General features: G+C 38.4%; 57 protein-coding genes and 3 pseudogenes (1 of these 60 running past the window's edge). 43 read left to right on the forward strand and 17 right to left on the reverse strand.

Features of this window, described 5'->3' with window-relative positions; translation table 11 throughout:
- Nucleotides 1-58 precede the first annotated feature (58 nt).
- The 4 genes and pseudogenes from AB3N00_RS24225 to AB3N00_RS24240 form a co-directional block, all read right to left on the reverse strand.
- Nucleotides 59-676, reverse strand: coding sequence for an ATP-dependent DNA ligase (locus tag AB3N00_RS24225; protein WP_413036885.1), 618 nt, complete (start codon nt 674-676; stop codon nt 59-61).
- Nucleotides 677-769: 93 nt separating this feature from the next.
- Nucleotides 770-1120 (reverse strand): hypothetical protein, encoded by a 351-nt coding sequence (locus AB3N00_RS24230; protein WP_413036886.1) that lies wholly within the window; start codon nt 1118-1120, stop codon nt 770-772.
- 28 nt (nt 1121-1148) lie between these two features.
- Nucleotides 1149-1457 (reverse strand): annotated as a pseudogene (locus tag AB3N00_RS24235) (hypothetical protein); the annotation flags it as partial.
- A gap of 15 nt (nt 1458-1472) precedes the next feature.
- Nucleotides 1473-1595: a hypothetical protein gene (locus tag AB3N00_RS24240; RefSeq protein ID WP_258377619.1), complete on the reverse strand. Its 123-nt coding sequence runs from the start codon at nt 1593-1595 to the stop codon at nt 1473-1475.
- Between the two features lie 389 nt (nt 1596-1984).
- Between AB3N00_RS24240 and AB3N00_RS24245 the strand changes: the two genes are divergently transcribed.
- The 21 genes and pseudogenes from AB3N00_RS24245 to AB3N00_RS24345 all read left to right on the forward strand — a co-directional run bounded on the left by AB3N00_RS24245 (nt 1985) and on the right by AB3N00_RS24345 (nt 25799).
- Nucleotides 1985-2179 (forward strand): hypothetical protein, encoded by a 195-nt coding sequence (locus tag AB3N00_RS24245; RefSeq protein WP_286456674.1) that lies wholly within the window; start codon nt 1985-1987, stop codon nt 2177-2179.
- Between the two features lie 12 nt (nt 2180-2191).
- On the forward strand, nt 2192-2485 hold the full coding sequence (locus tag AB3N00_RS24250) for a hypothetical protein (protein ID WP_413036887.1): 294 nt from the start codon (nt 2192-2194) through the stop codon (nt 2483-2485).
- Nucleotides 2486-2498: 13 nt separating this feature from the next.
- Complete coding sequence (locus AB3N00_RS24255) at nt 2499-2834, forward strand: YolD-like family protein (protein ID WP_413036888.1); 336 nt, start codon at nt 2499-2501, stop codon at nt 2832-2834.
- A gap of 327 nt (nt 2835-3161) precedes the next feature.
- Complete coding sequence (locus AB3N00_RS24260; RefSeq protein WP_413036889.1) at nt 3162-6914, forward strand: AAA domain-containing protein; 3753 nt, start codon at nt 3162-3164, stop codon at nt 6912-6914.
- Nucleotides 6915-7453: 539 nt separating this feature from the next.
- Nucleotides 7454-8860 carry a sucrose-specific PTS transporter subunit IIBC gene (locus AB3N00_RS24265; RefSeq protein WP_110757915.1) on the forward strand — a complete coding sequence of 469 codons (1407 nt, stop codon included), beginning with the start codon at nt 7454-7456 and terminating at the stop codon, nt 8858-8860.
- A gap of 20 nt (nt 8861-8880) precedes the next feature.
- On the forward strand, nt 8881-11124 hold the full coding sequence (bglX, locus tag AB3N00_RS24270; RefSeq protein ID WP_413036890.1) for a beta-glucosidase BglX: 2244 nt from the start codon (nt 8881-8883) through the stop codon (nt 11122-11124).
- A gap of 2 nt (nt 11125-11126) precedes the next feature.
- Nucleotides 11127-12500 carry a glycoside hydrolase family 32 protein gene (locus AB3N00_RS24275; protein WP_413037006.1) on the forward strand — a complete coding sequence of 458 codons (1374 nt, stop codon included), beginning with the start codon at nt 11127-11129 and terminating at the stop codon, nt 12498-12500.
- A gap of 12 nt (nt 12501-12512) precedes the next feature.
- Nucleotides 12513-13013: a PTS glucose transporter subunit IIA gene (locus AB3N00_RS24280; protein ID WP_413036891.1), complete on the forward strand. Its 501-nt coding sequence runs from the start codon at nt 12513-12515 to the stop codon at nt 13011-13013.
- A 229-nt stretch (nt 13014-13242) separates the two neighbouring features.
- Nucleotides 13243-14073, forward strand: a complete 831-nt coding sequence (locus AB3N00_RS24285) for an AraC family transcriptional regulator (protein WP_110757908.1) — start codon at nt 13243-13245, stop codon at nt 14071-14073.
- Nucleotides 14074-14435: 362 nt separating this feature from the next.
- Nucleotides 14436-15464 (forward strand): DUF1835 domain-containing protein, encoded by a 1029-nt coding sequence (locus tag AB3N00_RS24290; protein WP_110757906.1) that lies wholly within the window; start codon nt 14436-14438, stop codon nt 15462-15464.
- A 749-nt stretch (nt 15465-16213) separates the two neighbouring features.
- Entirely contained in the window at nt 16214-16909 is a 696-nt protein-coding gene (locus AB3N00_RS24295) for a metallophosphoesterase family protein (protein WP_413036892.1), read from the forward strand.
- A gap of 56 nt (nt 16910-16965) precedes the next feature.
- Nucleotides 16966-17259 (forward strand): hypothetical protein, encoded by a 294-nt coding sequence (locus AB3N00_RS24300; protein ID WP_413036893.1) that lies wholly within the window; start codon nt 16966-16968, stop codon nt 17257-17259.
- 95 nt (nt 17260-17354) lie between these two features.
- Complete coding sequence (locus tag AB3N00_RS24305) at nt 17355-17552, forward strand: hypothetical protein (RefSeq protein ID WP_413036894.1); 198 nt, start codon at nt 17355-17357, stop codon at nt 17550-17552.
- A 668-nt stretch (nt 17553-18220) separates the two neighbouring features.
- Nucleotides 18221-18484, forward strand: coding sequence for a hypothetical protein (locus tag AB3N00_RS24310; protein ID WP_413036895.1), 264 nt, complete (start codon nt 18221-18223; stop codon nt 18482-18484).
- Between the two features lie 423 nt (nt 18485-18907).
- The gene (locus AB3N00_RS24315) at nt 18908-20179 is read left to right on the forward strand and encodes a hypothetical protein (RefSeq protein ID WP_413036896.1); all 1272 of its coding nucleotides are present in this window, start codon (nt 18908-18910) and stop codon (nt 20177-20179) included.
- A gap of 631 nt (nt 20180-20810) precedes the next feature.
- Nucleotides 20811-21914: a colicin E5-related ribonuclease gene (locus AB3N00_RS24320; RefSeq protein WP_413036897.1), complete on the forward strand. Its 1104-nt coding sequence runs from the start codon at nt 20811-20813 to the stop codon at nt 21912-21914.
- A 42-nt stretch (nt 21915-21956) separates the two neighbouring features.
- Nucleotides 21957-22382: an SMI1/KNR4 family protein gene (locus AB3N00_RS24325; protein WP_413036898.1), complete on the forward strand. Its 426-nt coding sequence runs from the start codon at nt 21957-21959 to the stop codon at nt 22380-22382.
- 1072 nt (nt 22383-23454) lie between these two features.
- Nucleotides 23455-23502: pseudogene (locus tag AB3N00_RS24330) on the forward strand (hypothetical protein); the annotation flags it as partial.
- A 78-nt stretch (nt 23503-23580) separates the two neighbouring features.
- Nucleotides 23581-23850 carry a hypothetical protein gene (locus AB3N00_RS24335; RefSeq protein ID WP_413036899.1) on the forward strand — a complete coding sequence of 90 codons (270 nt, stop codon included), beginning with the start codon at nt 23581-23583 and terminating at the stop codon, nt 23848-23850.
- Nucleotides 23828-24382: a hypothetical protein gene (locus AB3N00_RS24340; protein WP_110757884.1), complete on the forward strand. Its 555-nt coding sequence runs from the start codon at nt 23828-23830 to the stop codon at nt 24380-24382. Before AB3N00_RS24335 ends, AB3N00_RS24340 begins: the two co-directional genes overlap by 23 nt.
- 568 nt (nt 24383-24950) lie before the next feature.
- Complete coding sequence (locus AB3N00_RS24345) at nt 24951-25799, forward strand: replication initiation factor family protein (protein WP_413036900.1); 849 nt, start codon at nt 24951-24953, stop codon at nt 25797-25799.
- 1 nt (nt 25800) lies between these two features.
- On the opposite strand, the gene AB3N00_RS24350 is transcribed toward AB3N00_RS24345, so the two are convergent.
- Entirely contained in the window at nt 25801-26007 is a 207-nt protein-coding gene (locus AB3N00_RS24350) for a helix-turn-helix domain-containing protein (RefSeq protein ID WP_110757878.1), read from the reverse strand.
- A gap of 96 nt (nt 26008-26103) precedes the next feature.
- On the opposite strand from AB3N00_RS24350, the gene AB3N00_RS24355 reads away from it, so the two are divergent.
- Both AB3N00_RS24355 and AB3N00_RS24360 read left to right on the forward strand, forming a co-directional pair.
- Nucleotides 26104-26445: a hypothetical protein gene (locus AB3N00_RS24355; protein ID WP_110757876.1), complete on the forward strand. Its 342-nt coding sequence runs from the start codon at nt 26104-26106 to the stop codon at nt 26443-26445.
- Nucleotides 26446-26864: 419 nt separating this feature from the next.
- Nucleotides 26865-27677, forward strand: a complete 813-nt coding sequence (locus AB3N00_RS24360) for a hypothetical protein (protein ID WP_146239805.1) — start codon at nt 26865-26867, stop codon at nt 27675-27677.
- A 151-nt stretch (nt 27678-27828) separates the two neighbouring features.
- Here AB3N00_RS24360 and AB3N00_RS24365 read toward each other — a convergent pair whose 3' ends face one another.
- Nucleotides 27829-27912, reverse strand: coding sequence for a hypothetical protein (locus AB3N00_RS24365; protein WP_413037007.1), 84 nt, complete (start codon nt 27910-27912; stop codon nt 27829-27831).
- 332 nt (nt 27913-28244) lie between these two features.
- Between AB3N00_RS24365 and AB3N00_RS24370 the strand changes: the two genes are divergently transcribed.
- The 9 genes from AB3N00_RS24370 to AB3N00_RS24410 all read left to right on the forward strand — a co-directional run bounded on the left by AB3N00_RS24370 (nt 28245) and on the right by AB3N00_RS24410 (nt 32388).
- On the forward strand, nt 28245-28508 hold the full coding sequence (locus AB3N00_RS24370) for a hypothetical protein (protein WP_181429739.1): 264 nt from the start codon (nt 28245-28247) through the stop codon (nt 28506-28508).
- Nucleotides 28509-28529: 21 nt separating this feature from the next.
- Nucleotides 28530-28916 (forward strand): hypothetical protein, encoded by a 387-nt coding sequence (locus AB3N00_RS24375; protein WP_110757868.1) that lies wholly within the window; start codon nt 28530-28532, stop codon nt 28914-28916.
- 14 nt (nt 28917-28930) lie between these two features.
- Entirely contained in the window at nt 28931-29596 is a 666-nt protein-coding gene (locus AB3N00_RS24380) for a tetratricopeptide repeat protein (protein ID WP_110757865.1), read from the forward strand.
- A 423-nt stretch (nt 29597-30019) separates the two neighbouring features.
- Nucleotides 30020-30187, forward strand: coding sequence for a hypothetical protein (locus AB3N00_RS24385; RefSeq protein WP_258377614.1), 168 nt, complete (start codon nt 30020-30022; stop codon nt 30185-30187).
- 35 nt (nt 30188-30222) lie between these two features.
- Nucleotides 30223-30516 carry a hypothetical protein gene (locus AB3N00_RS24390; protein ID WP_258377613.1) on the forward strand — a complete coding sequence of 98 codons (294 nt, stop codon included), beginning with the start codon at nt 30223-30225 and terminating at the stop codon, nt 30514-30516.
- 12 nt (nt 30517-30528) lie between these two features.
- The gene (locus AB3N00_RS24395) at nt 30529-30972 is read left to right on the forward strand and encodes an RHS repeat-associated core domain-containing protein (protein WP_258377628.1); all 444 of its coding nucleotides are present in this window, start codon (nt 30529-30531) and stop codon (nt 30970-30972) included.
- Nucleotides 30920-31267, forward strand: a complete 348-nt coding sequence (locus AB3N00_RS24400; RefSeq protein WP_146239804.1) for a hypothetical protein — start codon at nt 30920-30922, stop codon at nt 31265-31267. Before AB3N00_RS24395 ends, AB3N00_RS24400 begins: the two co-directional genes overlap by 53 nt.
- Nucleotides 31268-31313: 46 nt before the next feature.
- Nucleotides 31314-31523 (forward strand): hypothetical protein, encoded by a 210-nt coding sequence (locus AB3N00_RS24405; protein ID WP_110757860.1) that lies wholly within the window; start codon nt 31314-31316, stop codon nt 31521-31523.
- 553 nt (nt 31524-32076) lie between these two features.
- A complete protein-coding gene (locus tag AB3N00_RS24410) occupies nt 32077-32388 on the forward strand; it encodes a hypothetical protein (protein WP_110757858.1) in 312 nt (103 codons plus the stop codon).
- 84 nt (nt 32389-32472) lie between these two features.
- Here AB3N00_RS24410 and AB3N00_RS24415 read toward each other — a convergent pair.
- Nucleotides 32473-32677: pseudogene (locus tag AB3N00_RS24415) on the reverse strand (IS3 family transposase); the annotation flags it as partial.
- Nucleotides 32678-35907: 3230 nt separating this feature from the next.
- On the opposite strand from AB3N00_RS24415, the gene AB3N00_RS24420 reads away from it, so the two are divergent.
- From AB3N00_RS24420 to AB3N00_RS24435, 4 genes are all read left to right on the forward strand, one after another.
- Nucleotides 35908-36606, forward strand: a complete 699-nt coding sequence (locus AB3N00_RS24420; RefSeq protein WP_413037008.1) for an RHS repeat-associated core domain-containing protein — start codon at nt 35908-35910, stop codon at nt 36604-36606.
- 337 nt (nt 36607-36943) lie between these two features.
- Nucleotides 36944-37699, forward strand: a complete 756-nt coding sequence (locus AB3N00_RS24425; protein ID WP_110757854.1) for a hypothetical protein — start codon at nt 36944-36946, stop codon at nt 37697-37699.
- A gap of 880 nt (nt 37700-38579) precedes the next feature.
- Nucleotides 38580-38759, forward strand: a complete 180-nt coding sequence (locus AB3N00_RS24430) for a TIGR02679 domain-containing protein (protein ID WP_258377612.1) — start codon at nt 38580-38582, stop codon at nt 38757-38759.
- A gap of 494 nt (nt 38760-39253) precedes the next feature.
- Nucleotides 39254-40219 carry a hypothetical protein gene (locus AB3N00_RS24435; protein ID WP_110757852.1) on the forward strand — a complete coding sequence of 322 codons (966 nt, stop codon included), beginning with the start codon at nt 39254-39256 and terminating at the stop codon, nt 40217-40219.
- 459 nt (nt 40220-40678) lie between these two features.
- On the opposite strand, the gene AB3N00_RS24440 is transcribed toward AB3N00_RS24435, so the two are convergent.
- Entirely contained in the window at nt 40679-40960 is a 282-nt protein-coding gene (locus AB3N00_RS24440) for an AbrB/MazE/SpoVT family DNA-binding domain-containing protein (protein ID WP_146239801.1), read from the reverse strand.
- A gap of 678 nt (nt 40961-41638) precedes the next feature.
- Here AB3N00_RS24440 and AB3N00_RS24445 point away from each other — a divergent pair.
- Both AB3N00_RS24445 and AB3N00_RS24450 read left to right on the forward strand, forming a co-directional pair.
- Nucleotides 41639-41917: a hypothetical protein gene (locus AB3N00_RS24445; protein ID WP_110757848.1), complete on the forward strand. Its 279-nt coding sequence runs from the start codon at nt 41639-41641 to the stop codon at nt 41915-41917.
- 84 nt (nt 41918-42001) lie between these two features.
- A complete protein-coding gene (locus AB3N00_RS24450) occupies nt 42002-42427 on the forward strand; it encodes an Imm8 family immunity protein (RefSeq protein ID WP_110757846.1) in 426 nt (141 codons plus the stop codon).
- A gap of 721 nt (nt 42428-43148) precedes the next feature.
- Here AB3N00_RS24450 and AB3N00_RS24455 read toward each other — a convergent pair.
- From AB3N00_RS24455 to AB3N00_RS24470, 4 genes are read right to left on the reverse strand one after another with little or no spacing between them, the layout of a single operon-like run.
- Complete coding sequence (locus tag AB3N00_RS24455) at nt 43149-44639, reverse strand: hypothetical protein (protein ID WP_310140500.1); 1491 nt, start codon at nt 44637-44639, stop codon at nt 43149-43151.
- A gap of 3 nt (nt 44640-44642) precedes the next feature.
- On the reverse strand, nt 44643-45623 hold the full coding sequence (locus tag AB3N00_RS24460) for an AAA family ATPase (protein ID WP_310140502.1): 981 nt from the start codon (nt 45621-45623) through the stop codon (nt 44643-44645).
- 19 nt (nt 45624-45642) lie between these two features.
- A complete protein-coding gene (locus AB3N00_RS24465) occupies nt 45643-47619 on the reverse strand; it encodes a hypothetical protein (protein WP_402872732.1) in 1977 nt (658 codons plus the stop codon).
- Complete coding sequence (locus AB3N00_RS24470; protein WP_402872734.1) at nt 47616-48293, reverse strand: TnsA endonuclease N-terminal domain-containing protein; 678 nt, start codon at nt 48291-48293, stop codon at nt 47616-47618. The genes AB3N00_RS24465 and AB3N00_RS24470 overlap by 4 nt, the downstream gene beginning before the upstream one ends.
- Nucleotides 48294-48421: 128 nt before the next feature.
- Between AB3N00_RS24470 and AB3N00_RS24475 the strand changes: the two genes are divergently transcribed.
- Both AB3N00_RS24475 and AB3N00_RS24480 read left to right on the forward strand, forming a co-directional pair.
- On the forward strand, nt 48422-48679 hold the full coding sequence (locus tag AB3N00_RS24475; RefSeq protein ID WP_402872736.1) for a helix-turn-helix domain-containing protein: 258 nt from the start codon (nt 48422-48424) through the stop codon (nt 48677-48679).
- Between the two features lie 62 nt (nt 48680-48741).
- Nucleotides 48742-49779: a tyrosine-type recombinase/integrase gene (locus tag AB3N00_RS24480; RefSeq protein WP_413036901.1), complete on the forward strand. Its 1038-nt coding sequence runs from the start codon at nt 48742-48744 to the stop codon at nt 49777-49779.
- A 49-nt stretch (nt 49780-49828) separates the two neighbouring features.
- Here the strand turns inward: AB3N00_RS24480 and AB3N00_RS24485 are convergent, their stop codons facing one another.
- On the reverse strand, nt 49829-50155 hold the full coding sequence (locus AB3N00_RS24485) for a hypothetical protein (RefSeq protein ID WP_402872741.1): 327 nt from the start codon (nt 50153-50155) through the stop codon (nt 49829-49831).
- A 128-nt stretch (nt 50156-50283) separates the two neighbouring features.
- Between AB3N00_RS24485 and AB3N00_RS24490 the strand changes: the two genes are divergently transcribed.
- Nucleotides 50284-50625, forward strand: a complete 342-nt coding sequence (locus tag AB3N00_RS24490) for a helix-turn-helix domain-containing protein (RefSeq protein ID WP_402872742.1) — start codon at nt 50284-50286, stop codon at nt 50623-50625.
- A 46-nt stretch (nt 50626-50671) separates the two neighbouring features.
- Here AB3N00_RS24490 and AB3N00_RS24495 read toward each other — a convergent pair whose 3' ends face one another.
- A complete protein-coding gene (locus AB3N00_RS24495; RefSeq protein ID WP_413036902.1) occupies nt 50672-51511 on the reverse strand; it encodes a hypothetical protein in 840 nt (279 codons plus the stop codon).
- A 552-nt stretch (nt 51512-52063) separates the two neighbouring features.
- Between AB3N00_RS24495 and AB3N00_RS24500 the strand changes: the two genes are divergently transcribed.
- Nucleotides 52064-53089, forward strand: coding sequence for a hypothetical protein (locus AB3N00_RS24500; protein ID WP_402872746.1), 1026 nt, complete (start codon nt 52064-52066; stop codon nt 53087-53089).
- Nucleotides 53089-54696, forward strand: a complete 1608-nt coding sequence (locus AB3N00_RS24505; protein ID WP_402872749.1) for a hypothetical protein — start codon at nt 53089-53091, stop codon at nt 54694-54696. The genes AB3N00_RS24500 and AB3N00_RS24505 overlap by 1 nt, the downstream gene beginning before the upstream one ends.
- 220 nt (nt 54697-54916) lie before the next feature.
- Here the strand turns inward: AB3N00_RS24505 and AB3N00_RS24510 are convergent, their stop codons facing one another.
- The 3 genes from AB3N00_RS24510 to AB3N00_RS24520 form a co-directional block, all read right to left on the reverse strand.
- Complete coding sequence (locus tag AB3N00_RS24510; RefSeq protein WP_402872752.1) at nt 54917-55081, reverse strand: hypothetical protein; 165 nt, start codon at nt 55079-55081, stop codon at nt 54917-54919.
- A 1157-nt stretch (nt 55082-56238) separates the two neighbouring features.
- Nucleotides 56239-57027 carry a hypothetical protein gene (locus AB3N00_RS24515; RefSeq protein ID WP_402872755.1) on the reverse strand — a complete coding sequence of 263 codons (789 nt, stop codon included), beginning with the start codon at nt 57025-57027 and terminating at the stop codon, nt 56239-56241.
- 207 nt (nt 57028-57234) lie between these two features.
- On the reverse strand, nt 57235-57671 hold the 3' portion of the coding sequence (locus AB3N00_RS24520; protein ID WP_413036903.1) for a hypothetical protein. Its footprint extends 67 nt past the window's final position; only the last 437 of its 504 coding nucleotides appear in the window; the start codon falls outside the window, past its right edge; its stop codon occupies nt 57235-57237.

The raw sequence follows: 57671 nt of genomic DNA on the forward strand, positions 1-57671 counted from the left end.
AAAACATTATCTAATCATGTTATATATTTAATGTTAAACATCGCACAACTGAACATTATCATTTCCATCCGAACTCACCCTTTTTGTATCCCGTAATGTATACATCTGCATAAGACCAGTTGATAACTTTCTGCCACTCTCTGGACCGGATGCTGGAGTACTGGCTGTCCTTCTTTTTTCCGACCACACCTTCCATACCCATAGCCTCTATTTGAGCGAACAAAGCCTCTCCAGCGTCTTCTATATGAGGTATAACCCCAAAGCTTTTGGATGGTAATGTGAGACTCTGTAAAATGGTTTTGCGTTCTATAAGAGGCAGCTTGCGTAGGTCCTGACCTTTATATTGCAGGATATCGAATATGGCGAAGGTGACCGATAGAGTCTTGGTCAGCTGCTGAACCTTCGAGTGATGCCGAGTACTGAACCGGCTCATGACTGCCTCAAAGTCATCTAAGCCTGTTTCCGGATCAGTACATGCTACCTCACCATCAAGAATGATGTCAGAGTCAAATGGCAGGACCAACTCCGGATACTGACGAGTGCAGTCGTTGTTGTGACGTGTATATAACCGGACATTGCCCGACTGTTGCGAATATATCAACCGGTGACCGTCTACTTTAGGTTCGAAAATGTATTGCGAATCCGAGAATGGTCCCGGTGCTGTTTCAAGTAACATTGGACTGATAAACATAAAAACACCTCAACCCAATTATAGCGTTTTGCTAGAAAGGATTGAGGCGGTAAGTTATGGAGAAAGTTGTTGAATATTTTATTTCATAAATGTACGTTCAAACCATTCAAGGGTCTCTGTTATAGTCGCGATTGCTATAACTAAAGACATTAAGGCGCTAATGAAACACCAAACTATAGAGTCGGTAACACCGTTTAGTTTGCCGTAATTCTCACCACAATAAGGGCAAATGATAGCTGTGTTTGAGATTGATCTTCCACATGTTCTACAAGACGTGGTTGTGCTTATTCTTATACCTCTTAATTTCTTGTAAATGTTGATAAACATCTTAACAGTAAAAAAGATGGCAAACAAAACTGCAATTAATATACAGAGACCTAATACAAACACACCAAAGTAGTTACTAATTTTATTCATCTGTTCACTCATACGAAGCTTTTATCCCTTCACTCAAAATTTATTCTACTAACGTACCATCCGGATATTCCTCTAATTGATTCCCCACCCAACTCCCGGCACCACGGTTATCTGATCGACTTATGTATTCAATATCTGCTCCTTCTGCTCCTTCTCCACCTTCTGCACACATTGCCATAGGCCATTCATCACGGTCATAGCCTTTCTATGTTCCTACGCCTCTCAGTGACAGTTTACGTTTGTTTTCTGCTCCATCACGGTCAATAGTGCACGTGGCTGGATGGCCACTCTCTATGGCGTTTTGGATGTGCTGTGCTGTCTCTGGATAGCGATCAGAAGGAAAGGTGATTTGAACTATTGCTTCTTATTCCTGCTGAGGTGTGGTTACTTCTGTTGTTTCTTCCTGATCCGAGTTAAACCATTGATCTCCATGATAAACGGCATAACTGATTATGATAGCCAAGATCATTCCTGCAATCTTTTTCATTCTCTGACCTCCTATTTAATACTTCGGTAGTTCCTTAAAACACTCCTTCACTTGATGCTCCAGAAGGGTATAATCGCACTTTATACGCCAGTTCCTTACAATGTACCGCTTCTCCTGTATAACGACAGCAGGGGTGTTTACCCAACCCGTACAGCGGCATTGAAGCGTACTTCTCAAACGCCTTTATACATATTAAATCGGACAGACTAGGGATTCTGTTTACCCTTACTTGCACATGATGGGACAGAAATGTTATTAGATTGGATAGATAATTAAAAGAAGATAATACCTAGTCATTTGACTGGGTATTTTTTCTGTTGAATAACGAACGTATATTCGCATATAATAGTAAAAAGCAAACAGATGTTCTGTTATCTGGAGGGATGAACATGCCAGCAAAATACCTAGGTTGGTTGGTCGAGATCATATATGAGGATCAAAGCGGGAAGATTACAAAGCGGCGTATACAAGTCAAGAGCATTCGATCTGGGCTGATTAAGGCAGACGACCTTCTGTCTGGCCAACCACGTACTTTCCGTGAATCGGGGCTGCTGGCATGTCATCCGATCAAGACGACAGCATAGGAGGTAGGCCAGATGCTAAATGATTACGAACGGAAAGTGCTGAGAATTTTGTATAACTACAAAGGGATTCGGAGACGATTTCCAACTATACATGAACTAACAGTTAAGACTGGGAGAGGCAGAGCGGACATAATGGCTGCCCTTCAAGGTTTGATTGCTGCAAATTACATAACGTGGGTAGATAAATCTGATACCGCAAACATCGTTATTCTTGAAGGCTGGGAACGTGAGAATGAGCAGCCCAAACCACCTGCAACTTCACAGTTTGAGCGATCAAATGACATCAGTTATTGGACTGAATACTGAGGAGGGAACAGATATGGCCAAAAAATTGATTGATAACGACCAGTTCGAATCTTCATGTTTAATCTTACCAGAACACAAGGTAGATTGGTTGACGCGACAAGAGCAGATACTCGAAAAGAAAATAACGGTATTGGATGATCAGGAACTGGAGCAGATCCACCGTACGTTGATCGACTCGTATAACAGACGTCTGCGCATTCGTATCACGGTTTTTGATCAGATAGAGGATAAAGTCTATGAGGGAGTCGTATCAACCATAAATACATATCTAATGGAAATCAAACTTGTCTGGGGTAATGGCGAGTACAAGTTCATAAACATAGATAAAATTATTTCTACGAGTATTTAAAAAAGCGACCTTGTCATATGACGAGGGCGCTATTTTTGTTGGTTTGCGAACACTATCTCGTAGACACACGAATTATCTAATATCAAAGTTCTGGTCCAAAGTATAGCTTCAACTTACATTCACAAAAAATATAACAATGTCCGCGAATATAATAACACAACTTGTAGCTATTCGAATAATTCCTTATGTTGCTTAACCTATATCATTACCGTCCTAATAATCCTAAAGACATAGTGTTGATCCTGATGACTGTATACTGGTACTGATGTTAAAGTATAATACTAACTATGCTATTTGTATAACTACAGCTTTAAGGACGTGAAAGTATTGAAAGACCAATTAGTACACATGCGCGACAAGTTAAATAATATAAATAAACGTAATCGTTCGATTCGCTTATTGAAAATTTACCAAAAATGGAGTTTTGACCTTTCTTCTATAGATACTTTAGAAAAAAAGGATGATGCGGAATCCATTTTGAAAAAGGTCATAGAACTGAGGACAAAAGGAAAAATCACCTTACTACAACCTTCAATAGATAATGAGAAATCCATGATCGTATCTAAAAAACTAACGGATCTCTACCGTCAAATTAAAGCAGCAGAAGATGAAACGGGTGTCCACGATTTTTACTTGGGGTATCCATTTTTATCTGGTGTTCTTCTTGATGGCACTTTTATTCAAGCTCCTCTTTTCCTTTTTCCGATTCGCCTAGAGAAAGATAACACAGCATTACAAAAATGGGTGATCCAACTTGAAGAAGGTGGACCTCAGCTGAATCGCACTCTATTTCTCGCTTTGAAGAAGTTACACCAACTTGGCTTCTCAGAAGAGATTTTCGAAGAGGCCATCTCTGTAGCAAGTTCCATGAATTTTACGGAAATTCTAAGCTTCTTGGAAAAACATCAGTTAAAGGTCCACTATTCTCCAACGGGTCTCACTCGTTTGAAGGAGTATAAGTCGAGCGACATTCCAGAAGTAGCCAACTTAACCCTGCTAGAACATGCAGTAATAGGTGATTTTCCACAAGGGGGATCAGCCATTGTCCGTGATTATGATGAACTAATTCAATTGAACGAATCCAGTTCTCTCGCATTAGTGGGGGAAATGATTGATTTTAAAAATAATGGGTCAACGGACGAAGGCATGTTAAGGAACCCATTAGAAGAACCAAACGAGCAGGTAGATATTAAGGGAGATATTTTAAATCTGTTGCAAACCGACGGTTCCCAGGAGGAGATTATACGGGAAGCTCGTTTTCAAAAAGGCCTTGTCGTTCACGGCCCTCCCGGAACAGGCAAATCCCAAGTCATTGTAAATTTAATTACGGACGCTCTACATAGAAAGAAAAAAGTTCTTGTAGTCTGTCAAAAACGAGCCGCTTTGGATGTTGTTTATCAACGGATGAGTACGCTGGGTCTGAGTGATCACATTGCCCTTGTCCATGATGAGAATATGGATCGAAAACAATTGTATCAAAAGATTACGACTGTCTTGGAACATAGCGAATTGCAATTTGCTGAAGCCGTAGACGAACTAATAAACGTCACCTCAAGGGTCGCTGATCAAGAACAACTATTGAACACTATCGCGAAAGCTCTTTACGAAAAACAGTCCTTTGGTTACAGACTGTATGAACTTTACGGTCAATCCAAACCCATTATGGATTCGAACCAAGTTATTACTTTGCAAAGCATTTCTGATCATTTGACCAAGGATTCATTACGTGAAATGGCAAATGATATATTCACGTATGGGGAGTGGTACGAGCAGTTCGGTGACAAGGACTATCCGCTGCGTGATCGTAAGAGTTTTGCTAACTTTGATATACAAAAGAAGTTAGACACAATGGAAAAACTCGAAAACTTAATTCACAAAGCCAAAACAGCCATAGAATTGATCCAAACGCTAAATCTTGAAAAGTTTACACCAGCTTATTCCTGGGAAGTGCAAAACCGATTAAACAAAATATACCCAGAACTCGAAGGAAGCCAGAAGCGTCCCCTTCAAGGATTGCGCCTATTTTGGTGGACTAAATTCACAGGTAAATCCATCATCGCCCAGGTTACTGACGGAGTTCCATTTAGAGGAACAAGTTCAGTTGAGTGGGTCCAAATAAAGCAAAGATTGAAAGTGATACACGACTTAGGGGTTGTAACAAAAGCATTAGCTGATGAACTAATTGTTTTAAATTCTTTAATTCAGGAAAAGGATGTTGTGAAGTTACAAGAGCGAGTGTCAAAAGGGGAAATTCCCGTACAAGAGTTCATCTTACTGTTACACCATTTTCAGCGTAATTTTGATGATTTAAAACTGATGGATGCTTTCTGGGATCAGACTAATAGTGAAACAAGAAGCGTTATCTTAGCCTTGCAAGAAAAAGAATGCGATAGTGACCAGTCACTCTCTGCGTTTTGGGTAGATACCTTTAAAAACTCTGCCTATGTACATTGGATCGATCTAATTGAAGCAAAATATCCAGATGTTAAAAAAATCTCTACAAATGAATTTAAGCGAATACGCCAGTCATTTGCAGAATTGTTGGAAGAGAAGCGTGAAGTATCCGCTAAATATCTGATAAATGAATTAAAAAATCATGTGAATTTCTTGCAGCTAAATAAAGGTTCATCAACGAAAGAGCTAAAACATCAAACGGGCAAAAAGAGAATGGTTTGGCCTCTTCGCAAGTTAGTTAATCATTTTACCGATAACGTATTATCCGATATTTTACCCGTATGGCTAGCTTCGCCAGATATGGTGTCTTCGATCTTCCCACTTCAAGAAGGAATGTTTGACATAGTTATCTTTGATGAGGCTTCTCAACTCACCGTTGAAAGTAGTATGCCATCAGTATACCGTGGTAAGCAAATTATCGTAGCGGGGGACGAAAAGCAGCTTCAACCGTCCAATTTATTTAGAGCAGGCTATACCGATGAGGAAGAAGATGGAGAAGCTAAATATGAAGTCGATGAGTCTGTTAGCTTACTCAACTTAGCCAAAAGACGATTTCCGGAAAAAATCTTACAGTGGCATTACCGGTCAAAATATGAGGAACTCATTAATTTCTCTAACCATGCCTTTTACAACGGCTATGTACAAATTGCACCAAACGTGACGCCGTTTAAAAACCCTCCAGCAATAGTCTGGAAAAAGGTGAATGGCAGATGGCTGAACCAATCAAACGAAGTCGAAGCCCTAGAAGTTGTTATGCAGTTGAAGCAAACTTTAATCGAACAAGATCACAAATCCGTTGGTATAATCACCTTCAATGCGAAGCAACAGTCTAAAATTCTAGATTTAATTGATAAAACCGTCTTAGAAGATGAGGAGTTTAGAGTACTCTATTCAGAGCAGATGGCTCGGGACCTAGATGAAAGACTCTTTGTTAAAAATATTGAAAATGTCCAAGGGGACGAGCGTGATATCATTATTTTCTCCATAGGATATGCCAAAAATGAAGAAGGTAAAGTATATAATCGCTTTGGCTCTCTCAACCAAAAAAACGGGGAAAACCGGCTTAATGTGGCGATTACTCGTGCCAAAGAAAGTATTATTGTGGTTTCAAGCATAGAGCCCGAAGATCTGAATGTAGCGAATACTTCTGAACCAGGCCCTAGACTGTTCAAGAGTTATTTGAAATATGCTAGAGCCGTCTCGGGAAGTCATACAGAAGACATTGCTTCAGTGATTCGAGAGATCCACGAATCCGTAAGCACACAAACGGTCCAACAATCACTGCAATTCGATTCTCCATTTGAAGAACAAGTATACCAGCAACTACGGAACTTGGGATATGAAGTGACTACACAGGTGGGGATGTCAGGTTACCGAATCGATATGGCCGTTGTTCATCCGAATGATCGTTCTAGGTATATTCTAGGAATCGAATGTGATGGGGCCATGTATCATAGTTCTCCAAGCGCTCGAGAAAGAGATGTGTATAGACAAAGATACCTGGAATCGAGAGGCTGGATTATTGAACGAATTTGGAGCCGAAATTGGTGGAGAAATCCTGTCGCTGAAATAGAACGGATCAATGAACGAATTAAAGAATTATCCCAAAAGGGGAGAGTAGAGTAATCTAAGAGTCTTGGTTCTTCCTTCTCAACTCTACATTTACGACTCAAACTGATTACTTCTCAGTAAAGCGAGGAGCAAGCATTTTAAAATCCTAAGTTTATCATTGTACAAAAGAGCCAAATACTCTAACACGAAAGGTAACAGCCAGTCGTCAGAATATAATTGCGACTGGCTGTTACCTTTCGTTAGACTCCCAATTAATTAGATTAACCTCAATTGGCATTCTGACAACGAAGTCATGATTATTTCATCGAATAAAACAAGAAATCTCGAACTTTCTTGAGGAGATGTCTAATGTTAATCTGTTTAGAAAACATTAGGGCCAAGATTTTAATGTGGTGAAGAATCTTGAATATACTCTATTGATATATTTGGAATCTTTATATATATATTGGTTTTTGGTCTGTTTCATTTTTGGGAAAGGCGGGCAAAAGGTAAAAAAATGACCTTAATCACGTAAAATAATACCGCTGTTTGTAAGCGCCATCTTGTTATGCTTAGAAGCAGGAAAAAACTTAAGAGTCGAAAGGAAGAGACAGATGGGTGCTGATAAGGAGTACGCAAAAATTGCCCAGGATGTAATTAAAGGGCTTGGTGGGAAAGAAAATATCATTTCAATGGCACATTGTGCCACGCGTCTCAGACTGATCGTTAAAGATCGGGACATCATTGATGATGAGTTTATTGAAAACGTAGACAAGGCTAAAGGGGTATTCTTCACTTCAGGGCAATATCAAATCATATTTGGAACCGGTACCGTTAACAGGGTGTACGAAGCCATGATTGGCCAAGATGTTTCATCAACTTCCAAAGCGGATCTGAAAGAAAAAGCCTCTGAACAAGGTGATAATTTCATCAAACGTATGATTCGGATTTTCGGAGATGTATTTGTACCAATTATCCCAGCATTGGTCGCAACGGGATTATTCATGGGTGTCCGAGGCTTGATTACGCAGCCGGCCATCCTCGAATGGTTTGGACTTACACCGGAGAGCATTTCCGATAATTTCTTGATGTTCACGCAAATCTTGACCGACACGGCTTTCGCTTTCTTGCCAGTACTGGTTTGCTGGTCGACATTCCGGGTATTTGGGGGATCACCGTTGCTCGGGATTTTGCTCGGGTTGATGCTTGTTCACCCATCCCTACCAACTTCCTGGGATGTTGCCCAAGGGGTTCAGGAACCACTAATGTTCCTTGGATTTATTAAAGTAGCGGGCTATCAGGGATCAGTGCTACCAGCGTTTATCATCGGTATAGTCGGTGCACTAATGGAGAAGAGAATCCGAAAAATTGTTCCTGAAGCGCTAGATTTGATCTTAACCCCGTTCCTAACTTTACTAGTTTCTCTATTGCTGGGCTTATTCGTAATTGGTCCTGTGTTCCATGAAGTTGAAGTGCTGATTTTGTCAGCAGTTACATGGATTCTGCAGCTACCGTTTGGAATCGGCGGATTTATCTACGGCGGTATAAACCAATTTATCGTAGTAACCGGTTTGCATCATGCCTTGAACCTGATTGAGATTCAAATGTTGAGTGATAGTGGCTGGAATATGGTCAATGCGATTAGTTCCGGTTCAATTGCCGCACAAGCTGGAGCGGCACTAGCTGTCGGTCTGAAAGCAAAAAGCAACAAGATTAAGTCCGTTGCCTATCCTTCTTCCCTGTCCGCACTACTGGGGATTACGGAACCTGCTATTTTCGGTGTGAATATACGTTACGGCAAGCCATTCTTAATGGGATTAATTGGTGGTGCATTCGCCGGATTCTTTGCACGGATCCTTGATGTTCAGGCAACAGGCATGTCGATCACCGTTATTCCGGGAATGCTGTTGTACTTGAACTCACAGATTATTCCGTACATTGCTACTTGCGTTATTGGATTCGGAGTCGCATTCGCCCTTACTTGGATGTTTGGTTTTAAAGAGACAGCTAAACTTAAATAAAGAAACAGGTGGAGAGAACCATGCATAACAAACTACTAGAAAAGTTGAACAGTCTTACCGTTGAAGAAAAAATTGGCCAACTGATTCAACTAACGGGTGACTTCTTTGAAGGAGATCTAGATACCGTTGTAACAGGACCACTTAAAAAATTGGGACTACATCCTAATTATAATGTGTACAATACAGGTTCCATTCTCAACGTGACAGATGCAGATAAAATTATCCGACTGCAAACAGATTATTTAGAAAAATCCAATCATAAAATTCCGCTGCTATTTATGGCGGATATCATCTACGGATTCCGTACCATCTTTCCCATCCCGCTTGCTCAGACATGCAGCTGGAACTTTGAGGCGATTAAGCATGCAGCTTCAATCTCGGCTCGAGAGTGCTATGACGAAGGTGTCCACGTAACCTTTTCTCCTATGGTGGATGTTGTTAGGGATCCCCGCTGGGGACGAGTGATGGAGTCACCGGGTGAGGATACGTTACTAGCCAAAAAATATGCTAAAAGCATGGTCTACGGAATACAGGGACAAGAAGCTGAAAGCATTCCTACTGATAAAATTGCTGCTTGCGTTAAGCACTTTGCTGCGTACGGCGCGCCTATAGCCGGAAGAGAGTACAACGCTGTAGACATGTCCGAACATATGCTGCGCGAATATTATCTACCCGGATATCAAGCTGCAATTGATGCGGGGGCCAAGCTTGTCATGACTGCGTTTAATACACTAAATGGTATTCCCGCCACAGGAAACGCATGGCTGAACCGAGATTTGCTCAGAGAGGAAATGAAATTTGATGGGGTCTTGATTTCCGATTACGCGGCGGTCGAAGAGTTAATCATGCACGGCTACGCGGAAAACGCAACTGAAGCCGCCAAACTAGCTCTGGCCGCAGGGGTTGATATCGATATGAAGACAGCCGTATATGCCAACCAGCTGGAGAGCGTAATCTCGGGTAACGAACTTTTGGAGCAACTTTTGGATGACGCTGTCTATCGTGTGTTAAAGCTGAAAAGTGACCTTGGACTATTCGAGGACCCGTACCGCGGGTTGAAGACTCGTCAGGGGCAAGCAACCCGCATTCTTTCAGACGAACATAAAAAGGCTGCACAATCGTTGGCAGAAGAATCCATCGTTTTGTTGAGAAACGAAAAGAATCTGCTGCCATTATCAAAACAGACTAAGATCGCTTTAATTGGACCCTATGCAGAAGAAAACTCTACCTTGGGTATGTGGGCAATCAAAGGTAACGAAGCAGATACCGTAAATTTAAAAACAGGACTGTTAAAACATATGGATGCAGAACAACTGTCTGTATGCAGGGGTTCATACCTCATACCTGACCATGCACGAGAAGCTCTCGGTAAGTATGTAGATAAATTGCCTGTTGAAACAAAGAGTGAGGACGCTCTACTACAGGAAGCAATCCATAACGCGAAGGAAGCAGATGTTGTTATCCTTGCTTTGGGAGAAAGCATCTATCAGAGCGGTGAGGGCGGTTCTCGCACGAACCCGACATTACCTGAGCCTCAGCTGAAGCTACTCCGTGAATTAAAGCAACTGGGTAAACAGCTTGTGGTCATCGTGTACAGCGGACGGCCGTTGATTCTGACTGAAGTTGCCGAACTAGCCGATGCTCTCATTCAAGCTTGGTATCCAGGAACAATGGGCGGGGATGCGCTGGCGAATATCCTATACGGGGTAGTCAATCCATCCGGTAAGCTCGCAATGACCTTCCCGCGCAGTGTCGGACAAATTCCGGTCTACTACAATGAGCTCAATACGGGACGCCCAGATTTACCTGAGAATGGCTCCTACCGTTTTGCAACTCGGTATATCGATGAAGTAAACGAACCGCTCTATCCATTTGGGTATGGAAAATCCTATTCTACATTTGACTGTAGCTTACTTTCCGTCAGCCAAAAAGAAATGGGCACTGATGAGTCAGTTGATATTGAGGTATCTGTGTCCAATACAGGAAAGTTCGACGGAAAAGAGACGATTCAGCTCTACATTCGCGATCGATTTGCCAGTGTAACGAGACCGGTGAAAATGCTGACCGACTTCCGGCAGATTTTCTTGCAGAGCGGCGAAACCGGAACTGTTCAGTTCTCCATTCATGAAGAGATGCTTAGATTTGTTGGAAGCCGTATGAAGTATCAGAGTGAGCCAGGTGATTTTGATGTGTACATCGGTACAAGTTCACAAGATACTCCGCTGACCTTCAGCTTTTCCCTCCACCGGGAGGAGCAATTATGATCATGACCAAAAGTGAAGCTTATACGCTGAAATACCATATTACGCCGACGCAAGGCTTGCTAAATGACCCGAATGGGCTTGTTTATTTCCAAGGCCACTATCATGTTTTCTATCAATGGAATCCCTATGGCACAGAACACAAAAACAAAAGCTGGGGACATGTGGTGTCTACCGACCTAGTAAACTGGAGCAGAAAAAAAGTGGCCTTGGTGCCTTCGAAACCGTATGACAAAGACGGCATTTATTCTGGCGGAAGTATTGTTCATGATGGAAAGCTATACTTGTTCTATACAGGTAATGTGATCCGGGACGATGGAAGTAGAGCCAGTTATCAATGCGTGGCTGTTTCTGAAGATGGCGAGGAGTTCCGAAAACTCGGTCCATTATTTGAGCACCCTGCCGGCTATACGAGACATGTTCGTGATCCGAAAGTTTGGCAAGATAGTCAAGGGACATGGTGGCTCATCGTAGGCGCTCAGCGGGAAAATCTTACAGGAGATGCGCTTATCTATACATCTGAAGATCTGATCCACTGGTCAAGTCAGGGATCCTTCTTTGAACAGGAACAGTCTTTCGGTTATATGTGGGAATGTCCGGATGTGATACAGTTTCCGGAACAGGATGTCTTTGTATTCTCTCCTCAAGGGTTGGAGGAGGAAGGGGACAAGTATAGAAACCCCAATCAATCAGGCTACATTGTAGGCCTTTTATCAGAGACAGGGAAATTTCTCGGTAAGTTGTCTGAATTTAATGAACTTGATCATGGGTTTGATTTTTATGCTCCTCAGACGTTTAAGACCGATAATCGAATCATCATGTTCGGTTGGATGAGCGCGATGACCGGAGAAATAGAGCAAGCTGTTCCAACGATCCAGGAAGGCTGGGTTCATACATTAACGATTCCAAGAGAAATGACTCTGGAAGACGGTGTGCTATATCAGAAACCCATACACGAATTACAACTGTTGAGACAACATGAAGAACATGGCGAAATTCGCAGCAACGGCCAATGGAACCTACCTTCACTTGCAGCAGAAGTGATTATGCGATTTACCAAGCTACAGGAAAGCTTCCAGATTGTGATCAGAAATGATGTTCAAATCGAATTCAATCACGAACATAATCATCTCACGGTATGGCGAACGAACTGGTTGACGAACGAGAAAGAGCACCGGAGAACTGTGCTAAGTCACCCGCTCGCAGAATTGCATATGTTCATCGAAAGCTCAAGTATAGAGCTCTTTGTAAATCAAGGGGAAGAAGTATTCTCTTTACGCTACTTCTTGGAGGATATCCAAGAACGGAGTATTCGGCTTGAATCGGCAGATATTGAAGGAGCCTTTAGCATATATTCATTGCAGAAAAGTATAGATTAGGAGGAAAATCACATGTTTCAATGGGGGAAAAACAAAAAGACACTGGATTCGCTGGATATAATAGCTCCAATTCCCGGCGAAGTTATTGCGTTAAGCCAAGTTCCTGATCCCGCTTTTGCGGGAGGCCATATGGGTGAAGGGGTAGCAATTAACCCCGCTGAGGGAAGTGTCTACGCTCCCATTGATGGGAAAATTGCTCATATCATGGACAAGAGCAAGCATGCTGTCATCATCGAGCACAAAAGCGGTATTCAGGTTCTCATCCATGTGGGTATTGAAACGGTGTCGCTCAAAGGAAATGGGTTTATACTACATGTAAAGAATGGCGCCAAAGTGAGCAAGGGTCAGCTGCTCCTCGAATTCGATATTGCCTTGATTCAAGCAGCAGGCCTGTCCGTGATCAGTCCAGTCATTGTTCCGGATGGACTGGATTCTGTGGACCGAGTAGAAATACATGACCTTCAACAGCCAAAAGGCTCTGATGATCCGGTCATGACAGTGCATTTGAAATGATAATGAGACAAGCCTTGTACTATGACGAATCTCTGTAAGGGTACAAGCACTCTAGAGAAGGCAGTGATCCCCTCCGGGGATAATCTGCCTTCTTTTTTAGTACCTTAATTCGAAAGAATTACTTGTTTGCGTGATTTACTGTCGGTATAGTATAGGTAAAAGAAGCGGGTTATCGACTTAATAAAACACGTGAGTTAATGGTTTATGGCCTTGTTAACGGAGTGACATCATGAAAAAAATGTATGAACATATTGAAATAGATCGCAAAAAGTTAATTAACCTTTTTATTTTCCAAGCCAATGATACGGAAAGAGTTATTCCGATGCATTTTCACAGCAATATGGAACTCATCTATTGTATTAGCGGAAGCTTGCGGGTATGGCATGACGGGAAGGTAATCACACTGACGGACCAAGATTTGTTGTTCATTAATAGTAATGTTCCTCACTCGACTCAAAGTCTGACTGAGAATCGTGTTCTTATACTTCACTTTACGGAATCCTTTTTTGCTAATGAACAGGTCGTCATCCAGTTGAACACATCGGAGGAACGTATGGATGAGGAGATCCTGTCTAACCTCAGAAACTTACTGATGGAAATATACAATCTGCATGTATCTACGGGTACCTACGACTATATTCTTGCACAAAGCCGGGTCATCGAATTGAAATATAGACTGGTGCATTCTTTTGGCCAAGTCGCTCATAGCCCATCTGCGACTAACAGTGCGAGACAGCAAAGAATTCAGACCATCTTGGATTATATAAAAGAGCATTATACGGAGAATATCAGTTTGGCTGAAACAGCCCGAGTATGCGGTTATTCTGAGGCTTATTTGTCCCGAATGTTTCATGAATACACAGGGCAAACATTTACAGAGTACAAGCAGATCCTATGCCTAGAAATGGCGATCGAATTGTTGGATTCAACCAATAAATCGCTTACGGAGATTTCTTATGAAACAGGGTTCCCTAACGTGAAGTCCTTTAGAAAAGCATTTAAGGAAGTAATGGGGAAAACACCTTATGAGTACAAAAAATCAAGTGAAGTACTAAAGTGAGGGACTGCAAGGATGTAGATATCTTTTGAAGAGGATTGGTTTAAAGAATTGTGTGTCGAAAATCAAGAACAAGAGTTACGATATTCATACTTTCAAACTGTAGCTGTTTACCCTAATGACGGTTTGTACTATAAAAGCTTAATATAATGATACGCATCGAAACCTACCCTCCTTTTTGGAGTTTTTTTGTTTGTGCGGTTAACATAAGAAGTGCATAATCGCTTCCGATATCAAACAGCTAAATAACATCTGCCAAGATTAAAGACTTCGTGTTCGTTAGAGTAAGCAGGCATCTAAAGAAGAATGGATGGAAAGGTCATTTACATCACTAGTAGGTGGATGAATCTTGGGAGGGATCGTTAATGGAAAAGCTAAATAATCTTGGGGAAACAGGTTATCGACTCTTGATTCATAATCTTCTAGCCACATTACAACATGACATTGAGTCAAAGAATGAGGAGGAGAAAAAAATAGCAGAGAGGATCTCTCAGCGGGTCGAGGAACAAATTGAGACTATATACCAGTATCAGATACAATCGGAAAGTCTTGTAACACACATTCACATCGTATTTAGCCTCTCGGATGCCGGCTCATTAAAAGTGACCCTTAGTAAACTCGGTATACGATCGCAGTGCCGAGTATTGGCATTTAATGATCTATTTTCAGTAGGACCTATTTATGATTTAACTACCGCGGAAGGTCAACTGCAAAGGCAGTTATGGTGGATGGAACATGATTCAGATCAATATTATGGAAACCTTCTAAACCAGGATAATCAGATGGAAAACATGATTAGGACTTTACGACAGATACCTGAGGGTAAGTCAGTTACCATTTGGTATGCGGATAATGCTCATGACCAGATCGGACTTCGCTTCGCATTATATCTATTGAAGGATCGTAAGAATTCAGTTCATACAGTAAATGTATCCGAAGTGCATAAGGACGTCGCAAAGGTTCCGGAAGAAGGCGTTGCTCCTTACGCACAGGCATTAATCAGCAAAGAGAATTACATTAAAATTGTAAAAAACTATGGCGACGGTTTTCCTCTAGATCCTGATCAGAGAAAGTATTATGAATCAGAGTGGCTGGATTTGGTTGACCAACATCATATCATTCGTTTTTGGGAAGACGGAAAAATTCAAGGCCAGGCAGAGGATGTCATTGATGCAGTTATTATGGAGTCAGTTAAAAAGCTACAAAACAAGCTCCAACCCGAAGAGTTTGTTCAAGCTGGTGCTGTCGTGAGCAAAGTCTTGCAGTACCTTCAGCAAAGTATAGGGTCTTCGTTTGTTGTGTATCGAATCTGGAGCTTAGTGAGTAATGGAATCTTGTTATTTCGAGGATTACCCGGTCTCTTGCATAATTTTTCAATACGTTCGTCTACTTGAAGATTCGATCAGATAAAGGAATTCAACGATGAAGATTTCTAAGATTCAATCAACCCAGCCTCGAGACTCAAAGATTCCCAACAGAGGTATTCTAATTGCGATCAGAGTATTAAGGGATTCTTTCATTGCGTGTAGCTCAAAAGGATTTCAATACAAGTATGATGCTAGTCGTGAGAATGAATACAAAATCAGTCAGAGAAACAATAATCTCAAATAAATCTAGTATGGAGTATATCTTAAGTTTGAGCGTAGATTGATATCTAATTGAAGCGAGCATAAACTAACTCGCACCAAATGATTTATCCATGTTTTCTTTGTAGTATTCCTTCAGCATAACCTTATTAATTTGGAGCACAAAGACTCTTATAAATTCTTGACAAGTATAGTACTTGTCAAGAAGTCAAAATATGCAATGTACTCAAAATATCGGATTTCATCCTATAGCTTTAGTCAAAATCGCAGATGAACTTTATTACTACGAAATTATAATTAAATTATAATTGAAACAAAAAATCGAAAATGCTCCCCTATATATAGCCTCATTTATGTATTAAATCCTAATTCATCTACCTTCTACACGAAGGGACCTCAACGAACAATCGCTATAAGTACAGGGGTTGTATTTATGATGATTGGAGTAATTGCAAAGTTGCTGCCTTTTGTGTAATCAAATAATGACGTTGTGAAATTTTACCTTTATAATAATAACAATGGATAACTTATAGACTTAATTTTATCGGAGTGAGTGCATGATCTATATTACGGGAGATATTCATGGAACAATGAGCGTTAATAAACGGCTGAATAGAAGAAACTTTCCAGAACAAAAACACCTGACCAAAGAAGATTACGTCATCATTGCTGGAGACTTTGGGTTGATATGGGGTGGTAGTAATGAGGATCGATATTGGCTTAAGTGGCTGGACAAAACCAAGTCGTTCACCACTCTTTTTGTAGACGGCAATCATGAGAACTTCGATTTGCTTGAACAGTACCCCGTTGAGATTTGGAATGGTGGAAAGATACATAGGATAAACAATAGCGTCATCCATTTGATGCGAGGACAAGTATATAACATTGATGGCCAATCATTTTTCACATTTGGTGGCGCAGCTTCTCATGATAAGGAATACCGAAAAGAAGGGAAGTCCTGGTGGCGCCGTGAAATGCCTTCACCAGAGGAATACATAGAAGGATTGAGCAATCTAGAGAAGGCTGATTGGAAAGTAGATTATATTATCACCCATACGTGTTCGACCAAAGCATTAGAGTATATTAAAGTTCAACGTAATATTCACATGGATGCGGATGAAATGCATTCATACTTCCAGGAAATGGAGCAGAAATTAGAATATAAGCAGTGGTACTTTGGGCATTTTCATCATGACTTTGAATTGCCGAATAATCAGCGATTGTTGTATACAGATATGATACGGATCAACTAAATCACAGAATAATCGCTTTATTTAGAGAATAGTGCAGACAATTTAAGGAGGAAACAATGAAATATTCCCCAATGACAGATATCGTGAAAAAGTTCAGTAATAATCAGAAATTTTCGTATCATGTTGTGGTGAACATATATACTCGCCAGGATAATCACGATGATTATATCAATAAAAATGTTCGTATTGGTTCAAATGAGATATTAAGTAAGGATGAACTCACAGAAAGAGCAGTTCATGTCGTTTCGGGAATCATTGACTCACAAGCGGAATTTAAGGGTTGTGAACAAGTACAAATTGTAGGAGTTACTTTGGCTGGGGCCTATGACCGTGACTTAAATGACAACTGAGATCTAATGAAATTACATAATCCTGTTTTTAAAAAAAATTTGAATTCACTATCATAACAATTGTTTGTACACGGTTTAAAGGAGGAAGCGTTACTATGGATAGGCATTTAATGGTGTCTTTCTCAGTAGGGGTGGGATCACTTGTAATGCTTGTTCTTAATCTTATTTTCTATGGAGACAGTTTTGCCACTTTGCTATTAGGAGCATCTATAGCTTTTAACTTTGCAACGATGATAAAGTACTACCCCAAAGATTTCAAGATAGCCATGAAGAAGATATTTTGGAGAGAATAGTCGATAAGATGACTTCTTTCAAAATCTTTATTCTCCAATAGTACTAGTTGGACGACATAGTGGATAAAAGTTACGTTTGTTACATAGTTGTTATTTAGATTGATATGTACCCACCAATTAAAACTGAAAGGGGTGTATCCTAATTAAAAAAATTTGGCGAGATCATCCAAAATGGTTTTTAGTTATCTGGTTTTTGGTAATGGTTGCTCTTGTTATCAATCTCTTTAAAATGAATATGGGTGTTTCCATGCTTTCGATTTCAATCTTGAATATCGCCCAAGCGATACGGAGTTGGCATAGTGAGCGTCTCTTAGCAATAGCTTTCTTAATACTAGCTGTTTTATGTATTTCACTATCAATCAATTTTTTCTTTTCTTAGTCAATCTTCATGGATCATCATCATTAGTAACATGAAAGTGTCCAAGTTGGAAGTATTTACTTCAGAGATAAAGAGCCTGTTCAATGGATTTAAGAAATGTTAAGCGGCGTTAGTGTAGTCTTGACACACCAAGCATCGAACCATTGCTGTAGATATGAATAAACATGTAGAGATTTCCAAACCAACCTAAAAAGATTAACGAGGTTTGATACACAAGAGAAGCAGTAAGAATTGTTTATTTTATCCAATAATCCATGGCCAACTCTGATTAAAGAATTTAAGAATAAAGGTGAATGATGTGCAAAATGATTACGTTTGGGGAATTTTCGTTGTTGATGAAACAATTAAGTTCCCTAATTTCTTTCCAATAGGTATCTACACTACTCGTGATGTAGCTGTGAATGAAATCAATGCTTTACCAAGAGATCACAATTATCAATTGCTTCAACTGCCACTAAATCATAACTTTGGATATATCCATAAAAAGAGCGGTACATTAGTTGGAACGGATGCGATTTTTCATGAACATTTTCATTTTAAAGATGAAAGTTAATATGTATACACTGCATTCATTTTTTTGTTGTTATTACGCATTTAAATGGGGCTGTTAATTTGAATAAGGAGAGAGTATAACTAGTGAAGATAGGTAATAAAGTATTAGCAATTGTAGCAGTTATTGCGTTTATTATATATTTTTCTTTAATGATTTTTAGAAGAACTCAGATAGGATGATAATATGCTGTCTGTAAAAAGAATATGGGAACACTGTGATAAAAGTCCTTCTACATTCTGAAGGATCTCTTCACAGTCGATATAGGATCAGTAACCTGGTTGGTTAACGTCCGCACAACTTTAGCCGTTTCTCGCCACATGTCGACGGAATTTTTTCCACTACTTTCCTTGTCTTCCTTCTCTCAGCGAAAATATAATAGGAGGAAATTGAAACACCATTACATATAAAAAGAGGGATATAAGCATGGATTCAAAACGTTTCAAGTTTATCATCGCCGCGCTAACGCTTCTACTTGTAACACAAGTGCTTGCTCCAGGTCGCTCGGCAGCAGCAGCCAAAACCATCGAACAACTGCCGGAGCCGGAATGGAGCTACACGTTACCAGAAGGTTACACTTTTTGGAACACGCTCGATAGCTTGCAAAACAAGGAACGGATGTTTATTCAACTGAGCAAGAAAGCGAAGCTTTCGGCCTCCCAGACCAAATACAGCGATAAGGTTTACGCGTCCATCGATCGCAACAATGGTTCTACGAGTTGGGTGTACGATTACTCTGACATTGCCAACGACAAACCTTTTACCGCCTCAAAGTTTTTTTCTGCTAGTAATGGCTATAGTTATTTTTACAAAATGAAAGGCGCAATCGCTTATGATTTCTCCGTTGTCGATCCGAAGGGGAAATTGAAATGGACAAAAAATATAACCGATTCGTATACGCCGTTGGTGCTCGACAGCGGTAACATTGTCATTCGTTCTTACGTCCCCCACAAGCCGACTTCCATTACCTTCACTGAGTATAACCAGGGCGGGAAACAGATACGAAAGCTAAACTTAACCAACAAATGGACTTCAGGGATATTAGAGGTACTTCCAAACGGCTATGTGACGCATGAATTGCCTGAGCAAGGCAGCATAAGTATTTACCGGAGTCTGAGTGCGCTAAAAACACCGTTAGTCACCTATACAGCTCCCAAATCGATGAAAAATCCTTATTTCGAGGTGAAGTCATTCAAAGGTGGATCCTTTATCGTTTATTTGAGCAGTAAGAATGGTAAGCTGGTCATTGGCTACGATATGAAAGGCAAGAAGAAGTGGGTGCGTACTCTAAATGTGAATGATCAGATCGATATTACGGGCAATAACTATTTGGTTCGGAACGAAAACACATATAGGCTGTATAGCAAGGACAATCAGCTTCTCGGTAAGCAGCAAATTGGCGAAATTGGCGATAAGAAGTGGATTTACCATATGACGCCTTCAGGCGAGATTACTGTGGAGAAGCAGTTTCAGTGGCAGGAGCGTCCACCTATAATTGATGAGAATCTGTTTGAGGGAGATTGGGCCAGGGAAGATTTCTACGTGCTTGACCCGGGAAATTTGCAGATCAAGTACCATCTCTCTACGCTGTGGCTCGATCAAAAGGCCGGGCACATGTATATTTATGCCGGAAACGGTGAGCTTTATCTTACGAACGAGTTCTTCGATAACACCTTGACCAAATACATACTGAAATAGCGCAGAGCGAAATAAATTCCCTGAATCAGTCTTCCACACACGCGTAATTCCTCCAGGCCATCGCCAAGTGACGTATAGCACTGGCGATGCCCTTTGAATTATAAAATTAATGTAGATTCAGTTTGTATTTTCATTCACTTCAACGCCAACAATGAAGACCGTACATAAGCTAAGCCGCTGCTCTCATTCAGAGTATGCGGCTTATTATATATGAACAGAATGAATGAGCCTAAGGACATCTAGCAATTTTGTGGTAATACTAGATCGGCCGGCCTGATTAGGGAAGGGCTGAGATGGAGTTACCCTTTACTTGAATAATTGCTTAGGCCGTTTGTGAAGAGGGAAGGGATTTTTATAGGAGCAGGGTTACTTGTTTTATTATTTTTGACTTCAGTTCTACAAAAAAATTTAATTTACTCGGTGATTAACACTTAGCGAATTCTAATCTCACCGATCTAGAGCCAAAAAGAATTGTCTTCATTTAGGTCAATGGAGTTAATTACAATTTATTATAATCTCCGTTTGGAAATTCTAGTAAAATGGTTACACATAAATAGAACTATCGCTCCTTAAAAACAGCGTCTAACATCGATTAAACTGTAGGATAGATTTAGAACTGAGGGTTGAGACAATGACAAAGATACAGATTCCTGTGAATCAAATGACACATACGGTTGGACTGTTTAAGTTAGGACACGGGCACTTGCAGCAAATTCTGGATGAATTAAACAGCCATCTTACTCCGTTGATTGGCGGATTTGAAGGGGAGACAGCTGAGCGTTTTGCCCATCTATACCGCTATGCGGAGAAAAACTTGAATAACACTCTGGAGCTGCTCCACATGGTATCCCTACGGTTGGAACAAATACGTGATCGCTTTGTGGATACCGATTCAACTATGGTTAATATCTCAGCGCTTCTCGATTATCAAGCGAACCCAAGTACACCCCTTACCAATGATCTCGTATGCGGCCCCAATGATCCACCTCCTAAACGAAGTATCGAGGAACATGTGGATGCCTTCTTTAATCAGGCTGGGGAGAATATAGCTGCAATGGGGGATTCTATTCTCCAACTAGGCAAGGATTTCATTGAACATCCTCTGGATACCGCAGGGGAGCTTTTGTATGATAATACCATTGGTACCGTTACGGATATAGGTAACGGAATTGTCTTCGCTTGGAACTATGGTTGGGACAATGGAGATACCCGCGAACAGGCAGAGAAGCAAATAGCAGCTGAGTTTGATAAAATGAGGCAAGATGGCGGGGCAGAGTATGCTGCAAATATTACAACTTCTATGCTACTTGGTGTCTTTGGAAGAAGAGTTGGATTAAAGTCCATCGATGGTAAGCAGCATCATTCACCTCATACCGATTCGGGTGGAAGTAATGGAAATGGGATGAATTCTCAAATAGATAGTTATTCTGGAGAGCCCTTTCACTATAGCCAAGAACCTACAAAAAGAGGTGGCAAAAGTATTGCAGATCAAATTACTGAACGTGGTTGGAATGATCAACGACTGAGTGAAGCTATAAATGAACCGGCAGGGACTGTAGACTGGGTTGATCAAAGAAAAGGACAGAATAATGCACCGGTTACAGTATATTATCACAAAGATAGTGGTTATGTTGTTAGAAGAAATGATACGGGAGAAATTATTCAAGTTAGTCAAGTGGATGACCCCGATTGGAGCACATACTGGTCAGATGATGATATCAAATGGGTTAAATAGATTCAATTCATATAAATAATAAATAAATAGGGAGTAGAGCATATGGTCGATAATAATACCTGGAGCACGGAGTATTCTTCTGTTGATATGCGTGCAGTAAGGTTAGTAGAAAAAAAGTGGGGTATACAGTTTCCTTCAGAGTACATTAATTTTATTCAAAAATATCACGGTGCAGAGCCTGTACAACGGACGTTGAATATTAATGGAAAGAAAGTTATGTTTTCTTCCTTCCTAACATTCATCGCATTTGATGATCTTGATATATTGGATGTATATAATGAGCAAAAGAACAATCTTCCTCTTAATCATTTTCCTTTTGCTATAGATGAGAAGGGTAACCTGTTTTGCTTTAATTTCAGCAACTTGCCTTCTCCTAGTATTAGTTATGTAGAAACGATACGTTCTGACAACCCTCTGGGTACTTATACCGCAGCAGACTTTACGGAGTTTATCCAACAATTTAATTAGCTGATCTGACTTCAGTATGGCTAGAATCTATACTTGATTCCTGTGCTCAATGAACACAGAAATCATTATAAATGAAGTAGGTCAGCGAAAGCTACCTTTACATTGAATAGTCACGTGATTTTCCTGGACTCTAAAACTAGTGAGCATACGAGAGACCAAAAGATCAAATTTGCTATATTTTGAAACTAGAGATGAACTCTCCATGGCCAAAATGATTTGTATTTAGGGAAAGCTAAACTGGTGTCTTACCTGCAGATAAAAAAAATCATTATTAAAACGGAAAAGATTAATTGAGTAGCAAGCTGGCCTTATCTCCGCGACAGTACTTTACTACTTAGGCCAACTGCTTTTTTTGTATCTATAGATGCAGTCACAATACGGAGTGAATGTACAAGCAATATAAATCCTAACTTGAGAAAACACAAGGCACTTAAAAAAGATGAAGTCAGTATGGCGATAAAAGCATAGGAAGAAGGCGAACGGTTGTTAAATTTAACTCCTGAAGCGGAATTAAAAAACTTTTTTCGACTTGTACTTCTTTCTACGATATGAAGTTTTCAGATGGGGTCCAATCTGGAATTTAAAAACCAAATTAATGTAAAGATTACATAACGAGTACAATCAAGTTTATTTAGTGTTATAAAATAGAAAAAATGGTCATTTAGGGAATGCTCTCAAAAACAAATAGAAATTGAAAGGGGATGTAGCGGATTAAAATGAAATTGAAAATTTTCCTAAAAAACTTCTTCGGATTCTTCATACTTTCTAGCATAGTGTTTATCGGAATAAATATGCTTATATGGCATCGGACTTGGGATGAGCTTGACCATTGGGTAAACATATTGAATGCTGCGATAATCAGCTTAGTTATAGGTATTTCAAAGGCAAGAAATTAACCCTCTTTACTTAATCCCATAAATGACTATAAATCGCTTAGCATCATTTGCTTATCCACCCACGATATTTACGTACCAATCGATAAATAAATGCCTAGTGTCTCTTTTTTCACTGTCTACCTTGAGGGGATAATATTACCTCGGAATAACAGGTATGGGAGATAGCCATTGAAAATATTGAGGTTAAGAAGGAACATGTTACCGTATATAACTTCAAGGTAAAGGATTTCCATACGTACTTTGTTTCCAATTTAGGCATTTGGACACATAATGCTTGTTGGGGTAAAGTAAGTTACGATGACTTGAAGAAACTTGCTAAGGCAGACCAAAGTGATATTAGAAAAATCTATGGTGACGCAAGGGATGCCTTTGATTTCTTCAAGGCACAAGTGAAAGATTTCAAGGAAGTAAAACCAGGCACATTCGTCGGTAAAGATGCGAATGGAGTAACGTTTACGTATAGGGCGGATTCTAAATCAGGTCCACCAACAATTGACGTAAATGGTGTAGGTGGCGTTAGAAAGATTAAATTTTACCGGAGAACTAATTATGATAAAAAAAGTGAATCTTGATAGTATACCTGAACTGGAAAAGGTGTTTCAAAAAGTATTCAAAAGTAAAAACCCCTTTGAATCTGTATTTGCAAATGAAGTTGAACAGAAAATTATCTTGTTTCCAACTGACGGTTATTATCTTAATGAAAAGCAATATAATGCACTTATGAGTGCAATCCTTTCAATTAATGAAAGTAAATTCATTATCTCTGAAATTGAGGGGGATTGCTTTTCAAAGCCTTCTAATGAAGAGGATTATCAACATGGGCATTGGGTAATAGACACTAACACAAGTTACAATGATTATTGCAATTTAACACTACCTTTAGAAAATGCCATCTATTCTACTAATGGTAAATGGGGCGTAATTATCTCACATGAAGAACATGCACTTTTAGGTGGAGACGGGTTGTTTGTATCTACCTTCAAATTGAAATTCCCCGACTGGAGTTCAAGCAAATCTGAATTCTTAGAGCAATGGGAGACTAATCAGAGGCAATATAATTCTAAAACTGATTGGATACCTGGTTTCCTTCAACAATTTGAATAACTTTGCATCGACCTTGGGGGCAATCCTCAAGGTCTTTCTTTTACCCCCACCCAGTGCCGAATGAATCGGGTGGCTAAGACATGATGAACTTAACGCCCACTATCCCCGTATGAGATATTCTCAAAACCCCTGTACGCACAATTTCTTTCAGTTAGCTTGAATTTTATACCCCTTGTCAGTTATCTTCTGACTCGCTTGTACCTCAAAATCATCAGTTACCATCGTATACAGTCCGAATTTCCTTATCTTCGTTTTCTCCCGTTTTTCTGAAATAAAGAGCAAATGCAAATAAATCCGCAACAAATAGCATTACCGACACGATAGGGAGGATGAGAAAGAATAATAGCAACTATTCAGATGCATAGCCCGACTTTTATAGTGTGTGGGAAAGCAGTCAATTATCATTTTAGTCCGCAACTAACTGTCAATATAGAGCGATGGTTACTGTGAGAGAACAATCTGGTAACGTGCCAGTTGACATATACAGGTAAGGCAACGTGAAGGCTAGCCACCTTGCCCTCTAATTATAGACGGAAATTCGTTAAAAAATTTCCGCAGGGGGCTAAGCATGGAAGGAGTAAAGGTTTCGATTGACCGTATTGTAGTGGACTTTACGAATGTGCATTGGACGTTTTTCAATCCGCTTCGTCAGTGGCTTTGTGATTTCTACAACGCTGCGTGTTATGTTAAGGACAAGGGATTCAAGTACCGTGTTCGAGTCAGAGAGGGTAAGTATTGGGCATATCTTTCGTATCAGCTTGTTTATGCCCGACTGGCAAGGAAGCATACGCTTCGGCTAGAATGTCCTCCCGACTCTTTGGTTCACTTTCAGTCTTGGATTTCAGAGATTGGAAACCATGCAACAGAAATACTCTATGTTCGCTCTGATGTAGCATTCGACATTCCGCTGCCTTTGAGTGAAATGTTCGTCCTGTCCTTGACGGGGCGGAATATGAAGAAGAGGAAGGGGACGTTCTACTCCAACAAGCGACATCAGCGGCAAGTAGCAGGATACTGCCGAGTGTATGACAAGAAGATGGAATTGCTACAAAGGCGTGGGGTGAGAATCGAAGACGAATTAACGAGGTTTGAAATCGTGTATAAGCCTGATGAGAAAATCCCTATGAGCGTTCTAGTCCAGTTTCCGCCCCAATTCGATAGGCTTTATCTGTGTTCCCAAGTCGTTGAACTTGAGCAGATGAAACCGAAACTGCAACAAAGAGTCAATGGATTGATGAGCGGCGAACTGGAACAGAAACAAGTAACGGGGTATTACCGCAGAGAAATCGAGAAGCAAATGCGGCAACGTCCTATATTGGACTTCGATAGAGTGGCGGAAGAGCAATGGGAGGATATCATAACGATACCTTGTGCCATATTGGGCGGCGTGGTGAGCAAAGTACCAGTTGCGTTATGACTTACTCGTCCTCCATAACAAGCAGTTCATGGAGACTTATGTCCAACGTTCGACAGATGTGTTCCAATGTGTCAAAGAAAGCAGTAGTCACGTTATCTTGGCATAATCGGTTAATGGTATTTGGTCGTACTTGCATTAGTCGGGCTAGTTCACGTTGCGACATGTTTCTATCAGCAAGTATCTCTTTAAGCCGTATTCTGATTGGCATGTTGTATCTCTCCTTCAACGTCCGACCGGTGAAGGCAAAACAGTAACCTATAGCTACAACGGGGATGGTTTGCTGAGAAAATTAACATCAGAAGAAATGAATGAAGAATTGGAGCTGGTACCGCATTGGATGAGACCTGAAGCAGAAGAAAATGTATTAAAGTTTAGTAAAGATACAGAAAATCAAATAATAGATATTGGAATTTATTTTAGCAGTGTATTGCTGCATTCATCCAATCAATTGAAATGGATGGTAATTCATAAGCCACGGAATCATGTTGATGTTAATCAACCAGTACTGGCTGGGACAGGGAAGATACGATTGAATCCGATTCGAGTCGTGGATGTTTGTGCGGCAAGGGTCTTAAATGATGCTGGAAATATAAAGATGTTAAGTGATCTTTATGTTTGGTGGAGAGAAAAATTGTTGAATCACTGACCATTTAATAATATGTACCCTATAGTTTAGACTTACGTAAAAAGTCGCTCTATGGGGTATTTGCTCTATCGTGCTATACAGATCTACTAAGTTCTCTCCACATAGACCTTAGGGGTGACTTTACTAAACATTACTAAGATACTCAAAACTAAGGATTGTCTTCAAACTGATAAGATGGTGAAACATGGGTTGATTATACTACAATAGCCAAACCAAACGGAATCTCCCGACTCAAACGACATAATGGGTGAGCGAGGGTGGTCGTTCTGGTGAGAAGCTGACTACATCTATCACATACGATACAAACAGCATGGTGACGTCCGAGAAACAAAGCACTGGACAAGTTCACCGTGTATCCGCAAGGATTGTCCGTTTGCATCAGTAAGGGTACAGCGCTGTGGATCGAATGGCCTTTAGTTATGCGTCGAACTGTTTACTGGAAAATGTATCCTTTGGTAAAGGTCTTTGGAGGCTCCTTGGGGAATTCCAATAATAATACCAGTAATATAGAAGGGACGATTCCATTGGATATCACCAACATACTCAAAAAAGAATTAGCTGAGAGACTTCAAAAACTATCATTTGAATATCAAAATTCATCAATAAACCCATGGATTTTCGTTAGATCAAGAGATGGTTTTTCAAAAGAGATTATTGAAATTGATTTGAGTGAATGGGAATCATACGCTATCCGTTGTACCTTTCAAACTGACCTCAAGTCAATAGCAGTACCTCAACTTGCTGAAGGTACAGTTCGTGAATGGTATGTTTATAAAAACGAAGAAGAATTATGTTCTATTCTCAAACTATTCGGAGAAATAACGGAGAAATTTGGGTTAGAATGGTTCGAACAAAATGTAGCCAACCAACCTTTTACAATACCTAATTACCTGGAAAATGATTGGTTAAAGTCTACTGATGATTTCATACAGACAAATCAACTCGAATTAGAAAGTTCTAGTTCACTGGTTAAACTGGATGAACTAATTGCACGGGGGCTGAATCAAAATGAGATTTATTTAGTGGGCTATTGTTTTGGAGAGATGATTGTTAAGCATTTTGGAGCAGTTTGGGAATTTGACAAAGAACAAGGCCCAATGATCAAAAATATTGGAGGTCTTCCAAAGTTCAATAAAACTCCACATAATTTGGTGGGAGCTGTATTGAGTCAAAACAACTTGACTCTACAAAGGTATTATAATGATATTAAGTTTGTAGTAGATCAATTATAACCACAATGTTCATTAGCAAGAAGTTTTAATGGATAAATTTATACAGCATATCAAAGTAGTCAAAAAATGTCGAGGGACAAGAACATAGTCCTATTGAAGTCGCTATTTTGGTCATAACCCTGTCAAGTTAGACAGTGAAAAAAAGACGATTTTAAGCTACGGCCGTTTCCCGGTATTCCACCGGGGAACGGTCGTTTAGTCTTTTCTGGAATCGGTTCTGGTTATAGAACAGAATATATAAACATGCGTATTAAAGAAGCGAAATGTCGGACTGAAACTAGCAGTTATGGATAAGAACTTGTACATGTACCGATAATATCAATGGGCATAGCGATGTAGTTGGACTTGTGGATGATGCTGGTCAAGTGTTGAACGAGTACACGTATGATCTGGGGTGTACCACTCACAACGGAAGAAACGGTTCCAAATGTTCTTCGTTATGCAGGAGAGTATTGGGATGAGACGGTAGGACTCCAATAATTACGAGCTCGTTGGTACGACCCGGGTATAGCACGGTTTATTGGCGAGGATACGTACGAAGGTGAACTGAGTGATCCGTTAAAGTATGTGGATCCAAGCGGCAATATGGCTGATCCTTACTATGCTCAGGAACTCAGACATATGCTGAAGGATGCTAGAGCGAAAGGTTTTAAAATAAACACTTCAAATTATAATCTGTATAAAAATACAATTCGAGATCGTTACGGCTTTAACTCTTTTTTAGATAAGAATCGGTATAATTACTTGTATGATATGGCATTGGGTAAAAGCCCTTATACTAAGTCTGCAGGTAATATTAGTTGGGCGACTGAACAGTTAGTAAGGCGTTGATTAAAGGAAAAGAAGCAGAATATGTTGCAGCGCTCGCAATGGGTTTTGCTGGTGGTAAAGTTAGCGGTTCAAAGAAAGGCCAAGGCGGAGCTATCAGTCCAACGGCTAAAATTAGTTTCAAATCAGATTTATTTAAACGGTACGAAGCTCATATGTTTTTCTCAAGATCACATTAAAGGTGGGATCATGAAGCTTGGGAAAGATAGATTGTCTATTTTTAACAGTGTAACTAGTAAGATAGGTAAAGTTGATCCTAGTAAAATTAAAACAGGTTCAAACCAGATGTATGCAAAAATCAATGGCCACGATGTAACAATTAGGTTTTTCGCCGACAAGAACGGCATGATTATTAATGTAGATGCCTTTATGGGCAAGGCTAAACGCCCACTTGGTAATCTTATTAATTAGAAATGAGGAATATAATGGATAATTCAACCATCCAAAATATTGTCAGTGAGTTAGTGAACCAGTCAACTGGAGAGTCTCTGGAGGAAGCAGAAAAGTTAATTATTAACTACTTGGATAAATATCCTCATGACATAGATGCATGGGTGAGAGTGGCTATATTGCAAACATTACCTCCCTTCGGAGATTATCAAAGAGCTGCATTATTGCTAGAGGAAGCTATTGAATATCATGGTAGTGTTTCCCCTTTGACAATTCTTTTAAGTTTCTTTAGTGAATGGTTTTTGGGTGGAATGAATGACAGGCAACTTGAAAATGTTGTGAATACGATGAAAAATTCCAGTGATCCAAATACGAAAGCAATTATAATGTATTTGATGGCATGGCACTACGAATCTACAGACACTAATAAATATGTGAATTTTTTAAATGAATCAATTAACACATGTAATTATCTTGTGATGAATTTGGTTGATTTAGGAAATTACTATCTGCAAAATGGAGAACCTGACAAAGGAAAACGATTAATTCAGAATGGATTGGCTAATGTTAGACTTATCTATAAAGAAGATGAGTGTTATGAAGACTATGACTCACTAGATGTAATTAGGTTTATTAATGAACGTATTACTGGCGTCTTTATGACAGAGGATAGATATTCTTCAATTGTTGATTTAATTTAGCTCTAACTAAGTTGTTTCCTCGGAAGGAACATTGTTTTAGAACATAGCCGATGAATAATTTGCCCCCTATAATAGACAAAAAAGTAAAACGATTAATTTGTCTATTATAGGGGTTTTTTTATGGCGAAATAAGAATAACATATGATTAAACTCTATAGAAAATAAACATTGCTACTCTGTTAAATAACGAAGGTTAACAGGATATGAATGAAAGGGAGCGTCAAGAATTTGTGTAAATAAAACAACCTTTTCATGTCGTAGAACGATATTATTCTGTAGTGATAAACATAACTAGCGTTTCTGCACGTGCTTGATCAAAACCGATATGACAACGGGTAGAAAAACGTTGGTTGTAGTCCTCAAACTGGGGAGTCAACGTTTCCCAAGGAACGACCGCCATTCATCAATTCGACTATGAATACGATGGAAACAAAAACATCACGTCCCGTACTCAGAATGGGACAAGCGATCAGTTTACGTATGATGAACTTAGTCGCATCCAAACGGAATCGGGTTCGCAACAGGAAACATACACGTATGATTCGAATGGCAACCGGTACAGTACCGGAAGTGGTAAGGTATACGGACTGAAAGATGCAGAATATACGTATGACAGTCAAAATCGATTGGTTAAAGCAACCGGGGAAGGAAAAACAGTAACCTACAGCTATAATGGGGATGGTTTGCTGTATGAACGAACTGAAGGCGATCAAACCATCCGATATTACTACGATGAGGAAGCCAAGCTTATAGCGGAAGCCCAAGTGACGTCCGGGAAAGCTGAACTGACCTATGCTTATTTCTATGACCTGTATGGTCAACTGTGGGCACGTCAAGACAAGCAAACTGGAAAATTGGAATACTACCAGTTGAATGGTCACGGCGATGTTGTCGGCCTCGTAGACGAGGTAAAGTTTTGAACAGCTATACCTATTGGACCATTAACGACGGAGGAAACTGTACAGAATGTACTTCGCTATGCGGGAGAGTATTGGGGTGATACCGTAGGGTTACAATATTTGCGAGCACGCTGGTATGATCCAAGTATGGCACGGTTTATAGGTGAGGATACGTATGAAGGGGAACTGACGAATCCGCTGAGTCAGAATCTATATACGTATGTAGAAAATAATCCTTTAATTTATAGTGACCCAGGTGGAAATTTTAAAATAAGAAGTGCCGATTTTCTTGCTCTGGAATCTTTCGGTATAACTGTAGGCGACTATGTACAAGGAAAAAAACTCGGGGAATATGACTATGAAAGAGCTAAAGACAGGAAAGCCTTAACAGCAGCAGAAAGATACGTAGTTGATATGTTACGGCATGGGGAAAGATGTTTATTTAAACCCTGCGAAGGTAGATTCAAAACAATATGACTTTAAAATTAACGGATATCACAAGGTTGAATTAAAAACTGCCAAACCCGATAACGGGGAATTTAACATGACTAGTGCTATGAGTGCGATAACATATGGAATTGAAAAACAAGGAGCGTATGTCGCTATATATGACTTAACATACTTTAATGTTGAATATATTTTAGAAGATATAACACTCTTAGCACCAAACTTGCAGACCGGTACAAAGAAACAACAATTATGTATGCAATTCAAGTTTGGACAGATGAAGGAATTCACTATTTTGATTGGAAAGCTGGGAATAAGAATCTAATAATTAAGATGTAGGAGAATACATTGTAGAAAAACAGGAAATATTTATGAAGGGTTATCTAAATAGAGGTATCAAGATAACTTTTCTTGATAACTTAAATGTAATTGGTATGTACATTAATTATTATACTTTTAATAATGTTCTAGTTATTTTACCAGAAGATGCTCATGATGATACACGATTACTGATTCCGTTGAGTGCAGTAAAAACGATAGGACCTTGGGATCTTGAACATGATGTACTTGAAGATCTCTAATAAACCTAGAACATTTGCATGAAATGATTGAAAACCTACAGACCACATGCGAGTTTAGGAACTGACCCCATGACGTGAGACTTATTAAAACACCTTCAAGTGAATGAAACCTTGACATAAAATAAGGAGATCATCTTGAAGGTGTTTTTAGCATTGGCAACTAGACCCGGTTCATCGTTGCCAATTCACCGTGTACCAGCAAAGATTGTTCGTTTGCATCAGTAAGTGTATACCCCAACCATTGCTGGGTAATGTTTCCATAAAGGTTCTGGTCTAAATTATGCGCTCGGAAAGCACGGAGGATCTGGTCCAGCTAATAAATCTCAATTTTCTATTTCTCGCGATCAAATAAAAAAATTACTACAAACGAAAAAGGTAGTAAACTCACCAGTAACGATTTCTCCAACATCTGGAGATTTTGTTCGTCAAGTTAATGTTGGATACCGAGTGGGAAACTTATCGATTAACCGGGGTGGATCGTCTACAAATAATTTAACAGTTATCACCGACATAAAAGGTAATCTTGTCAATACATTCCCAGGTGGGTTAGGATTTGGAGAGTGATCGTATTTTTAGAATTATATTGGAATCAATTGATGGTACACTTATAGATGAGTTTTCCGAGAAAAATAATGTTAATTATTTACAGAGAGAAGAACACGAATTTGAAATTTTAGGTGAACTTTCGGTATGTAGTTACGACGTATTCTCATCAAAAGAAATGGACGAACTAGTACTAGAACTTCAAAGATTGAAAATAATGCTCCAAAATATTAACGAAATAAATCATGTTAGTGAAATAATATTATTATCGAATAAATGTAAATTGACCCCTGGTAGCAGATTAATCTTCACCCCTTTTTAAGTTGTATCAAATATAAAACTTAAGTGTGCTCTCTAGGGACTGCACTCCTTTTGTGAGACAGATTCAAAACGCCTTGCAGCAAGTCTAAGCAACCAGTCTTCGGAAATCCATCGGAGACTGTTTATTTAGTTTCGTTTAAATCGGATCGAGTTATAGTGAGTGATGTAGTTTCGAACGTTCTGAAGGGCGATGGCCGTTGTTGTAGACATCAGATATTTGAAGGTAGAACGTTTCAGACTTTTAGTGTGGAATGAAACGACTCTATGGAGGCACTATCAGCTGGCGTTCCTTAACGGACCAGGCCAGCTTCCGTTTGATCTGACACGTGTCTATGACTGTGCTAGAGCAAGTGGACAGCTCGGCGTTCAATACGACGAAACGACACAAACCTATTCCAATGTAGTCACGCCACGTAAGGAAGAGCTCAATACGGGATTGGGACAAGGGTGGCGCTGGGATATACCCTACATGGAAACTCGCGGGGATGAACGCTATATTCTAATTCCAGGTGTAGGTTATTATCGCCTAAACGCTAATCTTGAACTTGAAGGTTACGTTTGGAACGATTTAACCGTGAAGCAAGATACGACAGTGACCGTGGATGGTCAGTCCAGCAGTTATCGTTTGTCGATCCGGAATGGCTACGATTATTTGTTTAACGGAACCGGAGAGTTACTGCAAATTACAGATGGTTACCGGAATACGGTGGATTTTCAATATACAACATTGGATGGAAACCAAGTCATCTCCCGGATTCAAAATAGCGAAGGTCAGGCACTGACTTTTGCTTATGACAGCCTGAAGGTTACCGTACAGCTTGCCGGAACAGACCGGAAAGTAACGTATACACAGCGTGAAGATGAGGGCATTCGCATTTTGCGAGAGTTTACCGATGCACTGGATCGGACAACGACGTATACGTATTACTATCCGGAATCCAAATTCAATTTCCTGCCTGAGCTGCAAAGCAATCAGAATGCGCATGGTGTAATGCATACTGCTTTATTGTCACGAATTACAAGTCCATCTTCTGCCATTACGGATTATGCATACATTCCAGCGATTAAGCAAATGGGAGAAGCTTCTTCCTATTTCGTCTTTAAAGTCAGAGAGCGCAAGAGCCATTTCAGTACGACCGATGGCGAAGGCACGTTGGACAAAATCAACTTTGAGTATTCTGGAGAAGATATGGACTCCTATGGTCAATCAGCCACATGGACAACGAAAGTAAACGCCGCACATACCGTGGATACGTGGGCGTTCTCCAAAACGTATGGCGCTGCCACTGAGCCTGACCTGATTTTTGCAGATCAACATACATTAACTGGTGATGACGCAACCTATACCACGACATTTCAATACGACAGCCAAACGAAACGGAATCTCCCGACCCTAATGACAGAGTGGGTCAGTGTAAGTGGTCTTTCTGGCGAGAAGCTGACTATGACTATGACATATGATACTAACGGTATGTTAACGTCAGCGAAGCAAAGCACAGGACAGGAATCCACCTTTGCTTATGAAACGGGAAAATCCCCCTACCATTGGGTTAAACCTGTTCGAAATACTACAAAAGTGAACAGTACGTTGGAGCAGTATAGTGAAACAACATACAATAATCAAGGTTCCATGTTACGTAGCACCATCAAAAACGGATATGGCGGACAAGTACTCTCCGATTCAGAAGTGAAGCTGGATGATAAAGGCCGCGTCATCAGCAAAACCAACAAAGGTGGTACGCTGGCCAAAGATCGTACTGTGACACTCATTTATCAACTGAGTGCAGGGCATCTGTTGGAATCGACTTCGCTGAACGTGCATAATGCCGCTGGCAAAGCAGAATCTCTAGTGGAGTCGTATAGTTATACGTCTGCCGGTCAACTGGAGACAACGACGAACGCTGCCGGTGAACAAGAAACGAAAAAATATGATCAAATTGGACGTCTTCTTCAGATTCAACATGCCGATGGTACGCAATCAACGAACTCATATGATGATACAAATAACATCATTACAACTATGTCAGCCGACGGCTTAGTCACTTCACAGCGGTTTAATCCGCTTGGTCTACTTGCGGAAGAAGAAACTGCGGGTGCAACTTATAAATATGCCTATGATGGTGAAGGCAATGTGATAGCTTCGGAAGATGCCGAGGGTAATGTGACGAGGTATGTGGTCAACGCGTTTGGACAAAAAACGGAGACTCAATATCCAGATGGAACCACGGAGAAAACAACCATCGATCCTGTTGGACAAACCGTTACGTATCAGGACGCTTCAGGGTATCAAACACGCGAGATATTGGATATGCTGGGACGTACGACAGCATTAGAGGAGTATCGAGACGGCAAATTTACTCCGTTACAACAAAGTGAGTATGACCTAAGCGGAAACGTGACTGTGTCCATTGATGGTAATGGGGAGCGTACAACATACACGCACGATGCACTTGGACAAATCTCAACGGCAACCACGCCAAAACAAGAAACCAGTCGTTATTTTTACAACTATCTGGGGCAAGTGACCCAAGTTGTTTCTGCTAACGGACAAACGGTGACCAAACAGTATGATGAACTGGGTCGGGTCATCAAGCAGACCCCACCGAAGTTGGATGGTTCTGCGACTACCTTCTATTATGATAAAAAGAGCAATTTGATCAAAAAGCAGGATCGGCTCGGGAAGATCACCGAGTATACGTATAATAGCGACAACATGCTTACAGGGTTCAAAGGTCCGGATACGTCTGTATCGTATACTTACGACGAGATGGGCCGTAGAACGTCGATGACGGATGATCACGGCAAAACGACCTATTCATACCGTGATACGGATGGTATGCTCAGTGGGCTCGCCTTCCCGGATGGAACCGAGCTGAAATATGAAAACAATACCCAGCAGCGGTTAGGATATACCCTTACTGATCCAAACGGACAATCCTTGCGGGTACACGGTGAATTGGACATGATGAATCGGGTCACTTCCATGGACATCACCTCGGGAACAGGGAGCGCTTCAGTATCGGCCCAGACGCCTGTGGATCGAATGACCTTTAGTTATGCGTCGAACAGTTTGCTGGAAAACGTATCGTTTGGGAAAGGCCTTAGCACAAGCTATCAGTACGACGGATATGATCTGTCAGGAGTCTCCGTTTCCCAAGGAACGACTGCAATGCACCAATTCGACTATCAATACGATGGAAATAAAAACACTACCTCTAGAACTCAAAATGGTACAACCGACCAGTTCACGTATGACGAGCTCAGTCGAATTCAAACAGAATCTGGTACCGTGCAGGAGACGTATACGTACGATGCGAATGGCAACAGGTATACTACAGGCAGCGGTAAGGTATACGGTCTGAAAAATGCAGAGTACACGTATGACAGTCAGAATCGGTTGGTCAATGCGACTGGTGAAGGAAAGACAATAACGTATAGCTACAACGGGGACGGTTTACTGTATGAGCGCACCGAAGGCGACCAAACTAACCGTTATTACTACGATGAAGAAGCTAAACTGATGGCGGGAGCCCAAGTGGCGTCCGGGAAGGCTGAACTGACCTACGCATATATCTATGATCTGTGTGGAAAACTATGGGCGCGCCAGGACAAGCAAACTGGAAAATTGGAATATTACCAATTTAATGGTCATGGTGATGTAGTCGGACTTGTGGACGATACTGGTGAAGTGTTGAATGAGTATACGTATGACATCTGGGGAGGACCACTCACAACAGAAGAAACGGTCTCAAATGTTCTCCGTTATTCGGGCGAGTATTGGGATGAAGCAGTAGGGCTACAGTATTTACGAGCCCGTTGGTACGATCCAGGCATGGCTCGATTTATTGGGGAAGATACGTATGAAGGTGAACTGGAAGACCCGTCAAGTTTAAACTTGTATTCATATGTAAGCAATAATCCATTGAAGTATGTAGATCCAAGTGGGCATAACAAGTTTGGAACACAAACTTACGGCAATTATGCTCATACAGCTTTACAGAATATATTTAAACTAATAAATTTATTCACTAAAACACCTATTGCATTTACTGAAAAAGGTGTTAATCTAACTAATGGTAAAAGAGGAAGAGTAGATCTAGCTTTACAAGTAAGTGAACATCAATATGAAATTTATGAACTCAAACCGATAACTTGGGCTAATAATGCAAAATTAAGTGCTACAGGTAGGGACCAATTAAAATCTATATCACTGGGATAATTGTAAATGGATTCAGGGGAGATACCATAGCAACAGCAGTTGCTGGGACATCATGGAATCCTGATAATACTTCTATTCCAAGCCCATATAATTCAAAGAAAGAAATCGTCTATTACACATACTATGCGATTCATCCAGGTATGATATATTATGGGGAGAGGGATAAGAATAAAGTTAATCCTAATAAACTTCTAATTGAAAACATACCTGTCCCGAATGAATTTGACTTAATTGAAATTCTCAATAGAGTATTTTCTGCGGAATTTTCTCCAAATGGTTCTTTAAATCCAGATGGGACTATTAAGAAAAAAAATAACTTTGGAGGCTTACCTGCTCCTTGGGGAATTCCGATAATAATACCAGTAATATAGAAGGGACGATTCCATTGGATATCACCAACATAATTAAAAAAGAATTAGCTGAGAGACTTCATAAACTATCATTTGAATATCAAAATTCATCAATAAACCCCTGGATTTTCGTTAGATCAAGAGATGGTTTTTCAAAAGAGATTATCGAAATTGATTTGAGTGACTATCAATCTTACGCTATCCGTTGTACCTTTCAAACTGACCTCAAGTCAATCAGTAGTACTCAACTTGCTGAAGGTACAGTTCATGAATGGTATGTTTATAAAAACGAAGAAGAATTATTTTCTATTCTCAAACTATTCGGAGAAATAACGGAGAAGTTTGGGTTAGAATGGTTCGCAAAAAATGTAGCCAACCAACCTTTTACAATACCTAATTACCTGGAAAATGACTGGTTACAATCTATTGATAATTTCATTCAGACAAATCAACTCGAATTAGAAAGTTCTAGTGCACTGCTTAAACTGGATGAACTAATTGCACAGGGGTTGAATCCAAATGAGATTTATTTGGCGGGCTTTTGTTTTGGAGAGATGATTGTTAAGCATTTTGGAGCAGTTTGGGAATTTGATAAAGAACAAGGCCCAATGATCAAAAATATCGGAGGTCTTCCAAATTTCAACAAAAGTCCACATAATTTGGTGGGAGCTGTATTGGGTCAAAACAACTTGACTCTACAAAGGTATTATAATGATATTAAGTTTGTAGTAGATCAATTATAATATAACCACAATGTTCATTCGCAAGAAGTTTAATGGTAATATTAATTCAACAAAACGCAAACACAAACAAACCGCCCTTATAAAAGATTTGGGTTGTACGCACATCAATTGCTTTAATTTTATATTCTAAATAACGCTACTTCTATACATCAAACAGGTTGATTATGGTCAGATACCACCGTAATTGACCTGTTTTTTGTTACCAAAATATATCGCAACTTAATAATATGCCGCCCTTATAAGAAAGATGAACTAACAATAATCTTCATCGTATAGGGTAGATACCTTCACTATTAAGAGTAGGACGGCTAAAACGAAAGTTATTTCATATCGATGCACCGATTTAAGTCAACTCTTCTTCATTCCGCCAACGCCGATATAATCGCTTAATGAAACCCATTGGCTTCAATATCACCATAGAGTTGGCTTTGTATCTCTACTCAAGGGGTAACGAACGAATATATCGATTCTCTCGTTAACTAGGAAAAATGGATTCGATCACAATGTTGACGTTAACCGAGGAAGAGAATGGTCTCGGATGCGGAAGCGAGTTTAGCTCAGCTAGATATTGCCAGAATGGCGCTTGGATGCAGTTCGCTAGCTAAGAAGGGCTCCATGAAAATCAACAAATTGGGAAGCAAGTCGGACCATAAACGAGAGAAAAAGGAGTTACGGAAAACAACTTGAAACACTCTCTTTATCGAAGTATAAAAAGAACTGTTCAACCTATTCAATATTTCTGAAACTAAATACGTTGATTTCACCAATCAGACCTATACTGGTTTCAATAGATTAAGACAAAAAGATACTACCGGCTATAGGGTTTTGGAAAGCTTTGCTTGTCAAAGATACGAATTCGAAGTTAGCATTGTTCACATGTTTGAGTGCTTTATGGCATTTATTTATCGCAAAAAATAAAATGTTTAAGGATTGTGGGATCTCTGCGGGGAAAATCAGATTACCGGTGTTTGCTGCTTATGTTACAGATGATTCACACGCATTTGATAAAACGAATGCAACAGGTAGATTATTACTGAATGCTCTTATTTTATTGATATAAACAGCCACGCTCAAAAGCTAGATGGTAATTATAAGAAGCGGATGGTAAAAGGATATTTATTTGAACGCCAAGTATATAGGAATGTAGTTATACTTGATAACGATCTTAGCTCAATTTCACATGTTTTTGTGCCTCGTTTAATAAAGGGGACGTCTCCAAGGATGCTAAACATGCGTGAAATCGAAGAGATCACAGAATTGCCTTCATCCATATATATTATTGAAAACCCGGCCGTTATTTCATTCCTAGTTGGTGAAATTATTTACTTTCTCAATCGAAACAAGTTATCATTAGAGCATCTCCCTCAAGATTTCCCAATTTAATTTGTACTATTGGTCAGAAAAGAATCGCCTCAAAGGTTTTCTTAGAAAAATGACTACAAGCAAACCCCCGCTGTATTATCTACAGTAGATAATTAAAACTGAATTGTTGTATTCAATTCATCCCTCCATGTTGTTGAAATGAAATTTCTTTGAAGAAGGGTTTGAAGTATTATGTATATCTTTATCGTAAATAAAAAAAATACTAGTATTGATGATGGCTCGAATATCCTATCTCTAGAGATTGAAAATGGGGAGGCCATCGCTCGATTTAGAGGATCTCTGTTGACACTGTTTGGAGAACCCAATTATAAAACATCTGACGCAGAGAATGCATTTCAGTATTCCATAACAGCCATAGATAAAATCGGTAATTCTTGTGTGTTTTCGATTTATCAGGGGCCCAGTGGGCTTGGCATAGAAGGCAAAGAGGATGACGATTCTGTTCTTCAGGCAGTGCAATTCTTCGTTAAACATGTAACAGAAGTGGTACCTGCTGACTTCGATGAAAAATTAGTCTATGGAGACACAGGAAGTACGATAGAATATGGATGTAAGAATGGTGTTTGCTACTACATAGAGTCCTCTCCTATCACATCAATAAAAAATGATAAACATAGACTTCCAGATTTAACAACACCTCAATGGAACGAAATAAATGAAATTGATTTCACTGGAGTGAAAGACCCCAATGATTCATGGTTTTGGAAAGAGGATTTATTACACTCCTCAACAATACACTTTCCCTCGATTCGCGACTTAATGCGTAAGGACCTAAGTTTAATCGTAGGAAAGCCGATTGGTCTAGACGAAGTAAAACGTATCGGACACGAGGAAGGTTTTAATACAGAATTTGATGCAGGAAAGCCAGAAATGGCATTAAATGCGTTAGCTGAAGTATGGGCATGGAAAACAACAGCGGGTAAAACCTCACAAAAGAGACGTCTTGATTGTTCTTCCTTTGCTTGGACAATTTCACGAGCGGTGTATGGATTTTATGGTGGAAATCTAAATAAAAATCATGCTCTAGCGAATGCATTATATGAGGAACATGAAGATCGAATTTCCTCTCAGGAAGACACACTTCGTTTCTTCTATGCACTACTTAATCTCTTCAAGTTTAAACGACTTAAGGGATAGATGTGTTTTAACAAACGGAGAATAGTAGCTTATTGAATCAATAAAAGTCGTCTTTCAGCATGGACTTTATTGTTCAACAACGTGTTATTATAGAAACACAATAAACTGTTTCTGCTATGCATATTGATCGATGAACAGATAGAGATTGCTTAACAAAATAAATTGAAAACTTTTTGGTGTAACTATCTCATCGAACGACGTGGAGAATGTTTAGACAAGTGATATATCTCCATCACTATTCTTCCAATTGGAAGAATCAGCATCTAAAATGCCTCTTTTGACTACTGTAAGTGTATTTTTAGGCACTCACGTTATCGGCCTGAGTAACCGTGAAGCGGTGCATTTGGAGAAAATGATCTACGTTATCATCTGAAGTACGCATCGGGTAATTTTGTTCCGACCACGCTCGATTTCTCAACCAATATTCTTTATAACTATTCTTATATGATTAATACACCTTCAAAACTCTTCATCTACCTTCGACTCAATACTCCCTGAAGCCTCATTTATACAAGAACTACAAATAAAATAATCTTTAAAGTAGGTAAGGCGCTCTGTTGAGGAACAAAATAAACATTCACATGTTCTATATTTCCTCAAAATTATGCGTGGATCATCATAAAAATATTCAATTGGATCGCCATGCTCGATACCCAGGTTACGCTTCAGCTCAATAGGCAAAACAATACGCCCAAGTGCGTCTATGTTACGTACCATTCCCGTATCTTTACCTTTTTTCATCATTGTTTCCTCTTCCTGATTTTTTCCTCATTATACCATATTTCGATATTTCTATCGGTGATGAAAGCAATTACACAATGGGAATGCTCGGAATATAAATACTTCTGACAAGTTAGCCATTGATCTATTGTACGGATTTTGATCAGAAATAGGCCAGCTGCAGGAGCATACCTAGGATCCAAATGGCTGTTAAAGACGAATAATGTTTGTCTTCAATTTCTTTAAGGCTCGGTGCGGGATGTAAAGCGCAGCATAGGAACCTAGAGCGCCCTAGTCGGGTGCTCTATCACCGGTTTAGGAGCTCGTAGCGGGCTTTTAGGTGGCCGCTCTTGCCGTCTTAGAGCCGATAGCATCAGCACTGAAGCCCTTCCTGATCCGAAAGCCTTCCCTTAGTCCCAGGCTTGATTTAAACCAAGCAAAGATTTCAACCAGGATACAAAAAAGGCGTTCCCAATAATCTAGGAATGCCGTTTTTGGATTCATGATCACCGTCATAGTGAAATTTTATTTCATTCGGAAACGTGTTGATTACAGAAATGAGACCCGTCAACTCTTTAAATTAGTGATAAAAACAACAATATTATGCACTAACTTCATCATGTATAATTGATGTATAGATACTTTTTGATGGTTTAGTTAACTAGTAATAAACTCTATATTCGAATGGAGGTAAGTGCTATGGAATACCGATTTGAACAAGGTTACTTTTTGATTTATTTTCCTGCTAGAAGTACCAGTACTGGAGACATTATGGTGGTTAAATTATTAGACAGACCATTTAAAGATAGATTTGAGTTCCTTGTAAATAGCAAAAACTATGAGTGCACTTCACGTAATAAATATTTAACGTTTAAGCCAAATGCAAACAATAAATCTGAAAAGCCTGGTGCATTCTCAGCGGTACGAAGCGAGTACAATCGAATGTGGGCAACAATGAATTCATATTTTGAAAAGTAAAAAGCTCATCGTTCCAATTCGGAACGATGAGCTTTCTCACTATTTAGTATACATCAAAATGTAATTGGCAGTTGGGGACGACCCATGAAATTATACCATTCGTATCAACGCACGTACCTGATATATAAGCATCATAGCCACCCTATATTAAAACGTATTGTTTTGGTTACCGAACCTGAAGACACTAAGAATTTCGTTGTTGCTGCTAGTGCGGATATCGGTTCGGAAAATGTAGAAGGTGAAGATTATTTTTACTTTAGAATTGTGACTCCAAATAAATTGATTGAAATTTTGAATGAGGACAAGATATTGAAGGGGAGAGCAACATTTATTATCAATGAATTTGATCTATCTTTAGTGGAAACAGAGATCAATAAAATATTGGAAGACTGCATACGTCCTACATGGGATGAAGTATCTAAAGCCACAAATCGTCACTTGAAATGGGAGTATGACAATGTTCATTATGAAACGTATGAAGAAGCCATGACTAGAATAGAAAAACAGTAATGCTGAAGCTTAAATTAATAAGATAAAGAAAAGAGCCTCAGTATACTTTTGACCGACGTAGAATATTTATACAATAAAGCAAATACAATGAAAACAAAGCAAATGAAAATCCTAAGAATCTGTTCATACTTAAAATGTCGATTTGATTTTTGGTAGTCAAATGAAAAAATTAGAGAAACATTTAGCGCAGAAGTAAAATCATATATTGCGCTCAGACCAGTATGTATGTTATGTAATGTATGATTTGCAGTTTGCGCAAGAACATGCTCCCGTTGATTACATTTACTATTGCACAAAGTTAGGATTTTGTACATATGTCTAAACTGCGTAAAACTTGAGTTATATGTAGTTTGAGTTTTCATGTCGGAGGACAAGAACATGTACCGTTAAAGGACAAGAACTTGTACCTATTGCTGTGTACTTCTCTCTTTGCATTCCTTCAATTTACCCGAGTTTATATAAGAAATAAGCAATCAGTCTTTTCAGTATAACTGATTCAAAATTTGATTTTATACAGTCTCTTGACGTTTTTTATCAGTATCTTAATGGTCATTATCACCTTACATTAAGCATATTTCTTTAAAATTGGCCGTTTGGGACAAGAACTTATACCGTTAAAAGACAAGAACTTGTACCTATTGCCGTTTACAAACCCCTTTTCCTATTCATTTTAAACCGAGTTAAACACAAAAAAACCGTTAATCTTTTCAGATTAACGGCTTCAAAAACTTAATTTTTTCACATATCTCTCGACTGTTTTTTGAAGGATCTTATATTTATCACTTGGATTACTCATGTTCAGCATGACAACTTTTTGTGGTGTATACGATATCATTGATTGAATATCTTGTTTAGCCGTTTCATGTTGATTCGGGCATTTGCATTTGTTAGTCAACAACGGTTCTCTGTTTTGCAAATGATAATATTCAATGCTGCTCGATGAGCTTAACTCATCAAAGTTATATTTGAAAGCAACATCTGGAAACGAGTGATCCCTCATATTCTCAATTTCCTTCCAAGAAGGTACGCTAACTTCTTTACTTCTCTTCACTGCGGTCTCCATCCAAGCACAGAAGAAATTCTCACAAAACTGTAAGACCAGTTTTTCAAGAATCCAGGAAAGTCCCCCCATATCAAAACTTCCACGGATTTTCATTTGATATTTGACGATCTGATCAGAGAAATACTCCAGGAGCTCCCTGATTAGAAGTGGTGCTAAATCTGAAATCGAGCTTGTTCTTAACGAATTAAAGCCGTAGAAATGCTCCTCTTTTAACAGAGATTTTCTCCAAAAAACAAAAGCATATGCATAGGGACAAATTTCAGGAAATTCAATCGTTTCATTCGATTTTCTAAGCTCCATCAATTGAGTTATGCAATGTTGATGAGACTTAAGAGTACTCTGAAATAATCGGTCAATAACTTGTTGAACAGCATTAGAAGTAACTTGTAGTAAATCTTTTTGGAAACGGTTAGAGAAATAATCCTGTCTGTGCGAGGTTTCTTCCATATTAAATACTTTTATCTCTTCAGGTTCATTCGTAACTAAACGCTTTAAATTGCAATGTTGTGCATGAATAATCCATTTGGAATTCATATTTGATATCTTCATGTTTGCCTGGTTTGCTTGAACCCAACGAAGGACAGCAGGATTCATTTGGTCAGGCGCTCTCCATTCGTTCCAACTGGACATATGAAAATTAGCGAAGGCATATCCACACTTGCACTGAAATGCATGTTCTAACTGTCTATTCGACAACAAGAAAGGTATTGTTGATCTACAGTTAGGGCAAGTATTATTCAATTTCAGATCATGAAATGCGCATTCATCAAGAAGTTTAAACTGATGCAGCCAAGAATGATACCCCCCCTCCATACACTTCGAACACCAATGCAATTCACGATGAAACCAATGCTCCCATGAACTATATAGTTCAGAAAATGGACCTACTAACGACTGAATATTCTTAAAATTGTGCTCTTGCAAGTTAAAATCCAGCGTTTGATGAAGCCTTTCGAGGTGAAATCCATTTAACTGTATTAGTTCTCTTTGCTTATCTCCAATGTAATGTTTAATATCCTTCACGTGAGCACTGCCAAAGATTTGAAGAATCTCATTTCGATCTGCAAGATTCACCAAAGCAAGTTTTTCAAATACGGACCAAGGCGATTCATATTCATTTATCCATTCTTTCCTCCACACGACATTCATGTTCTAATCACCATTACCTGCTAATGCCATATAAATTTCAGATTCAATATAGCCTGTAAGTTTAATGGAATCTAACCAATTTTGGGCTGAGATCCATTCAAGTTTCTCTCCATGAGTTCCGTATATTTTCAGAGCATTTTCAACAGTATACGTAAAATACTCCATAGGAATCTCAAGTTTTGAGTTCACTCCGTGCTCCCTTCGAAGATTTTGAAATTGTTGATATATTAAAGCTGCATCCTTTTCCAACCGATGACCTTTCTCATATCCTTCCCGAAAAAAATATCTAGTGAAGCTCCAATCACTGTTTTCAGGATAAGCTGAGATTTCAGGTGAATCATAGCAACGAAGAACTGCTTTAAAATCATCTAGTGAAGTAATACCAAAAAAACGATGCTCATGTGTCATAAAGCGTCCTATGATCTGAGACTTACGTTGTCCTAAAAAGAACGTTCTTCTAGTGAGCAATTCTTCTTGACCTACGCAAATTACAGACATACTGATTTTCTCACGATCTAGTTGATTATAGATGTCCATTAACCAATGATAATGTGATTCTGTTAGGTGATGTGCCTCATCCATAATCAAAATAACCCTTCTTAAACGAGACAATTCAGCTTTTTCTTTTAACAAATTAACAATTTGATTCCGCAACTCACCAGGTTTTCTTCTAGCTATAAACGGAAATTGAAAATCATGTAGCAGATCTGCGTAGAACTTCTCTTCACTCGGAAATCTATATGAGTTGCTATTGGCTATGAAGATTGGTATTGGCGCATTTATAAAATGTGGCAGATTTTCTAATGCAAACTTTAATGCAGTAGTCTTTCCAAGACGCGGACGACCATAGACAATCATTCCTGGTAATCGGTTCAGTACAATCTTTTTGAGATTATCCATTAGGCGGAGTACTTCTTTGGTCGGAAGTAAATAATGCCCTACTTCAATAGGGTGTGTACCAACAGGTATCAAATGATTTTCCATATGTCAAATTCTCCTTATCTCAATACATCTTTGTCTTGAATTGTTTTAGTAAGCGCTCATAATTATCCATCTCATTGATCTTTTCCCTGTTGATTTGTTCTTCTCGAACTTTGTCTAACAATTCATGTTGTGCTCTTGCTTCTTCTAATGCTTTTGTTTGTTCCTCCGCTTCATCCGTTAGCTTTTGTTTACTTACCTCTTTCACTTGAGTAATTTTATTTATTGATTTCTTGGTATTTTCTTTACTCAAGAGATAGTCAGTGTACACGAAGATAGGATCGTCCCAAGTTGTATAATGGATTAGCTTTCGCTGAACTAATGAATTGATCGCACGTCTCGTTTGCAAGGAATGTGGAGTAAGTGACCATCTGCCACAAGCAGTTAAATAACCGAATTCGCTGCCGTCAGGAAGAAAAGCTTTTAAAGTACGCAGATCATCAACATTTACATGTAGAACTAGCTCGTGCTTTATTAGATGGGCAGAGTTAGTGAGCTTTTCACTTCGATATTCTACGCCTTCATATTGAATGTAGGGCTTTCTTCCACTCAATAGGGAACCTCTTACGGTTCGATTTATTCGGGTTTGCATAAACAACATCTCCGATCGTTTCTCTTCTTCCAGGCGTCTTGGTAGTAAGCCTCTTAGTTGTATTCTTTTTTCAAGAAGTTCGAGTGGTGTTTGATGATAAATCCCACCATGAGGTGTTCCATTGTAATTTGAAATCATTACATCAATGAGCTGCAATAAATGTTCGTATGTGATGTTTAGACGAAGAGCGTTTTTTTCAGGATTGTTTCTTCTTGGGTCATCCGGACCGCTGCCGGTTGTATTCGGTAACCGATGAAACAAATTCTCAGCTAGAGTTTTAAAGTATCTCTCAATAACTCCTCTTCTCATTGGAAGTGCAACGGGACCAAAGTTCGGAGTACAACCAATTAAGTTTGTGAGTCGATCCTGCACCATTTTAGCGTAGTGAGACTTGGCGTTATCTAAACAGATTACATCCCACACTGCCCACTCTAGCTCAGGGAACTTTTCTGATGGAAACCCACCTGGGGGATGATAACTCAGGCCTGGGATTGTCAATTCTAGTCGTTTATGTGGCATAATTGCATTACGAGCACAGTGCATTACGTCACTTCCACCATACTCTCTATTTAGTGAAACAGAATATCCTAAAATGCTGCGATTACTCACATCAATGATGGTAAGAATCCAAAAACGTTCAAGCGTCAAGGTCATAGGGTCTCCATCGGGTGTATCAATATCTACTGTAAAAAAACCGTCAATACGATGGGCATCAAACTGGACTTTCTGATACGGGAATAAGTTTGATAGTTGGTTTTGATCTTCCTCTCCCACTCGGTTTGCTTTATGAAATGCGTCTTTACCGTAACGGGCTGCAGCCTTTTTGAAATTTTGCTCAGCTATTTGTTTAATGTAACGTTGTAGAGCCTTATACCCCATCCATTTTGTATTTAAAGGGTATTCAGAGAGAGTTATACCCTTTTCACGGCACTGATCCACAAAGCGCTTGTGGATATGCTTAACCTTCATAACTGGCTCTATGGAACGATTTTTTCTGCCTAAATATAAATCTTCTACCAAATCTTTAATGTCCGGATGCATTTCCAAAAAACGGTTGAATTCCCCGGTTTTTTGATCTTTGTTTCTTTTTTGACCTAATAAATCCAACTCATATTTTTTTACGTTTTTCTGAGGAATCAATCCACGGAATCCTAAAACAACGCCATCCAGATCATATTGAATACATCTTTGAACTAATCTTCTCAAGTTTCGTGGCGAGACTCCGGTCGTATGTTGAATACTATCTAAACTCTCCCTCTGAAAATACATTAAGACCGCATTTTTACGTTGTATAAACAAAGTATGGGCAGTCTTATGGAGTACATTCTCGTCTACAGAGGGCCATAGTCCAGGATTAGCTTGGTCGGGTTCTAATCCGTCCTGCTCATAAATTCGCGATCTGCTCATTGTCTCCAAACCTCCATTTCAAATCCGATAAGTTGATCTTCCATGTTCGCTTTAATATCCCCCTCATAAAGGAGCCATTTTAGGCACAAAAGTACAGCCTCAACAGAAAGATTAGATAGTTCTCGCACAACTTCTTTAATCTTTATCCCTTCACCTGGAATAACTCCGAGCACCTCTTTTAAGGAAACAGGCTTCTTACTATTTACTACTGCCATACATAAGGATGTTCTGTTTTCTATTGAGTGACGTCCCTTTCTTATATCCTCTTCAGTACGAACAACGTAAAGCTTATTATTCATTCGGCACCATTCTCGTTGTGCTTCGATTTGCCGTTGAGTTCTCGCATGTTTTGGATGTTTAGATGTCAGTTCCTTCTTGTATTTGACTTCTACAAAAATTTCCGTTCCATCCTTTTTTAAAATCCACATATCAAAGATAGAAGTACGAAGTCGGCCATTTAGAACGTAGGAAATTTCCATTGGTTGCTCACAATATGTGATGACTTCAGGGTCCGTATCAACGAGAAGCCAATGATCGTATTCCAGATCACTATATAGTTCAACGATCCGCTCATCGACTTTATTTCCACGCGGAGTCCAATAGTTATTTCCATATTTTTTACTTCGAAGTACCTTGATGGGCTGATACTTCATGAATTCGTTTCTATTCGTCATAAGTTACCCCTTTAGATTTGTTTTCCTGTATAAACAAAAATTCAAGTTTTTATACACATCATGTATAAAATTTGCATTTCTATGAACATACTAAGAAGTAATAGAATGATAGAGGGAGAGAATACTATATGTCAGAAGAAGAGTTTTACAAGTGGCTTGGAGAATATCTACGGGACCTTAGAAAGTTGAAGAAACAAACACAAGAAGAGATTTGTAAAAGCTATCATCTTGCTCGTTCATCCCTAGCCAATATTGAGCGGGGCAGACATGTTATTAGTGCTTATAATTTGTATCTTCTATTACAAATTTTAGATGTACCTCTTGAATCTTTGTTGAGGAATAATTATCAGGAAATCTCAAATTCTAGGAAAGAATTATTCTATTGATTGTATAAAATAAAAATATATAGGGAATAAAGCCTGAAAAGATGAAAGGCTGTGTTTCCTATATGAAAGTACAAGAGCGTAGAGATTTAGAAGTATTATTAGTCTTGCTAAAAGAGATGCCGTTGCCCGTTAAAGTTTTCATTGATCACAAATTAGACGACATGCTGTCACCTTCTTCCGGTTTAGAATACGTTAGGGATTTTCGCATTTTCTTCAATTGGATTACACCCAAACTTTGGCCGCATGTTGAGTCCACATGTGATCTGACCTTGGAAAAGTTTAATGATATAAACCAAGAACATGTACAGCATTTTGTACAACACTTAACTTCATCGAGAAATTTGCAATATAGCTCCATGTTACGAAAATTTAATTCGTTACGCTCTTTGTTTGGTTTTCTACATCAGGAATTCGACAACAGTGGATTCCCTGTATTGAGACGTAATGTTTTTGCTACATTTACCATGGAGAGACCAAAAAATCACGTAGAGATCGCACGTCAGATACAGAATAAGATCCTTCATGTCAACGAAATCCCTTCTTTTGTTAAATTTATACAGGAAGGCGTAACCGAGCAAAACAATGTTCAGGCTCAGTGGTTTCACAATCTAAACCGAGATAGGGATGTTAGTATTATTACATTACTTTTGGAATCCGGAATAATAGTAAGCGATATTGTCAATTTAGATATGGGAGATATTGATCTTAAAGATGGCTACCTTATCGTAACTAGACAACATGCTAAAGTACAAATGAGTCATAGAATTATGTTCGGAGAGAACGCTAAACATTATTTACATGAATACTTAAAAATCAGGACAAAAAACTATGCTCCTCAAGAGAGTGAGCAGGCATTTTTCTTGGCCAAACCTAATGGTGAAACACATGGAAAACGAATCTCAAAGCGTACTATCCAAGCTATGGTTAAAAAGTACGCTGTGAAATTTGGTGCCTCAGAGCTTACAGTGAGGCAGCTTACCCATTCATTTGGAGTTCAATACGCTGGAACAAATAACGTACGCAATATGAAACAACAATTGGCTCAACGTAATATTGAATCACTAGAGAAGTACCTTATATTGTCGAGTCTTATTGATTGAGTTAACCTATTAACTAGGTCTTGTTCTCTTTGAACAAGGCTTTTTTTGTTTAGTTAATCTGTTTTGTAATGCTCTTCTTAAGCTGCTTTAGTTGGTTTAATTGATCGTAGTAAGCCTCCACCTCCTTTACGTTTTTCTTTTCAAAGCTCACCCTTGTAGCGACACTGACTTCTTGATATTTTAACGAAATGATCAGAATTGCTTCGTGATAGTCCTTGATATGAACGATAGGAATCTTCCACTCTCCTTGTTCTCTAGCCAAATCAAACCATTTCTTCTTGACCACTTCTCGATTGGTATACATTCTTGCGTCAAACAAAATTCCTTTTGCCGTTACAGTAGCAATTTCAATACCTACTTTGAGTCTTTCATTCATCCTCTCCACCTCCTTTATCATTTATGTCCAATAAATTGATATATAAACTTATCATTTTAATTAAATAATCTATATACATTAATGTATCGGAGGTTTCGCATTGTTTAGACTGAATTAGAGGTGTGGCAATGAACGAACCTGTTTTAAGATTAGTAGGACAACGTGTTCGCGAATTACGGAAAAAACAAGGATATTCACAGGAAGAATTAGGCGAAATGGCTGGTTTTCACTTCTCCTACATTGGAGGCGTTGAACGTGCCGAGAAAAATATTACCTTGTTAAATCTTCAAAAAATTGCGGATGCTCTCAAAGTTAATGTCCATGAACTCTTTGTTTACAGTAAGTTTGTTAAAAGCGGAACTAATGATAAAGAGAAATTGCTAAACGAGATCAATGAGAAACTTTGGCCTATGAAATCTTCCGATTTAAAAAAGGTTAACCTGCTCTTATCTGAATTTTTCGATAGTTAACACAAAAAACCAATGTCCTCTGACATCGGTTTTTTGTGTTTCAAATTTATTGCTTCCACTCTGCTTCACTTTGTATGTTAATCCAAGAGTATCTGTTATTCTGCTGTATATGTCCCTCCATCATATTGCGCTCGCTTTTTAATGTTAAAAGCAAATATTTCGTTTGGATGTTCTCCACCTGTAGATGCTTATATACTTGTGACAATGAAAAGTATCCTCTAGCTGCATATAATCTTACTTGCTCCATGTTAATCTTTCCACTTCGTTGTAGCAGCTTCCTCCCTCCCATTTTATATGCAGCATCTGCATCAATGTTTGGATCTGAAATTACTACACTTAGCTTCCCAGCAGGTAAGGTTACTTTATGCTGATTCGTACGCAACATTTCTTTACAAGCCAGATTGCGTATAGATTCCCAGTGTTCAACAAAGCTAGAGTGGATCCTTTTATAATGCTTCCATTGGGCTAAACACCAGTATATGTTGTTGTTTGTGATGTTCTTTTTATATGCAAAGAGTTCCTCTTCTCTCTGGCCGTTATTAGCTCTGATCGGAGAAAATCTTAAATATGGGTTGCTAGCTATACAGAATTCTTGAAGTAATAACTTTTCTGACTCATTTAATTTGTTTAATTTAATTCGGACCACCTTAGATAGAACACCATGATTATCAAATAAGTCGAACATTTGCTGATTTTGCAGATCGTACTCTTTAGTTGCAATAAATTTGCCAACAACATTTTGTTCTGTCCACTCAAGTCTCTGAAGTCCAAGGGATGATTGATATTCACTTATGGCGTGTCTCAGCAATTGGACTTTCGCACCTGAACTGTGCATTTGCTCATAGGTTGATGATTGAACAAAATAAAGGATTTTTTCTATGCTCACTAATCTATTCTCCTTTGATTCATCAGATTAGTGAGTGGTATTGACTACTTTTATACATTATATTCAAAGTTAAGAGTAGTGAGTATTAGAATTGGACTCAATATATGGATAAATGTGTTTATATGTATCTATTTCCCTCGTGAATCCTCCCATTTCATATGGATTAACATGCCAACGATTTCTAAACTTTTCCTCTATGTAGTACTAGCTTATACTCCCATTATTGATCAAAAAAATACAATACAAGGTATTTAAGCGTGCTAAATTATTCATTTTAACTTGTGCATTCAACTCAACTAAGCCTTTTTGTTGTATTTCATTTAGCATTATTTTATGAAACTAAATGAGTCCTTAAAATAAGTGATCCACATTTGCTTGTAAGTTAAAAGTTCATTTGAAATTCTGATATTGTTAAGTTATATACCAATTCACCTGTTTTAAACTATTATTATACAATTAAGAATTAAATTGTTACTATATGATTAGAGAATCATGGTAAAGCTTACAGGTAGCCAGTCTCTACAAATTAGTCAGAAAGGAGTTAACTGTCTTATGGCGTATAAAGTGACGTCTTCGGAAAGACTACGGCCTTCAGGCGCTGAATATGAAACAAAAGCTTTACTTTATCTCATGAATTTTAGAAATGATAGTAATGATATTTATTTTTTTGTTGTAGATTTTTTCAATGATTTAACCGGTATGGATAGAATGGGAAATAAGCTATGGGATATGCAGTCCAAAGGAGCAAAAAACTCTTCCCCAAAAGCGATTGGTAAAGAACTGGTCACATTATTTAAAAATTACCGAAGCGAATTAGAATTTAATTACTATCTTCTTTTTCTCGGGGGTGTATCAAATACAGTCCGAATTGATAACTCCCTAAATATTTTTGATATTAGCAATGTAAAACCTGAAGCTGTAAAAAAACTAAAAGAGGGTTTATGGGAAGAATCTAAAGATAAGACATATATTGATTATGAGTCTATAACGGATGAAGAAATTGAGGGGTTTTTAGATAAGGTTCAGTTCATTGTTGATGATAAAGAACCAAGTGATTACGTTAAATCAATACTAAAAATTCATTCTGGAATAATTCCTGATGAACAATCCCTTGTGGCAATTTTCAACGAAATTAGAGATCAACAATCTAGCAAAAAAAATATAGGCGTTGTTGAAAATATAACTATTGAGACAAGCTCTGAAGCCCTTGATTACTATCATCATATGACAAGTAATGAAATAAAAATATTAGTTTTAGGAAGAATAATCAACAGAAACCCGTTTGATAAAGGTGTACCACTTTCATTTTCTTCAACTCTACATAAAGCTCCACCAGAAAAATGGAAGACTATCCTTGAGGATTGCCAACTGGCATTATCAAGGGCTCTTTTTAACAAAAACCGAGCAGGAGAATTTTGGGCCTTATTTGAAAATATTTATTCAGTAATTGTTTCAAATCCTCTTGATGATATAAATTCGATTTTCAAAAAACTAAATCTACTATGGGTTGAACAAAGTGATTTTGATGCTATATCGTTAAAATATTTTATATCTATAGTAAAGGATGGCGTGCAATAGTGATAATTCAAAAGGTAGCGATAGGAAATTCTGAAGAAAGTTACATTGAAAAATCTTTATCAGAATCTATAAATATTATTTCAAGTGACGATAATAATCGTGGTAAAACTATATTAATTCAAAGTCTTATGTTTTGCTTAGGAAATACCCCTGCCTTCCCTTCGACCTTTAATTTTATGGACTACTATCATATAGTTTTTTTCTCTGTACAAGATAAACAATATGCCCTTTGCAGAAAAGGCAACTCATTCATTTTAAAAAATAATAACAAAATAATGATGTTTGATAGTATTTCTGAATTAAAAAGATATTGGACCAAGAATATATTTAAGCTTCCTACAATCATAAAAAATGGAATAGAAAGAATTGTGGATCCTGAATTGTTTTATCAATTAAATTTTGTTGGACAAGACAAAAAAGATACATCTGCAATTACAAATAAGGGTTACTATAATAAAGCTGACTTTTTTAGTATGTTGTATTCATATACCGATATCAATACTGGTAGTAAAACTCTAGAAGATGATGACCAAATAAAGAAAAAAATAAAGAACCTAAAAGAAGAAAGAAAAAAATTATTAACTCAACATGAAATATTAAGCTCTACAAATTCAGTTGCGAGTTATTTAAGTAGTGTTAATGACAGATTGAGTTTCAAGTTAAAGATAGAAAAAATTGAGAAGCTCAAAGACCAAATATTAGAACTTAGTAAATCTAGAAATTCAGCTTTATCTAGGAAAAGTAAGTGTGAATTAACAATAAAAGAGCTAAAGTCTTTAAATAGAACTATCGAGTCTGGTGAATTAAGATGTATGGACTGTAACTCAACTCATATTAATTTTAAGAGTGCGGGTAAAAACTCTTATAGTTTTGATGTTTCTACAACCGAAATCCGTCAACAAATTCTTGAATCGATATCGGAAAAAATCAATGCATACAATGAGGACATGGATAATTTGACATTTGAAATAAATAAACGTCAAGAAGAAATGAAGAAAATACTTGAGCAAGATGAAGTAAGTATAGAATTGCTAGTGGCCTTTAAAAATGAAATGTTTTCAGCAGAGGATGCAGAAGCTCGTATAAAAATAATAGATGAGGATTTAAAAAAAATTGAGGACGACCTACTACGAAATGATACTGTTTCGAAGGAATTTATTCAAAAACAACAAGATTTAATAAAGAATATAACAGAACTAATGAATACTACTTATTCTATGATTGATCCATATGGAAATCTTAAATTTGATTCTATTTTCACTAAAAGCACTCAAATATTTTCAGGTAGCGAGGCTACGATATATCATCTTGTAAAATTATATTCATTTGCTAGAGTACTAAATTATAATCTGCCAGTGATTGTGGATTCCTTTCGCGCTGAAGACTTATCAACCGAAAAAGAAGCAATAGTTCTTGAAATATTCTCGCAGTTAAATGTTCAAGTCATATTCACAACAACACTTAAAACTGAAGAAATAGGTAAGTATAATGATATGAAATTAATCAATCATATTGACTATTCAAAACACAATGCGAGTAAAATTCTTAGTGAGAAAAAATTAGGAGAGTTCAAAACATTGTTACAAGATTTCTCAATCAAGCTGTAATGATGTGATTTCTATTAAAAGCCGATTCTTAATATTTACGAATCGGCTTTTAAATCTTAAAAAACATCTTTTAAGGGCGCTATCCTGGTTTTAATCGAATCTTTATTCTTCTTATTTCAAAATAGATTGATTGAGGCCAATATCAACATGACTTAATGCATCCGTTATCACATATAAAGAAAAAGCCAACATTTAAATGCTGGCTTTAAATTAAAATCGTTCATTTATCTTTAAGAAATGACGGCTTCCCATAGTTTGCCTTTCTTTGGTAAACAACAGTTACTTCACGATCAGGACCACCATCTGACGAAGGAGCCATGAGTCTCACTTTCGGGAGGTCACCAACTTGCTGTTGTTTATTAAACTCTTCATTCGTTTTACTCATTTTAATCCCCCCATAGATATATTGTTACCCAAAAGAATCCAACACCAACTAATGAGCTTTTCCGTACCACGTTTCATTGTTATTAGGACTTCCTATATTACTAGGGGCACTTACACCTATAGATACGTTATAATAAAAAATTTAATTGATTACAACCTACTTTGCGGCTAATGATTGACTCTTGTGATACATACCCCTATCTTCCCTTTTTATTTTAACATAGTAATTAGAAACTTATACTTAAGAAATTGACAGTTTGTCAAATCAAGTGCGACAGTTCCTCTGTGAAAGATTCGTGAGCGGTTCTCCAACGCCTTTTAGAAAAACTCTCGCAGCAAGCTATTCGGATTTTGATTAGAACCGTGTTGCCAAGACGAATACCGATCAGAAAATAAACGTGTAGGTTATGGGTCGTTTACAGATTAGCATAGCATGCAAACTTCTTTCACCGGTCATCCGTAGCTGTGAGGAAGGTTCCCGTGGGATACTGTGATATCGCTACACCCGAGCGTAATCTCCATCCACAAAGAGGTGCGATAAGGCATGAGAACAGCGGTATATAGACGTGTTTTGCTTTCAATCAACGTCGCTTCACAGGCATTGCTTTTCCCACGACCCGATATAAGGGTATTCAATTTTCAGCGCCAAACGTTACAGGGAACGGACTTTTTTCTGGCGTTTCTAATGGCGAATTTACCGCAGGTTTCTGACGCTTCCCCTTATGCCGAAGTACCTGTAATACGCCTCTAACCAGACCCCTGCATAGATCTAGAGATAGATGGTTTTGAAAGAGACTGCACATGGCCCTTCCGTGCGGAAACGTTCGGTTATTTGTTCCAGAGATCACATTGTCTATAGTTTTTCCTTCAAGGAAATAGCGATGGCTTATGACCATTTACCGTGTGAGACAGAAGCATTATGACGCTCTTCGTACGCGCTCTGAGCCTGTTCTGCCTAATAGGGCTGCGATGAAGAGCACGATTCAATTCACGACAAATCGTCGACAGGATCCAACTATCCACTACCTCAGATATTTATCAAATCGTTATATTTTTAACTCATAATTATTTGATCCATTGATTTTAGTATGATACAACCGATAAAATAGAACCGTAAAATTTGATGGTTGTCTTTGAGATAATTGACTAATAAAGATTTTAAACGTTGTTAGATGATTTTTTCCTGAACAGTAACACACTACATATAATCTGGATGATAAATCCAAGATACAAATAATCATAATAAATGAACAATATAGCTATCGGTGGTGCAACAATACCTCCAATTGAGATTATCCAAAACTTAACGTTAGAAACTCTAAAGTTTCTGAAGTCATCAAACAGGATATTCATTAATGCAGCAAATACTAAAAATGCATATATAACGGAGAGGAAATTAATTGTTAAGATAAACTGTTCTCCTGTTGTTTGTAGATTAACAAAGATAGAATAGTGAACTATAAGAATAATTATAAGAACTATTGAAACAACAACAGATAATATTGGTTTACAGAGGTAACCCAAATTATAAGAAATCTGATCAAAGAATTTTTTCTCTTTGTTAGGACCTTCAAAAGTATCAATTGAGTTATTTATGATACTTCTTAATGTTGTAATATTGACATTAGTTCGATTCGAATAAAAGAGACGGATTACCTTTCTTCCCTTCTCATCAAAGTAAAGATAACATTCTCCCATTTTCTCCACAATTTTATTTTTGTCTTCTAGAGTCTTATTACTGTGCTCATAATTGGATAGGTAAGCATCGAATTTAGCAATAGCTTCCCCAGCTTTAAGTTTTCCATCTCTAGATTGCTTATCACTATCTGTTTGCATGGTAAGAAATGTTTTGTATAAATATATTACTAGTGCAATAAACAATGATACATAGAATTTGCTTGCAATATCTAGTTTCAAAAATTCTTCATAAATCTGAAAAACACTCATGTACCACCACTCCTTTAACTTATTAGCAGACAGCAGGATGAAATACTCTAATAAATTCATTTTCTCTCCAACGTCTGAGGTTATCAGAAGTAGAAGTTTTCTCTCAAAGGTCCTTTTTTCGATGATGCTTTAAACTAGGTCAGACAACTGGGAATAAATCTAAGCATCACTCGAATAGATTCGTTGAATTTGTATTTGTAGGTTGTTTTAGAGCTTCCTTATTATTCTTCTAATAAACTTCAAAGCATGATGATTTAAAATTATAAATACGATTTGGTTCAATAAAAACAATAAAAACACTGGAAAGACTCCTTCCTGTAATGCCCAGACTAATTGAGGCTCCATAGGAAGAAATGAAAATACTAACATCAACAGACTTGAAATACAGAAATACACAGCAATTCTAATAGATGCTGCTATTTGTTTTAATGTAAACTCTTCATCATTTTTTGGATAGATAGCAGCAAGTCCAACAAAGAGAGCAACATATCCAATAACAACTGTGACTGAAACCTGTCCCAAAATTCTACACATCTCTATAAATGCTCGAATTCTTTCAACACTCGAATTGCCTTTTATTAAGAAACTCCATAGTAACAAACCTAAGCAAAGCAAATATAAGGTGAAATATATGTAATCAGTAC

Source organism: Paenibacillus xylanilyticus (assembly GCF_047246825.1).
Taxonomy (GTDB): Bacteria; Bacillota; Bacilli; order Paenibacillales; family Paenibacillaceae; genus Paenibacillus; species Paenibacillus xylanilyticus_B.

Excerpts from the sequence above, each read along its gene's own strand:
- AB3N00_RS24225 (WP_413036885.1), bottom strand. The coding sequence starts at position 676 with ATGTTACTTGAAACAGCACCGGGACCATTCTCGGATTCGCAATACATT.
- AB3N00_RS24230 (WP_413036886.1), bottom strand. The coding sequence starts at position 1,120 with ATGAGTGAACAGATGAATAAAATTAGTAACTACTTTGGTGTGTTTGTA.
- AB3N00_RS24240 (WP_258377619.1), bottom strand. The coding sequence starts at position 1,595 with ATGAAAAAGATTGCAGGAATGATCTTGGCTATCATAATCAGTTATGCC.
- AB3N00_RS24245 (WP_286456674.1), top strand. The coding sequence starts at position 1,985 with ATGCCAGCAAAATACCTAGGTTGGTTGGTCGAGATCATATATGAGGAT.
- AB3N00_RS24250 (WP_413036887.1), top strand. The coding sequence starts at position 2,192 with ATGCTAAATGATTACGAACGGAAAGTGCTGAGAATTTTGTATAACTAC.
- AB3N00_RS24255 (WP_413036888.1), top strand. The coding sequence starts at position 2,499 with ATGGCCAAAAAATTGATTGATAACGACCAGTTCGAATCTTCATGTTTA.
- AB3N00_RS24265 (WP_110757915.1), top strand. The coding sequence starts at position 7,454 with ATGGGTGCTGATAAGGAGTACGCAAAAATTGCCCAGGATGTAATTAAA.
- bglX (WP_413036890.1), top strand. The coding sequence starts at position 8,881 with ATGCATAACAAACTACTAGAAAAGTTGAACAGTCTTACCGTTGAAGAA.
- AB3N00_RS24275 (WP_413037006.1), top strand. The coding sequence starts at position 11,127 with ATGACCAAAAGTGAAGCTTATACGCTGAAATACCATATTACGCCGACG.
- AB3N00_RS24280 (WP_413036891.1), top strand. The coding sequence starts at position 12,513 with ATGTTTCAATGGGGGAAAAACAAAAAGACACTGGATTCGCTGGATATA.
- AB3N00_RS24285 (WP_110757908.1), top strand. The coding sequence starts at position 13,243 with ATGAAAAAAATGTATGAACATATTGAAATAGATCGCAAAAAGTTAATT.
- AB3N00_RS24290 (WP_110757906.1), top strand. The coding sequence starts at position 14,436 with ATGGAAAAGCTAAATAATCTTGGGGAAACAGGTTATCGACTCTTGATT.
- AB3N00_RS24295 (WP_413036892.1), top strand. The coding sequence starts at position 16,214 with ATGATCTATATTACGGGAGATATTCATGGAACAATGAGCGTTAATAAA.
- AB3N00_RS24300 (WP_413036893.1), top strand. The coding sequence starts at position 16,966 with ATGAAATATTCCCCAATGACAGATATCGTGAAAAAGTTCAGTAATAAT.
- AB3N00_RS24305 (WP_413036894.1), top strand. The coding sequence starts at position 17,355 with ATGGATAGGCATTTAATGGTGTCTTTCTCAGTAGGGGTGGGATCACTT.
- AB3N00_RS24315 (WP_413036896.1), top strand. The coding sequence starts at position 18,908 with ATGGATTCAAAACGTTTCAAGTTTATCATCGCCGCGCTAACGCTTCTA.
- AB3N00_RS24320 (WP_413036897.1), top strand. The coding sequence starts at position 20,811 with ATGACAAAGATACAGATTCCTGTGAATCAAATGACACATACGGTTGGA.
- AB3N00_RS24325 (WP_413036898.1), top strand. The coding sequence starts at position 21,957 with ATGGTCGATAATAATACCTGGAGCACGGAGTATTCTTCTGTTGATATG.
- AB3N00_RS24340 (WP_110757884.1), top strand. The coding sequence starts at position 23,828 with ATGATAAAAAAAGTGAATCTTGATAGTATACCTGAACTGGAAAAGGTG.
- AB3N00_RS24345 (WP_413036900.1), top strand. The coding sequence starts at position 24,951 with ATGGAAGGAGTAAAGGTTTCGATTGACCGTATTGTAGTGGACTTTACG.
- AB3N00_RS24350 (WP_110757878.1), bottom strand. The coding sequence starts at position 26,007 with ATGCCAATCAGAATACGGCTTAAAGAGATACTTGCTGATAGAAACATG.
- AB3N00_RS24355 (WP_110757876.1), top strand. The coding sequence starts at position 26,104 with ATGAATGAAGAATTGGAGCTGGTACCGCATTGGATGAGACCTGAAGCA.
- AB3N00_RS24360 (WP_146239805.1), top strand. The coding sequence starts at position 26,865 with ATGCGTCGAACTGTTTACTGGAAAATGTATCCTTTGGTAAAGGTCTTT.
- AB3N00_RS24375 (WP_110757868.1), top strand. The coding sequence starts at position 28,530 with ATGTTGCAGCGCTCGCAATGGGTTTTGCTGGTGGTAAAGTTAGCGGTT.
- AB3N00_RS24380 (WP_110757865.1), top strand. The coding sequence starts at position 28,931 with ATGGATAATTCAACCATCCAAAATATTGTCAGTGAGTTAGTGAACCAG.
- AB3N00_RS24385 (WP_258377614.1), top strand. The coding sequence starts at position 30,020 with ATGGAAACAAAAACATCACGTCCCGTACTCAGAATGGGACAAGCGATC.
- AB3N00_RS24400 (WP_146239804.1), top strand. The coding sequence starts at position 30,920 with ATGGGGAAAGATGTTTATTTAAACCCTGCGAAGGTAGATTCAAAACAA.
- AB3N00_RS24405 (WP_110757860.1), top strand. The coding sequence starts at position 31,314 with ATGAAGGGTTATCTAAATAGAGGTATCAAGATAACTTTTCTTGATAAC.
- AB3N00_RS24420 (WP_413037008.1), top strand. The coding sequence starts at position 35,908 with ATGGCGGGAGCCCAAGTGGCGTCCGGGAAGGCTGAACTGACCTACGCA.
- AB3N00_RS24435 (WP_110757852.1), top strand. The coding sequence starts at position 39,254 with ATGTATATCTTTATCGTAAATAAAAAAAATACTAGTATTGATGATGGC.
- AB3N00_RS24440 (WP_146239801.1), bottom strand. The coding sequence starts at position 40,960 with ATGAAAAAAGGTAAAGATACGGGAATGGTACGTAACATAGACGCACTT.
- AB3N00_RS24445 (WP_110757848.1), top strand. The coding sequence starts at position 41,639 with ATGGAATACCGATTTGAACAAGGTTACTTTTTGATTTATTTTCCTGCT.
- AB3N00_RS24450 (WP_110757846.1), top strand. The coding sequence starts at position 42,002 with ATGAAATTATACCATTCGTATCAACGCACGTACCTGATATATAAGCAT.
- AB3N00_RS24455 (WP_310140500.1), bottom strand. The coding sequence starts at position 44,639 with ATGAATGTCGTGTGGAGGAAAGAATGGATAAATGAATATGAATCGCCT.
- AB3N00_RS24460 (WP_310140502.1), bottom strand. The coding sequence starts at position 45,623 with ATGGAAAATCATTTGATACCTGTTGGTACACACCCTATTGAAGTAGGG.
- AB3N00_RS24465 (WP_402872732.1), bottom strand. The coding sequence starts at position 47,619 with ATGAGCAGATCGCGAATTTATGAGCAGGACGGATTAGAACCCGACCAA.
- AB3N00_RS24470 (WP_402872734.1), bottom strand. The coding sequence starts at position 48,293 with ATGACGAATAGAAACGAATTCATGAAGTATCAGCCCATCAAGGTACTT.
- AB3N00_RS24475 (WP_402872736.1), top strand. The coding sequence starts at position 48,422 with ATGTCAGAAGAAGAGTTTTACAAGTGGCTTGGAGAATATCTACGGGAC.
- AB3N00_RS24480 (WP_413036901.1), top strand. The coding sequence starts at position 48,742 with ATGAAAGTACAAGAGCGTAGAGATTTAGAAGTATTATTAGTCTTGCTA.
- AB3N00_RS24485 (WP_402872741.1), bottom strand. The coding sequence starts at position 50,155 with ATGAATGAAAGACTCAAAGTAGGTATTGAAATTGCTACTGTAACGGCA.
- AB3N00_RS24490 (WP_402872742.1), top strand. The coding sequence starts at position 50,284 with ATGAACGAACCTGTTTTAAGATTAGTAGGACAACGTGTTCGCGAATTA.
- AB3N00_RS24500 (WP_402872746.1), top strand. The coding sequence starts at position 52,064 with ATGGCGTATAAAGTGACGTCTTCGGAAAGACTACGGCCTTCAGGCGCT.
- AB3N00_RS24510 (WP_402872752.1), bottom strand. The coding sequence starts at position 55,081 with ATGAGTAAAACGAATGAAGAGTTTAATAAACAACAGCAAGTTGGTGAC.
- AB3N00_RS24515 (WP_402872755.1), bottom strand. The coding sequence starts at position 57,027 with ATGAGTGTTTTTCAGATTTATGAAGAATTTTTGAAACTAGATATTGCA.